Raw genomic sequence first — 57146 nt, forward strand, 5'->3', positions numbered from 1 at the left:
CATCAGTAAGCGCAAGCACAAGTGCATCAGTAAGTGCAAGTACTTCAGCATCAATCAGTGCATCTAACTCCGCTTCAGTAAGCACAAGTACTTCAGCATCAGTAAGTAACTCTGTATCAGCAAGCACAAGTGCATCAGTAAGCGCAAGTACTTCAGCATCAGTAAGTAACTCTGTATCAGCAAGCACAAGTGCATCAGTAAGCACAAGTACTTCAGCATCAGTAAGTGCATCTAACTCTGCATCAGTAAGTGCAAGTACTTCAGCATCAGTAAGTGCATCTACTTCAGCATCAGTAAGTGCATCTAACTCTGCTTCAGTAACGCGCAAGTACTTCAGCATCAGTAAGTGCATGTACTTCAGCATCAATCAAGTGCATCTAACTCTGCTTCAGTAAGCGCAAGTACTTCAGCATCAGTAAGTAACTCTGTATCAGCAAGCACAAGTGCATCAGTAAGTGCAAGTACTTCAGCATCAGTCAGTGCATCTAACTCTGCATCAGTAAGCGCAAGTACTTCAGCATCAGTAAGTAACTCTGTATCAGCAAGCACAAGTGCATCAGTAAGTGCATCTAACTCTGCTTCAGTAAGCGCAAGTACTTCAGCATCAGTAAGTGCATCTAACTCTGCATCAGTAAGCGCAAGCACAAGTGCATCAGTAAGTGCAAGTACTTCAGCATCAATCAGTGCATCTAACTCCGCTTCAGTAAGCACAAGTACTTCAGCATCAGTAAGTAACTCTGTATCAGCAAGCACAAGTGCATCAGTAAGCACAAGTACTTCAGCATCAGTAAGTGCATCTAACTCTGCATCAGTAAGCGCAAGTACTTCAGCATCAGTAAGTGCATCTAACTCTGCATCAGTAAGCGCAAGTACTTCAGCATCAGTAAGTAACTCTGTATCAGCAAGCACAAGTGCATCAGTAAGTGCATCTAACTCTGCATCAGTAAGCGCAAGTACTTCAGCATCAGTAAGTGCATCTAACTCTGCATCAGTAAGCGCAAGTACTTCAGCATCAGTAAGTAACTCTGTATCAGCAAGCACAAGTGCATCAGTAAGTGCATCTAACTCTGCTTCAGTAAGCGCAAGTACTTCAGCATCAGTAAGTGCATCTAACTCAGCATCAGTAAGCGCAAGTACTTCAGCATCAGTAAGTGCAAGTACTTCAGCATCAGTAAGTGCATCTAACTCTGCTTCAGTAAGCGCAAGTACTTCAGCATCAGTAAGTGCATCTAACTCTGCATCAGTAAGCGCAAGCACAAGTGCATCAGTAAGTGCAAGTACTTCAGCATCAATCAGTGCATCTAACTCCGCTTCAGTAAGCACAAGTACTTCAGCATCAGTAAGTGCATCTAACTCTGCATCAGTAAGCGCAAGTACTTCAGCATCAGTAAGTGCAAGTACTTCAGCATCAGTAAGTGCATCTAACTCTGCATCAGTAAGTGCATCTAACTCTGCTTCAGTAAGCGCAAGTACTTCAGCATCAGTAAGTAACTCTGTATCAGCAAGCACAAGTGCATCAGTAAGCGCAAGTACTTCAGCATCAGTAAGTGCATCTAACTCTGCATCAGTAAGTGCATCTAACTCTGCTTCAGTAAGCGCAAGTACTTCAGCATCAGTAAGTGCATCTAACTCTGCATCAGTAAGCGCAAGCACAAGTGCATCAGTAAGTGCAAGTACTTCAGCATCAATCAGTGCATCTAACTCTGCATCAGTAAGCACAAGTACTTCAGCATCAGTAAGTAACTCTGTATCAGCAAGCACAAGTGCATCAGTAAGTGCGAGCGAGTCAGCATCAATCAGTGCATCTAACTCCGCTTCAGTAAGCACAAGTACTTCTATATCAATTAGTAACTCACTGAGCACAAGCCGCTCATTGCAATCACACTCTGTTGTAACAAGTAAGGGTGAGCCAGCAAGCACATCTAAGCCAACCTTTAATATTGCAAGTTACAGTATCTCACTAAGCAATAGTGTTTCTACTAGCACGAGCTTATCAGACAGCTTGAGCACAAGTACTTCATTGAGCGATTCAGCTTCAGTTTCTAACCGCATTAACCCATCAATCAGCGCGTCTATTAGCTTGAGCAACAGTCTCTCAACCAGTGTTTCTACAAGTCTGTCACTCAGTGATAGCTTATCACGTAGCTTGTCAGACAGCTTGAGCACAAGTACTTCATTGAGCGATTCAGCTTCAGTTTCTAACCGCATTAACCCATCAATCAGTGCGTCTATTAGCTTGAGCAACAGTCTCTCAACTAGTGTCTCTACAAGTCTGTCACTCAGCGATAGCTTATCACGTAGCTTGAGCACAAGTACTTCATTAAGTGATTCTATTTCAGCTTCTACTAGTCTGTCTAAAGCAGGATCTCTTGTGCCGAAACCACAGCCAGCACCAACAGGTGTTCCTCATGGAGTGGTTTCACCTTCTTCTGCCCTTCCAGGAACAGGAAGCATCGAAGCACAATACGGTACATTAGGTTTAGGCGTTGCAGCATTAGCAGGTGTATCACTTCTAGCTAAGAAAAAGAAAAAAACTTCTGAAGAAGTGGAATTGGAAGATTAATTCTGCTCTTAACTAGAAACAAAAACGGCTCTTTATCAACTGCAGTGGGTTGATGAAAAGCTACAACCTGGAGAGGACCAAATTGGTCCTCTCTTTTTTTGATGTTTAAAGCGATGAGAATTCTAGTTTTAAAGTTTTCAAAGCTCCGGAAGCCAAAAGCATTTCTCTTGATGACTTTGATGAGGTTATTAGTAGCTTCTAGCCTTGCATTTGAGTAGGGCGGTTCCAGTGCATTGTAAATGATCTTGCTCCTATCTCTCAAAAGGGGGCTAAAAATAGTCTAAAAGTTAGGATTTATAAAGGAAATTGCTTGCTTGAACAATTCATAAAAATGGCCAATGTGCTTTTCTCGAAAATGAATAGATTCATCTTGAAGTCCAATTTCTTCAGTTTTCGGATGACAGTTAAAGTTGAAACGGCTAAGCTTTCAGTGATGGTAGTCATGGGGATCTTTTCGATTAGTTTTTTAGCGATAGATGTAATTTGGCGTTTCTTCTTGACTAAGGAAATCTTTGAAAAAGCAATTTTCCCGTAGCCTTTACAGCGAAAACGTTGTTTTTTAGGTGAATGAGATTTTTATATCTCTCGTATTCTGGGTAAGTTATTTTTGAGTCTTTCTGGAAGTCATATTAAGTCATTTTCCCGTATAGTAAGGGGATTTAGACACAGGATAATTCAAGCTTAGTGATAATTTCTTTGTGTGTTCCAGCATCAAAATAATCCAAGATAGTGGTGTTCTAGTCTTTAATTCCAAGTAAGTTTGCGATAAATTTTAATTGTTCTATAAGATTCTTTCTAATGATGGTTTGGTCGCTTTTCAATATGTTATTTTCAGTCCGTTTCGCTCGGTTAGGTACGAAAAAATAAACCACCCGTCTAACGGGTGGTTGTGATTTCTCATGGTTTCCGTAATTTTAAAAATCAGGCTGGAAGTGGGACTGAATGCGCGAGAGAAGCTCCTGCAGTTAAGTATTGGAATTAATTGCTCGGTATTATTCAGAAGTTAGTTTTGCGCTTAAAATAGGTACAACTTGAATGTCGACCAGCTTCGGATTTATTTACAGAATATAACCGTGATAGGGTTTGTATATACATTGATCAATCTTATGCACTTAGCGCTAGAACAAGAAAGCAATATAGAGTAGAGATGGAAGATCAGGATCATCAGGAATCATATGTCAAGACTGAGCAAAAAAATGGTTCAGTCTTTTTTCGTTCTATTCTTGCTTTTGTTTCTCCTTCATAATATATTGGAATTGTCCATTCTAAAAAATTCTACCGATACACGGGTCTTTTTTTGCTTGTATTTTTATTGAAAATTGTTTATAATGATTAAGTTAGCCACCCTTAGTGTAATGGATATCACGTAAGATTCCGGTTCTTGAGATGGGAGTTCGATTCTCTCAGGGTGGATGATTTAAATCAGACTCTTTGGAGTCTTTTTTCTTTTTGGGGAAGGAAAATATACTGAAGGAGAAATTAACCGCCATACTTTGCCAAGCAAGATGGGAAGTACTTGCTTATCAAATTTTCGAAAATAAAGGAGAAACTCCCTAAAGCAATCCGGCTTATTGGGATATTTCAGGCGGGAGTGTAGAAGGGAATGAACTACTAAGAAAAGCAGCACTACATGAGGCTATGGAGGAGGTAAATCAAAAGATTCGGATTAATAGGATTATCCATGAAGATAGTCAATTTGACTCTATAAAAGATGCTGGCGAGATTTTGGAAGAGCGTGATATTATATTAGATTCAGAAGAGCATTTAGGCTTTGTCTGGATTACTTCTTTGGAAGGCATAAGGAGTACTTTGTGTCTTTTTTTCTTGAGATTTTTGCCGAATAATCCATATAAAGCAACTAAAAAACATCCCCTTTTATTAGGAGATGTTTTTATCATTAGTTTTTAGATGCTGCTTGGAATTCTGGATTCTTCCATGCTTCGTCAATAATTGCTTGCAATTCTTTAGCAGAAGCTTGCATTTTTTGAGTTTCAGCATCGTTAAGTGGGATGTTTACTGGACGTACGATACCGTGAGCACCAACGATAGCCGGCTGACCAATGAAGACATTCTCAACACCGTATTGGCCTTCTTGGAAGACTGACAAAGGTAATACAGCATTTTCATCATCAAGGATAGCTTTTGTGATACGAGCCAAAGCTACTGCGATACCGTAGTAAGTAGCGCCTTTTTTGTTGATGATAGAGTATGCTGCGTCACGAACAGAGATGAAAAGATCAATCAGATCTTGTTCATTCAAGTCGCGGTTAGCTTGTAACCATTGCTCTAATTTTACACCTGCAACGTTAGCATGTGACCAAACGGCAAACTCAGAGTCACCGTGCTCACCCATGATGTAGGCGTGTACAGAACGGGCATCAACACCAATTGTTTCAGCAAGTGCTTGACGGAAGCGAGCTGAATCAAGTGAAGTACCTGAACCAATAACACGTTCTTTAGGAAATCCTGAGAATTTCCATGTAGAGTATGTTAAAACATCAACTGGGTTTGCTGCAACGAGGAAAATACCATTAAATCCTGATGCAACAACTTGTTCAACAATAGACTTGTTGATAGCAAGATTTTTTCCGACAAGATCAAGGCGTGTTTCACCTGGTTTTTGTGGAGCACCTGCAGTGATAACAACAAGGTCAGCATCTGCACAGTCTTCGTATTTAGCAGCATAGATTTTTTTAGGTGATGTGAAAGCAAGCGCATGGCTAAGATCTTCAGCGTCACCAACAGCTTTGTCAAATAAAGCTGGAATTTCAATAATACCAAGTTCTTGTGCGATTCCTTGGTTGACAAGGGCAAAAGCGTAAGATGAACCTACAGCACCATCACCAACAAGGATAACTTTTTTATGTTGTTTTTCAAGAGTCATTCTCTCAAATCTCCTTTACTTTTTTAAGGGGTAATCCCAAACAAACCTATTCTATCACTTTTACTATGCTTTGTCACGGCAGATGTGTCAGTTTACCGGATGTAAACGTTTTTACTTTAAAGCCTCTTTACTGAAAAATCATTCAAAATATGGTATAATAGTACAGTTATTTAAAGTGAAAAGAGGCATTTTTTAATGCAAGATAGGAATTTAGTAAATGTCAATCTAACTAGTGAAATGAAGACGAGTTTTATTGACTATGCTATGAGTGTCATCGTTTCTCGTGCTCTTCCGGATGTGCGCGATGGTCTGAAGCCTGTCCATCGGAGAATTCTTTATGGTATGAATGAGCTTGGTGTGACACCTGATAAACCTCACAAAAAATCAGCCCGTATCACAGGTGACGTTATGGGTAAATACCATCCTCACGGGGATTCTTCTATTTATGAAGCAATGGTCCGTATGGCGCAGTGGTGGAGCTATCGCTACATGCTTGTAGATGGGCATGGGAACTTTGGTTCCATGGATGGAGATGGAGCCGCTGCTCAACGTTATACAGAAGCACGTATGAGCAAGATTGCTCTGGAAATGCTACGTGATATTAATAAAAATACAGTTGATTTTATTGATAACTATGATGCCAATGAAAGAGAACCAGTTGTCCTTCCAGCTCGTTTTCCAAATCTTTTAGTCAATGGAGCAACTGGTATTGCCGTTGGGATGGCTACTAATATTCCACCACATAATTTAGGTGAATCCATTGATGCGGTTAAGCTTGTCATGGATAATCCAGAGGCTACTACTCGTGACATCATGGAAGTTTTGCCTGGACCAGACTTTCCGACTGGTGCTCTTGTCATGGGGAAATCAGGCATTCACCGTGCTTATGAAACTGGAAAAGGTTCAATTGTTCTTCGTTCTAGAACTGAGATTGAAGAAACTAAGAATGGGCGTGAACGAATTGTCGTAACAGAATTTCCTTATATGGTCAACAAGACCAAGGTGCATGAGCATATTGTTCGTTTGGTGCAAGAAAAGCGCATTGATGGTATTACAGCTGTTCGTGACGAGTCAAATCGTGAGGGAGTGCGATTTGTAATTGAAGTTAGACGTGATGCATCTGCTCATGTTATTTTGAATAATCTTTTTAAGCTGACTCAGATGCAGACCAATTTTAGCTTCAATATGCTGGCTATCCAAAACGGTGTGCCGAAGATTCTGTCTCTTCGTGAGATTCTGTTGGCCTATATTGAGCATCAAAAAGAAGTGGTAACACGTCGTACAGTTTTTGATAAAGAAAAGGCAGAAGCGCGAGCTCATATTTTAGCTGGTCTTTTGATTGCTTTGGATCACATTGATGAAGTGATTCGGATCATCCGTAATAGTGAGACAGATGCAGAAGCACAAGCTCAGTTAATGGCTAAGTTTGAACTATCTGAGCGTCAAAGCCAAGCAATCCTTGATATGCGTCTTCGTCGTTTAACAGGATTGGAACGTGATAAAATCCAGTCAGAATACGACGAATTGATTGCTCTGATTGCTGACTTGACGGATATCCTAGCTAAACCTGAGAGAGTTCTCGCTATTATTAGAGAAGAATTGGACGAAGTGAAGCGTAAATTTGCCGACGATCGCCGTACAGAACTTATGGTTGGTGAAGTGCTTTCTTTAGAAGATGAGGATCTAATTGAAGAAGCAGATGTTCTCATTACCCTATCTAATAAAGGATACATTAAACGTTTAAACCAAGCTGAATTTACCGCTCAAAAGCGTGGAGGCCGTGGTGTTCAAGGGACGGGCGTCAAAGATGATGACTTTGTTAAAGAACTCGTTTCAACAAGTACTCATGATAGGTTGCTCTTCTTTACTAATAAAGGTAGAGTGTATAGGCTTAAAGGCTATGAAATTCCAGAGTATGGACGGACAGCAAAAGGTTTGCCTATTGTCAATCTTTTAAAACTTGACGAAGGGGAGACGATTCAAACCATCATCAATGTAGAACAAAATCACAGCGAAGATTCCTATCTTTTCTTTACGACTCGTCATGGTGTCGTGAAGAGAACCAGCGTAACAGAATTTTCTAATATCCGCCAAAATGGTCTACGAGCTTTAAATCTAAAAGAAGATGATGAGTTAATTAATGTCTTCTTGACAGATGGGTCAGCAGATGTCATTATTGGGACAAAATATGGTTACTCTGTCCGTTTCAATGAAGAAGCTGTAAGGAATATGAGCCGTATTGCAACTGGTGTTCGTGGGGTAAATCTACGTGAAGGAGACCAAGTAGTCGGAGCAGGCGTGATTTCTGATACCGATGAGGTTCTTGTCATTACTGAAAAAGGATATGGTAAACGTACTCTTGCAAGCGAGTATCCTACAAAAGGTCGTGGTGGTAAAGGAATCAAAACAGCGAATATTACGGATAAAAACGGATATTTAGCTGGTTTGATGACGATTAAAGGCGAAGAAGATCTGATGATTATCACGAACACAGGAGTGATTATTCGCACGAATGTAGCAAATATCTCGCAAACAGGACGTGCTACATTGGGAGTGAAAGTGATGCGTCTAGATCAGAATGCACAAATTGTGACCTTCACAACTGTAGAAGCTGACGATAAGGAAGATTCTCAAGTAGAAGAAGCGGAATAAGGAGATAATATGGCATTACATAAGAAAAAGAAGAAGTTCAGTATTCGTAATCTTATTATCAATGTAGCTTCTTCAATTTTAGTTTTGCTGGCTCTGGCTTTGATTTTCAATTCTTCCATTAGAAATATGATTATGGTTTGGAATACGAATAAGTACCAAGTTTCAAAAGTTTCTAAGAAAGAAATTGAAACAAATAAAACAAAAAAGGGAACTTTAACTTTGAGAAAGTAGAGCCAGTCTCAACAGAAGCAGTGCTAAATGCTCAATGGAAGGCTCAGCAATTACCCGTTATTGGAGGGATTGCTATTCCAGAATTATCTTTGAACTTGCCTATTTTTAATGGTTTGGATAATACTGGACTCTACTATGGCGCTGGTACTATGAAAGAAGAGCAGCAGATGGGAAAAGGCAATTATGCTTTGGCTAGCCATCATGTTTTTGGCATTACAGGTGCAAATGAAATGCTCTTCTCACCATTGGATCGTGCTCAAGCTGGCATGAAGATTTATTTAACGGACAAAGATAAAGTATATACTTATACTATTACGAGTGTTCAAAATGTTACACCTGAGCGAGTAGATGTCATTGATGATGCTCCAGATGGGACAAGTGAAGTAACGCTTGTGACCTGCGAAGATGCTGAAGCAACCTCTCGGACAATTGTCAAAGGTGTCCTAGAAAAAGAATCACTTTATAAAGATACTTCTAAAGAAATATTGGATTATTTCAATAGATCATACAATCAAATGCAACTTTAAAAAGAATGAAGAAGGTTTTTAATGGCTTTCTTCATTCTTTTTTTGCGAATATAAATATGAGGAGGATTTTATGTACAGTATATCATTTCAAGAGGAATCATTATTACCACGTGAACGTTTGGTTCGGCAAGGAGCTGAACAATTAAGCAATCAGGAGTTGCTGTCTATTCTGATTCGTACTGGAAATAAAAAAGAGACAGTTTTTCAAGTTGCAAGTAGAATGTTAGCTTCTGTTTCTAGTTTAACAGAATTACGTCATATGACTTTATCTGAGTTACAAACTATTTCTGGGATTGGTCGAGTAAAAGCTATCGAATTACAAGCTATGATGGAATTAGGAAACCGTATTTCTAAAGCAGAGACACTGGAAAGGGAGCGAATTCTCAGCAGTCAAAAATTGGCAAAGAAAATGCAACAAGAATTGAGTCATAAGAAACAGGAGCATTTAGTAGCACTATATCTAAATACACAAAACCAAATTATTCATCAACAGACAATTTTTATCGGTAGTTTGACACGTAGCATGGCAGAACCTAGGGAAATTCTTCATTATGCAATAAAGCATATGGCGACATCAATTATATTAGTGCATAATCATCCATCTGGTGCAGCTAGGCCTAGCAGAGATGATGATCATGTGACTACAAAAATAAAAGAAGCCTGCGAGATGATGGGCTTCGTTTTACTTGATCATTTAATTGTAGCAGGAGAAAACTATTATAGCTACAGAGAGGAAACGGATTTAATCTAAAGCTTATTAACGACATAGTTAAATAAGTCTAAGCCTTTTTTCTGGCTATCAAATAGAAATTCTGGATGCCACTGAACACCTAAGAAAGCAATGTCATTTGTAGTTTGAATTGCTTCAATAATATTGTCACGTGGGTCGTAAGCGATAACTTCTAAGTCATCTCCTAAATCTTTGATGCTTTGGTGATGAAAAGAGTTGATTCTTGTTGAGTTTCCATAGATATCAAAGAGAATATTCCCTTTATTTATAGCAGTTTCTTGTGTGCGATGTTCTGCAGAGAGTTCTTGCCAATGATTATCAATACTTTGGAAGAGGCTTCCTCCAAGAGCTACATTAAAAAGTTGGGTTCCGCGGCAGACAGTGAAAATCGGTTTTTTCTGCTTGATTGCTTCATCGATGATTGCCAATTCAAAATAATCACGATCAAGGTGATAGTCATCACTGTCAATTGTTTTTCTTCTCCGTAAAATTTAGGATCAACGTTTTGACCACCAGTTATGATTATTTTATCAACTATGCTAACATAATGGCGAGCCATTTTCTCATCTGATATAGGGAGAATAACAGGAATGCCACCTACTTTTGTGACTGCTTCAACGAATCCAGTTGCAGCATAGCTCATCATTGCAAAATTATCTTCCGGATTTAATCGTTCATTGGCAGTAATACCAATAATTGGTTTTCTCATAAATGGAATAATCTCTTTCTAATGTTACTCTTTTCTCATAAAGTATAGGAGTGTTTGAAGTTCGCTGGTTAAGTCGACATACTGGACAACAACGTCTTTAGGAAGGTGAAGGTGGACTGGTGAAAAACTAAGGATTCCTTTGATACCAGCCTCAACAAGTATGCTAGCCACCTCCTGAGCTTTGATACTTGGTACAGTCAAGATAGCGGTTTTTACATCTGCATTTTTTAATTTTTCTTTGATTTGTGAAATACCATAAATTGGAATTCCATCAGGAGTAGCTGTACCAACTTCTGGATGGGTATCCATATCAAAGGCCATGACGATTTTCATCTTATTTCTTTCATGGAAACGATAGTGTAGTAAAGCATGGCCCATATTCCCAACCCCAACGAGCATGACATTAGTAATAGAGTTATCATTAAGTAAATCTGCAAAGAAATTCATGAGTTTTTTGACATCATAGCCAAAACCTCGACGACCTAATTCACCAAAATATGAAAAGTCTCGACGAACAGTAGCAGAGTCAATGCCAATGGCCTCAGCGATTTGTTTGGAGCTGGCTTTTTCTATTTTTTCTGCATTAAAGCGCTTGAAGATTCGATAGTAAAGTGATAAACGTTTTGCGGTTGCACGAGGAATGCTTGAATTTTTTTCTGTTTTCACAAAATCACATCCTTTCCTTTCTATTTTATAGAAAGTTTGTGAAAAAATCAACTATTTTAAAAATTGAAATTCTACAGAAAAAGAGACTGGGACAAAAGTCCTAGCCTCTCAATTGTCTTTGGATTGTCGAGCAAGACGCAGTGGTTGAGTGGGCTCTACTACGCTGGTTTCATCAGCTTTTACAGCCCTACTCAACTGTGCGGAGGTGGGACGATGAAATCGAATTCTAATGAATTACCAATTTCTGTCCCACTCTCTTTTTTATTTTTATAGGATGTCAAATCGAATTGTGACATAGATCGATAAAGCTCCCCAATCTTTCCTTGGAAGGGAAGGAGTTGGTCGTTATAGCTCAATGAAAGAACGGTGAAACTATCTGGGATGGTGACACAACCTGAGAAGGCTAATAGAAATTCATCGTAGTCTTCATAAGAAACGGTTCTTTCTATGTGATAGGAATCTAGATATTTTAATTTAATCATGGCTATTCCTCTTTAATTGGTTGGCAAATGATTTATTTTGTTTGTTCTTCTTTTATGAAAATGTCTCTTTCTACTAGACTATCCATCAGAAAATAGAATTTTTCTTGAATTATTTTTTGAGATTCGGACTTAAAGATGTTCACCAAGCGAAGTCCAGATTTATCAGTGATATTGATTTTAAATCCAGATAGGTCTTTATTAAAAATGATTTTTAGTAAAAAACCTTGTCCACTATTTGGAATTTCTTCTAATAATCGACTTAATTCAAAATTTCCAACTTTTGTTTCCGCAAATGTATTATCTTTCAGAGTAAATTTTTTTACGTTTGGATGAAGCTTATAGGTGTAGAGGCAATCTTTTAAGGTGATAGATGTTTCAAAGGCCATGTTATTCTCCTAAAATTTCTTTTAAAGTTTTTGTGAAGGTTTGTATTTCTTGGATAGTATTTTGATCCGAAAAACTGATTCTAAATGATTCGTTGAGTCGAGGTGAATCTTTTCCATAGAGAGAAGATAAAACGTGACTAGGCTCTATGGCGCCGGCAGTGCAAGCTGAACCGGTAGAGATAGAGATACCAGCTATGTCAAGCTGCATTAGTAAGAGATCATTTGCTTTACCTGGGATTCCCAAATTAAGGACATAAGGTAGATGAGGGTCTTCTTCATTGAGATAATAGTGAATACCATCTAATCCTTTTATAAGTTCTTGATAGAGATTCTGAACGTGAGTAAGATTTGTATCCATCTGCGTTATATCTTCTTGAAGGGCAGCAGCCATTCCTGCGATAGAAATGAGGTTTTCTGTACTTGCACGCTTCTTGTCTTCTTGATCACCACCATGTAATAAATTCTCAAAATCAAGGTCTTTGGTATATAAAAATCCAACACCTTTTGGGCCATGAAATTTATGAGCAGAAGCGCTTAGAAAATCAATTCCCAACTCCTCAGGATAAACAGGAATTTTACCGATTGCTTGTACAGCATCTACGTGGAACTTGGCAGGGTGATTTCTCAATAGTTGGCCAATTTCTTTTATTGGTAAGAGATAGCCTGTTTCGTTATTCGCAAACATAGTCGAAACTAAGATCGTGTCCGGTCGGAGCGCCTGTTCAATGTCTTCGACTCGAATTTTCCCTTCAACTGGCTCAATAAAGGTTATATCAAAACCAAATTGACTTGCTAGATAGTGTAAGGGTTCTAAGACTGAATGGTGCTCAATTGTAGTTGTAATAATGTGCTTTCCAAGATCTTGGTGTTTGAGGGCATATCCTTTCAGTACAGTGTTATTGCTTTCGGTTCCCCCTGATGTAAAAAGGATATTCTTTGGATTGGTTCTCAATGCTTGAGAAATGGTTAAACGTGCTTGTCTTAGTATTTTACTAGCTTCACGACCATGATGATGTGTGCTAGAAGGATTTCCGTAAACTGTACTCATTAAATCAATCATCGTATTAATGGCGACTTTTGATAAGGGAGTTGTAGCTGCATTGTCAAAATAAATCATGTCGCATCCTTATTTTTTGCTATATGCAAAGAGTGGACTGACTGGTTTTCTCTCTTGGATACGTATAATTGCATCTGCAATCAGCTCACTTGCTGTTATATATTGGATATTTCTTGGAGTTTTCTCTTTGGTATCAACGGAGTCAGTGACTAAAATTTCTTTGATTGGAGCAGCATCTAGCCTTTCAGCGGCACCATCTACAAAAAGACCATGACTTGAGACGGCATAGATTTCGACAGCTCCTTCTCGCTCAACAATTTTTGCAGCTTCTGCAAAAGTGCGTCCAGTATTCAAGATGTCATCAATTAAGATAGCCTTTTTCCCAGCGACATCACCAATAATATAACCTTCATTCCGGTGAGTGTCATCTTGTGCATAATCAATGATAGCAATAGGAGCATCCAAGTGTTCAGCAAGGCTACGAGCACGCTTAACACCAGAATTTTTAGGACTAACGACCACAACATCTTCACCAATTAATCCTTTATCGCAATAATGTTTGGCAAATAGTGGAACAGTGTAGAGATTATCAACAGGAATATCAAAGAAACCTTGTACTTGTACAGCATGCAAATCAAGCGTCAAAACACGATCAACTCCTGCTTTTACAAGCATATTTGCAACAAGTTTAGCTGTGATTGGTTCGCGTGGTGCAGCAGTGCGATCCTGACGAGCATAGCCAAAATAAGGGATTACCACATTGACAGAATTTGCACTTGCACGATTGCATGCATCTACCATAATCAGTAGTTCCATTAAGTGATTGTTAACAGGAAAACTGGTAGATTGAATGATAAAAACATCAAAACCACGAACGCTTTCTTCTATATTTACTTGGATTTCACCATCTGAAAATTGTCGAGATGAAAGTTTGCCAAGTGGAACACCAGCTGCGTTTGCAATCTTTTCGGCAATAGCATGATTTGAGTTTAGAGAGAACAATTTCATGTTTTTTTTGTCTTGAATTGAAGCGAACATACCTAAAGATAACTCCTTTAATTTTCTATTTTCTATTTTATCAAAAATATGATATTTTTTCAGCTATTTGGCAAGTTTTTAGCAAATCTAGCTATCTTGCTTTTTAGGTGCGTATATGGAAGTTTATTTTGTTCTAAAAAGTTTAAGAAATCAATTTTTCCTTTTTCTGGATTTTGGACTTCTAGCTCAATTTCATAGTCAGTAATGTCGAAATATGAATTTTCGTCTAATGCTAGCAAGCCAATTTTATGTTCCATTTCTCGGCGAATCGTTGTGAGATGTCCTAGGATTTTTAAATTTTCTATAGGAATTGTCGCTTCAAGTAAGTAATTTAAAATTTCTCCTGGCGGAAATACAAGCTCTTCTAAAAGAAGCTTTACTTCTGAGGCTTTTAGCTGTTGGTTGTATTCCATATTTCCAATTGTTTGTGAAACTTTTAAGGTTAATTCAGCTGAGTTTTCAAAAGTTCTGATACGCAGCGCCATTTTGTGATCTCTGATAGCAAAATCAGGTGTGTCAATATAGTAGTTCGTTTGTTTTATGGGTTGTATATCCTTGAAAAGTGGTAGTATACTTAAGAATTGTTCTTTGGTTAAACCAGATTTAAATTCGATTTCCAAATGGTTCATAATAGTTCCTTTTCTTTTGTTTGAAAGCGATTTATGTTATAATAATAGACGTATTTATTTTATAAGATAATAATGAAAAAGACAAGGTGAGTGATAGGCCTATGGAATGGGAAGAATTTTTAGATCCGTATGTTCAGGCGGTTGGAGAATTAAAAATTAAGCTGCGTGGGATTCGAAAGCAATATCGGAAACAACAACGTCACTCGCCAATTGAGTTTGTGACTGGACGAGTTAAATCTGTTGAGAGTATCCAAGAAAAGATGAAGCTCCAAGGAATTCATTTGGAGAATCTCGCACAAGATATGCAAGATATTGCTGGTCTTAGGATCATGGTCCAGTTTGAAGATGATATCGCAGAAGTCCTACAAGTTTTACATCAGCGACAGGATATGCGAATTGTGCTGGAGCGCGATTATATCACTCATAAGAAACCGAGCGGTTATCGTAGCTATCATGTTATCATTGAGTATCCTGTAGATACTATTGATGGCAGTAAGCTTGTCTTGGCTGAAATACAAATTCGGACTTTAGCTATGAATTTTTGGGCGACGATTGAACATTCGCTTAATTATAAATATAAGGGAGAATTTCCTCAAGAGATTAAAGAACGGCTAGAATTGACTGCTCGCATCGCTTATGAATTAGATAAGACGATGGGGGAAATTCGACATGATATACAAGAAGCGCAAGCTCTTTTTGATCCACCGTATCGTAAGTTACATGATGGTGTAGGGAATAGTGACGACACAGATGAAGAATATAGATAAACGAATTGCTATTTTTAGCAATCATAAGCCACAAAGCAAAGAAATTTGTCAGCTATTGATTCAAAAATTACGTCAGAATCATTTTGTACTAACTGATAAAAATCCTGATATAGTCATTTCGATAGGTGGCGATGGCATGCTTTTATCAGTCTTTCATAAGTATGAAGATCAATTGGATAAAGTGCGCTTTGTTGGTGTGCATACAGGGCATTTAGGATTTTACACTGATTATAGAGATTTTGAGATTGACAAGCTGATTGATAATTTGAAATTGGATACTGGTGCTAAGGTCTCTTATCCCATTTTAAATATCCGTATCTTGTTAGAGGATGGTTCAATACACAGCATGTTGGCCTTGAATGAAGCGACTATTAAGCGTTCTGATCGAACAATGGTGGCAGATGTTGTCATTAACCATGTGCCATTTGAACGTTTCCGTGGCGATGGTATTTCTGTCTCGACTCCAACTGGTAGCACTGCTTATAATAAATCCTTGGGAGGAGCAGTTCTTCATCCAACGATCGAGGCTTTACAAATTGCAGAAGTAGCTAGTTTAAATAACCGTGTTTATCGAACCTTGGGATCCTCTATTATTGTTCCTAAAAAAGATAAAATTGAGATTGTGCCAACTCGAAATGATGAACATACTATCTCGATTGATAACCAAACATATACTTTTAAGTATATTGAAAAAGTTGAATTCCAAATTGACAACCATAAGATTCATTTTGTAGCCAGTCCAAGTCACACAAGTTTTTGGAATCGTGTGAAAGATGCCTTTATTGGAGAGGTTGATGATGAGATTTGAGTTTATTGCTGATGAACACGTTAAAGTCAAAACTTTTCTAAAGAAACATGATGTTTCAAAGGGGCTTCTTGCTAAAATAAAATTTGCAGGCGGCTCTATTCTAGTGAATGATACGCCGCAAAATGCTATTTATTTATTGGATATTGGTGATAAAGTTACAATAGATATTCCGAGAGAAGATGGATTTGAAACGCTGAAACCAATTTCTGAAGACTTGGAAATCATTTATGAAGATGACCATTTTTTAATTGTTGATAAACCTGCTGGTGTGGCAAGTATTCCTAGTGCAAATCACTCCAATACAATGGCGAATTATGTCAAGGCTTATTATATACATTCAGGATATGAGAATCATCAAGTCCATATAGTAACACGTTTAGACAAGGATACCAGTGGCTTAATGTTGTTTGCTAAACACGGTTATGCACATGCCAGATTAGATAAACAACTACAAAGCCGATCAATTGAGAAGCGCTATCTTGCTCTGGTTAAAGGTGCTGGGGATTTGGAAAAGGAAGGCGACATTATCGCTCCCATTGCACGAGATGAAGACAGTATTATTACTCGAAGAGTCGCAAAAGGTGGGAAATACGCTCATACTAGCTATAAGATTTTAGAACAATACGGCAACATTTATCTGGTAGATATCCACTTGCATACAGGACGTACTCATCAGATTCGGGTACATTTTTCTCATATTGGTTTCCCGCTTTTAGGAGATGACTTGTATGGCGGAAGCTTGTCTGATGGCATTACTCGTCAAGCTTTACATTGCCATTCCTTAAATTTTTACAACCCTTTTAATGGTGAAGAAGTTGGTCGTGCAAGTCCTTTGCCAGATGATTTTCAAACAGTTATCAATAAACTTTCGCATTAAAACGTACTTTATTTATTTAGGAGATTCTTATTTTATGAAAATTTTTGAACAATTAAATGCTAGCCTATCTGGAAAAAATGCGCGTGTAGTATTACCAGAAGGAGAAGAGCCACGCATCCTTCAAGCAACAAAAAGATTGGTGAAAGAGTCAGAAGTCACACCAGTTTTACTTGGAAACCCAGAAAAAATCAAGATTTATTTAGAGATTGAGGGAGTCATGGATGGTTATGAAGTGATTGATCCTCATCATTATGATGAATTTGATAAGATGGTTGCAAGTTTAGTTGAACGACGTAAGGGAAAACTGTCAGAAGAAGATGCTCGTAAACTTTTGATTGACGATGTCAACTATTTTGGAGTCATGCTGGTATATATGGGATTGGTTGATGGAATGGTCTCAGGAGCGATTCACACAACAGCAGCAACTGTGCGCCCAGCATTGCAAATCATTAAAACTCAGCCAGGCATCTCACGTACTTCTGGAGCTCTCTTGATGATTCGTGGTGATGAACGTTATATTTTTAGTGATTGTGCTATTAATATTAAACCGGAAGCCGATGTTTTGGCTGAGATCGCTATTAACTCTGCAAGTACAGCTAAAATGTTTGGGATTGATCCTAAAATAGCTATGTTAAGTTATTCAACAAAAGGTAGTGGCTTTGGAGAAGATGTAGATAGAGTAGTAGAAGCAACACGAATCGCCCAAGAGCAACGACCAGATTTAGCTATTGATGGTGAACTACAATTTGATGCAGCTTTTGTACCAGCTACAGCAGAATTGAAAGCACCTGGTAGCAAAGTAGCAGGACATGCGACAGTATTTGTGTTCCCAAGTATTGAGGCGGGAAATATCAGTTATAAAATGGCTGAGCGTCTAGGTGGTTTTGCAGCAGTTGGACCTGTATTACAAGGACTTAATAAGCCAGTTAATGATCTATCACGTGGTTGCAACTCTGATGATGTTTATAAATTAACTCTCATTACCGCTGCACAGGCTGTTCACTAATTTATGAAAAGGAGTCAATACTCCTTTTTTGTTGCTCAAGAGTTCTTATGCTATACTAGATTTATGCTAGATTTGAAAAAATATGGAATTGAGATGTGGGAGGCAGATAAAATTGCCTCTTTTCGCGAGAAATTATTAACTTGGTATGATGAAAACAAACGTGACCTGCCTTGGCGTAGAACAAATAATCCTTATCATATCTGGGTTTCTGAGATTATGCTGCAGCAGACTCGGGTGGATACGGTGATTCCTTACTATGAGCGTTTTCTTGACTGGTTTCCGACTGTAGCTGACTTAGCATATGCGCCAGAGGATAGGCTGCTCAAGGCTTGGGAAGGGTTGGGCTATTATTCGCGTGTGAGAAATATGCAAAAAGCAGCTCAGCAGATAATGACGGATTTTTCTGGAAAATTTCCTGCTAGCTATGAAGGAATTGCTTGCCTTAAAGGGATTGGACCTTATACGGCTGGTGCCATTGCTAGTATTGCCTTTGGTCTAGCTGAGCCTGCGGTAGATGGCAATGTTATGCGGGTGCTGAGTCGATTATTTGAAGTTGATTTAGATATTGGCCAACCTAGCAATCGGAAGGTATTTCAGGCTATGATGGAGATTCTGATTGATCCAGGCAGACCTGGAGATTTCAATCAGGCACTGATGGATCTGGGGTCAGATATCGAAGCTCCTGTTAATCCTCGTCCAGAAGACAGTCCTGTAAAGGAATTTAGCGCAGCTTATTTGCACGGAACTATGGATAAATATCCAATCAAAGCGCCTAAAAAGAAGCCAGTTTCGGTCTATCTGCAGGGATTGATTATTGAAAACGAACAGGGACAATTCTTGCTTGAGAAGAATGAGGCTGCTGGCTTGTTATCTGGTTTTTGGCATTTTCCCTTGATTGAAGTCGAGGAATTTCAAACTGAAAATCAGATGTCCTTATTTGAGGAAGCTGAAAATCAGCCAAGTCTGGATCTGTCTCCTCAAGAAAGCTTTGAGCAGGATTATGATTTGAAGGTTGATTGGCAGCAGCAGTCCTTTTCAAAAGTGAAACATGTCTTCAGTCATCGTAAGTGGCATATCCAGTTAGCTTATGGCCGAGTTAACGATAGCCAGATCGCAGCTGATGGAGAGGTCTTGTGGCTTCATCCAGAAGATTTTGGAAATTACCCCTTCGCCAAGCCCCAGCAGAAGATGTGGGAGGCTTTTCAAGATGTTAGAAATAAATAAAAAATCTGAGACTAATTTGGTCTCAGATTTTTTTGAATCAATTTTACAAGTTTGCAAAAGCTTTAATTTCATCTGCAGTCATAGAAGAATCACAACGAACTGATACTTGGCCATCTTGAACATGAACAAAACCAGGAACTGTCGGAATGCTGTATTCAGAGCGGAATGCTTGTAGTTTCTCTAATTCGCTGGCTTCTTCGCTATTGATAAAGAAAATATGCGCCTTGGTATCAGCGACAACGCCAGCAAGAGTAGCAGCGAATTTACGGCAGTAAGGGCAAGTTTTGCGACCAACGAAGAAAGTTGCTGTTTCTTTGTCAGCAATCACTTGGCGAGCTCGGTCTACAGTTGTGACCTCTAAGTCTTTAATGTTTTGAGCAAATTGTTCCATAAATCATCCTCATTTCTTTTGATAAAACTAGTATGCCATAAAGTTTCTAAAATTGCTTAAATTTGATACGAAAAAAGATGAGATTGGTTGGTCTCATCTTTTATAATTTCTTATTTTACAAAAGCATTAATTTCAGCTTCAATAGTAGCAATTTTTGCTTGAGCATCTTCATTACTATCGCCGATAACAGCAATATAGAATTTGATTTTTGGTTCAGTTCCAGAAGGACGGACTGCAATCCAAGAACCGTCAGCCAAGGTGTATTTCAAAACGTCACTAGGAGGAGTAGTCAATGTTGAGACAGTTCCATCAGCTGCTGTAGCTGTTTGCGCTTTGAAGTCTTCTGTGATAGAGATAGCTGTTGCATTCCATTCTTTTGGAGCATTGTTACGGAACTTAGCCATGATAGCCTTGATTTGCTCAGCTCCATCAACACCTGATAAGGTTACAGAGATTGTTTTTTCAGCAAAGTAACCATACTCTTTGTAAATTTCTTCGATACCGTCAGCCAGAGTCAAGCCACGTGAACGGTAGTAGGCAGCAAGCTCAGCTACAACCAAAACAGCTTGGATAGCATCTTTATCACGTACAAATGGTTTAATCAAATAGCCGAAGCTTTCTTCAAATCCCATCATGTAGGTGTGATTGTGTTTTTCTTCGAATTCTTGGATTTTCTCTGCGATAAATTTGAAACCAGTCAAGACATTGAACATGGTTGCGCCATAGCTTTCAGCAATCTTAGTCACTAAGTCAGTAGAAACGATAGACTTACAGAGAGCTGCGTTAGCTGGCAGAGTTCCAGCACTCTTATGAGCTTCCAAGATGTACTTAGCCATGATAGCCCCGATTTGGTTGCCAGAAAGGTTGAGGTAGCTACCGTCTTTTTGCAGAACTTCAACACCGACACGGTCAGCATCTGGGTCAGTTGCGACCAATACATCTGCGCCAACCTTGCGACCTAATTCCTCAGCAAGAGCGAAGGCTGCTTGGCTTTCAGGGTTTGGAGACTTAACAGTAGAGAAGTCTGGATCAGCTAGAGCTTGAGCTTCAACAACTTCTACAGAATCAAATCCAGCTTGAGCCAAAGCGCGACGAGCCAGCATTTCACCAGTACCGTGCAGTGGAGTATAGACAATCTTCATGTCCTTGCCGTATTCATCAATCAGTTTTTGGTTGATATTGACATCTTTCACTTCCTTGAGGTATTCAGCATCAATAGCATCACCAATCACTTCAATCAAGCCAGAAGCTTTTTCAGCTTCTACATCAGCAACTTCCACAGTAAATGGATTTTCGATAGCACGAATGTATGTAGTTAAAGCGTCCGCGTCATGTGGAGGCATTTGTCCACCGTCTTCTCCATAAACCTTGTAACCGTTAAATGGAGCAGGATTGTGGCTGGCTGTAATCATGATACCAGCAAAAGTTCCTAAATGACGTACCGCAAATGAAAGTTCTGGAGTTGGGCGCAGACTTTCAAAGACATAGGACTTGATGCCGTGTTTAACTAAAACAGCAGCAGATTCAAAGGCAAACTCAGGTGAGAAATGGCGACTATCGTAAGCAATCGCAACACCGCGTTTTTTGAACTCATCACCTTTTTCATCAATCAAGCGAGCCAAACCTTCCGTTGCCTGACGGACAACATAAATATTGATACGGTTAGTACCAGCACCGATCAGACCGCGCATACCAGCAGTACCAAATTCAAGATTAGTATAAAAGGCATCTTCCTTAGTTTTTTCATCCATACTGTTCAATTCTTCACGAAGATAGTCTGGAAGTTCAGCATAATTAAGCCATTTTTGGAAGTTATCTTGATAAGTCATTTTATTTCTCCTTATTGTTAATCTATGTTGAAAACTATACACACAGAAAATTTATAATTAATCGCTTTCATTATAGCATGTTTTAATAAAAAAATCACAAAATAGCGTAATTATTTTCTTATTTTTTCAAGTATTGGTACAACGCTTACTGTAAGAATTGCAGAAACAACCAATTCAGTAGTGGAATTTGCAGAAAGTACAACTGCTAAAAGTGTCTGAATATTTCCGTTATAAACATTTGAGAATAAAAAGAAAATCCCTCCCAAGACAAAAATAGTGTTAGTAGCAGAGCCAATGGAGCCAGCTATGACCAATCCTACCTTGTTTTTCATACTTTTATAAACATAGTAAGGGGTGATACCGATAAGGATGCGAGGCAACATAGCGATGAGCAATGAAGATAGATTTCCATTGGGTACAAACGGACTAAAGAGGTAGCTAGTTGGTAGCACAATCAAGGTATTTGTGATCACACTAATAATCCCCATAAGGGCGCCCAAGGTTGCACCAACTCTTGGTCCATAGAGAATGCTTGCAATAATGACTGGAATATGAATAATTGTAGGTTTAATCGGTAAAGGTAATAGATTGAAAATTACTGTACTGAGAAGGTGAAGCACCAACATAATGGCAAAAAAGATGGCAACTTGAGCAATTTTAGACTGTTTTTTCATAAATAAGTTCCTTTACTGTATCAATTATTGTATCAATCTCAGCTAGAGCACCTGTCCCCTGATCACCACAGGCTAGCGCTGCCTCACGTGGTTGGATAATTTTCCAACCAAAACGCTCAAGACGCTCCAAATTATGCTGAGTTAGTGGATTTTCATACATCTTTGTGTTCATTGCTGGAGCTAAGACTTTTTTTGCTTGAGGGGGCAATGCCAGAGCAGTAGTTGTGACCATATTATCAGCAAAGCCGTTTGCTAGTTTAGCAATGGTGTTGGCTGTAGCAGGTGCTAGCAAAAATAGATCAGATTTTTTAGCGATGTCAATGTGATTAATCTTGTTGGGCTCAAGTTCTTGCATTATATTAGTTGCTACTGGTCTTTGAGATAAAACCTGCAGAGTCAGGGGTGTAATAAATTCTGTTGCAGCCTCTGTCATGAGAACTGTCACTTCAAATCCTTCTTTTTTGAGTTTGCTGATAATATCAGCCGCTTTATAGGCAGATATACTTCCGCTAACAGCAAGAGTAATGCTTGTCATTGTCTTTCCTCCTTATGCATTTGTTGATAAAGGAGCTGGGCAATCTCTTTTTTAGAATGTGCTTGAATGGTAGTATTGCTTCCGACAAGATAGGCTTTGTGCTCCTGGTTTGAAATTTCAGTCAAGTCATTAGCGACGATGAGTTCTGCTTGATTTTTTATGAGACTAGCTCGTGCGGTCTCGAGTAACTCTTCATCAGCAACATCAACTAGTAGTTTAAAGCCAATCAAGCGAATATCGGGATTCCAATTTTTCACTAAAGAGATAATTTTTGGGGTCTTTTTGAGAAATAGGACTTGGACATCATCCTGAGAAGAAATCTTACTTTCAGAGTTGGTTTTATGTAAAAATTCTGTTAAGTTAGAGCTAGTTGCTACACTATCAAAATCAGTCATATAGATAGGGCTGTAATCCGAGACCGCCATTGCATGGATCAATACATCATGCGTGTAAACAAGTGGTTCCAAAGTTTTGAGAAGACTTGCAACATTTTCGACTAGTATTACGGTTAAATTTGGATGAGAGTCAGGTCGAGTTGCCTTGGGAGTCGTTACTAACGTCACATGGTCGCCCTTTGTTAAGAAAGTCTCTGAGATGATTTTTCCTAGCTGACCTGTTGAATGATTGGTAATAGAGCGGACTTGATCAATTTTTTCGCTAGTCCCTCCAGAGGTAATCAATATGTTCATAGACTTATTTTACAAGAAATCAAAGAAATAGTAAAATAAATGTTATGGTAAAGAGATCGTTTTAAAGAATTGATTATGACATAACTATTTTTAAAATCCGAACATTAAAAGAATTATAGTTTTTAAAAGTGCAGATTTTACTCTTTTTTGTTATAATCGTTTTATAAAATGTAGAGGAGCTTATGATGAAGACAGATATTGAAATTGCTCAGAGTGTTGAATTGCAACCGATTGTTGATGTTGTGGAGAAACTTGGTATTGGTTATGACGATTTGGAACTGTATGGTAAGTATAAGGCCAAGCTAAGTTTTGATAAAATTCGTGAAGTAGAGAAAAATCCTGTGGGAAAGTTGATTTTGGTAACAGCAATCAATCCAACTCCAGCTGGAGAAGGGAAATCGACTATTACCATTGGGCTTGCTGATGCGCTCAATAAAATTGGTAAGAAGACTATGATTGCCATTCGTGAACCTTCTTTGGGTCCTGTTATGGGGATCAAAGGAGGAGCAGCTGGTGGTGGCTATGCGCAAGTCTTGCCCATGGAAGATATTAACTTGCATTTTACTGGAGACATGCACGCTATTACGACGGCTAACAATGCCTTGTCTGCACTCATTGATAATCATTTGCATCAGGGAAATACTCTGGGAATCGATCAGCGTCGTATTATCTGGAAACGTGTTGTGGACCTGAATGACCGAGCTCTTCGTCATGTGACTGTTGGTCTAGGAAGTCCGGTGAATGGTATTCCACGCGAAGATGGTTTTGATATCACGGTTGCTTCTGAAATTATGGCGATTCTTTGCTTAGCTACGGATATTGAAGACTTGAAAAAGCGCTTGGCTAACATCGTTATTGGCTATCGCTATGACCGTACACCTGTCTATGTCCGTGATCTTGAAGTCGAAGGTGCCTTGGCTTTGGTATTGAAAGATGCGATTAAGCCAAATCTAGTTCAGACTATTTATGGGACACCAGCCTTTGTTCATGGTGGCCCATTTGCAAATATTGCCCATGGCTGTAACTCTGTTTTGGCGACTAGCACAGCACTGCACTTGGCCGATTATACGGTGACAGAAGCAGGATTTGGTGCGGACCTTGGTGCTGAGAAATTCTTGGACATCAAGACTCCGAACTTACCAACTTCTCCAGATGCAGTTGTCATAGTCGCAACCCTTCGTGCTCTTAAGATGAATGGCGGCGTAGCTAAGGATGCACTGACAGAAGAAAATGTAGACGCAGTCCGTGTAGGTTTTGCTAATCTCAAACGCCACGTTGAAAATATCCGTAAGTTCGGTATTCCAGTGGTAGTGGCCATCAACGAATTTGTATCAGACACGGAAGCTGAGATTGCTACTCTTAAAGACCTATGTGCAGAAATCGGAGTACCTGTTGAGCTTGCAAGTGTCTGGGCAGATGGCGCCGAAGGTGGTGTTTCTTTAGCTGAGACTGTAGTCAAAACGATTGATGAAGAACCTGCTCATTACACTCGCCTCTATGACAATGACTTATCTATTGAAGAAAAAATCGAAAAAATTGTCAGAGAAATCTATCGTGGTTCAAAAGTGAACTTTGAGAAAAAAGCGCAGACTCAGATTCGTGAAATTGTCAAAAACGGCTGGGACAAGCTGCCAATCTGTATGGCCAAAACACAGTATAGCTTCTCAGACAATCCTGCTGCTCTGGGTGCGCCAGAAAACTTTGAAATTACCATTCGTGAGTTGGTACCAAAACTTGGGGCAGGCTTTATCGTGGCTTTGACGGGAGATGTCATGACCATGCCAGGCCTACCAAAACGTCCTGCAGCACTTAATATGGATGTGGCGTCAGACGGCACAGCGATTGGTCTATTTTGATCATGGTTTAAAAGGCTCTTTATGAGTCTTTTTTGGTATAATAATGAAAATACGGAGAACATGGAGTCATTATGGAGATTAGATTTGCTAAGCCATCAGATGCTAGATCCTTATTAGATATTTATGCGCCATATGTGGAGAATACAGCTATCACTTTTGAATATGAAGTTCCGACCATTGAGGATTTTGCAACTAGGATTGCGAAAACATTGGAAAAATATCCTTATCTGGTAGCGGAAGAAGATGGTTTAATTTTAGGTTATGCCTATGCTTCGACTTATTATGCGCGTGCAGCCTATGATTGGGCGGTGGAATTATCCGTCTATGTCAGTCAAGAGGCTAGAGGTCAGGGAGTCGGTACTAGGCTTTATGATGCGCTAGAAGGCCTGTTAAAGCAGATGGGTTATATCCATTTTCTTGCCTGTATTTCTCTTCCAAACGAGGCTAGTCTTGCTTTGCATCGAAAAAGAGGCTACCAGCAAGTAGCGCATTTCCCTAAAATCGGCTATAAATTCGACCGTTGGCACGATATTGTTTGGCTGCAAAAGTCCTTAGACAAGGAAGCTAAATCAATCAAGTTTTTAAAAGAAAAGGAGTAGAAAGTATGAAAAAGAAATATCTAATTATTTTGTTTTTAACCATTGGTTTAATTACCTTATCTGGTTGTCAGATGATTGAAAACTGGATTAAAAATGCCAAGGAGGAATGGATTGGTTTAGAGATGACGGTTCGCACCTATGATGAAAATTCTCAGCTTATTGACCAGATGTCGGGCAAGTCCCTATCCATCTCGCGTAACGAGGAGTTTGATTCAGTTGATTCGGAAGGAAATTCCAAGGAAGATTCATCGGTTCTCAAAATAACCTTGGGTAAGTATGAGATTGACCATGTGGGCTCCTCCTTGATTGCAGAAGAAAAAGGTTTGAAAGATGTGTTTGCCCAGTATCAAAAGACTGCAGATGTTGAGGAGAATAGCCATTCTGTCCCTGTTTTAAATCGTATGATTTCAATCTTTAAAAACGACTTTACTGGAAAGAAAAAGGTCATTTTGATTCGCTCTCAAAACGGCACTCCGCTAGCGGCTTATGCTGGCGACCGTGTCTCTCTTGATAAATCTGATGCCCCTAAAACTTCTGAATTGCTGATTGATGGCAAGCGCCTCGTGATTTACCGCTGCGACTACACTATTTATGACCGTGAATTGCTGGAGTAAGTTATGGATGTAGAAGAATTACTTGAAAATCTGAAAGCAGTAGCTAACCCTGATGATGCAGTTGCTATGAGAGCCTATATGAAAAATAAATTTGAGTTCCTAGGAGTCAAGACTCCAGCTAGACGGAAGCTCGCAAAGGCTTTTTTCAAACAACAGACTGACTCTGTTATTGACTGGGATTTTATAAATGAAGCTTGGAATAATCCCTATCGAGAACTTCAGTACATTGCGCTGGACTATCTGGAAACTCGCAAGAAACTATTGACTCCATCTGACTTGTCACGTTTGAAAAACCTGGCTCAAACAAAATCTTGGTGGGATACCATTGACTTTTTGGACCGCTTGGTTGGATCAATCATTGCTCGATTTCCAGAAACCAAAGAGATTATTTTAACTTGGAGTTGCGACGAGGATATCTGGCTGCGGCGCTTGGCTATTGATCATCAGTTGCTTAGAAAAGAAGAAACAGACACAGAGCTCTTGGAGAAGATTTTAGTGAATAATCTAGGCCAAACAGAATTCTTTATTAACAAGGCCATTGGCTGGGCGCTGAGAGATTATTCTAAAACCAATCCAGGCTGGGTCAAGGATTTTATAGAACGATATCGGGTGGAAATGGCTGCGCTTAGTATTCGAGAGGGAAGTAAGTATTTATGAAACATGTTTATTTAAAATATCTGGAAGATAAGGATTACTCGGTTTGGCTGGAAGGATTTTCCAATAGACTGCCTTCCCAATCACCGTTTGATGATGGACTTTTAGATATGACAATTTGTACAGAAAGTTGGTTTGCGGATTTGGTGGCTAAACACCGCGATTTCCGAGAGAAAGACCAACAGTATATTTGGGGAATTTATGACGCAAAAAGCGGAAAACATGTAGGTATGGTTAATTTATTTGTGTTAGCTAGAGACGATTTTCAATGGGCGGAAATAGGTTATACGATACATAATCAATTTTGGCGTCAGGGCTACGCCAGAGCAATGCTAGAAGAACTCAAGCAAGTCAGTCGTGAATTAGGATTTCATCGTTTAGAAGCACATGTTAATCTACAGAATATCCCTTCACAAAAATTACTAGAGCAAGCTGATTTCTATCTTGAAGGAGTACGGAAACAATTCCAAAAAGAAGGACAGGAGTGGAAGGATAGACAAGTTTTTGTTTATATTTTAGATTAAATACCTTGACAAAGTGGTGAAAGATAAGGTAAACTAGACTTCATGCGATGAGTCGATTGGCTCCTAGGAGCCTTTTGCGCTGAGGAGGTCTACATTTAATTGTAACGCAGGAGCGGACCTTGAGCAGTTGTGTGAACCAGCTGTTCTCATCGAAAGATGCCTCGAATCCCCAGTCTTCGGATTGGGGATTTTCTATTGCTCTTGATGAGACGACTTCGAAGAAGGCAGTTGAGTCGTAGAGCAGTGGATGCAGTTTTGTTCGTAAGAACAAAAGCTGTAAACTTTGATCCCTCTCTTAGAGAGGCAAGACGGCTAGTCGTAGCCGAGCTTAGAGACATTGATATTGAGACAGTTGGCGTCGTGAGTGCTATTGCTCTTGACGAAACGACTTCGAAGAAGACAGTTGGGTAGTAGAGCAGTTGATGTGGTTTTGACCGTGAGGGGAAACTGGTAAATTTTTTTAAAATCTTGTGATTCAAATAATTATAAGAAATTTTTCAGAAATTTAGCATTATAAGGAAAAGATATTTCTAAAATTTACATTTCATACTAAAAATAGTATAATACTAGCAATATAAAAATTTTGAAATACTGTGAGGGAAGCTATGGGATATACAGTTGCTGTGGTGGGTGCTACCGGAGCCGTTGGAGCTCAGATGATTAAAATGTTGGAAGAATCAAGTCTTCCTATTGATAAAGTACGCTTTTTAGCGTCTGCACGTTCAGCTGGAAAGATTTTGCAGTTTAAGGGGCAGGATATTGTAATTGAAGAGACTACTGAAGCTGCTTTTGAGGGCGTTGACATTGCACTTTTTTCTGCCGGTGGCTCGACTTCTGCAAAATATGCTCCTTATGCAGTTAAGGCAGGGGCAGTAGTTGTAGATAATACTTCTTACTTCCGTCAAGACAGTAAAACACCACTAGTAGTACCAGAGGTTAATGCCCACGCTTTGGATCGCCACAATGGAATTATTTCTTGTCCAAACTGCTCTACTATTCAAATGATGCTACCGCTCAAAGCAATTGCCGACAAATGGGGAATCGAGCGCGTGATTGTCTCAACTTATCAGGCTGTTTCTGGTGCGGGTATGGGTGCCATTCTTGAAACGCAAGAACAATTGCGTCAGGTTTTAAATGATGGTGTAGCTCCAAAGGATTTGACTGCTACTATCTTGCCTTCTGGCGGAGACAAGAAGCATTATCCAATTGCGTTTAATGCATTGCCACAAATCGATGTTTTTACAGATAATGACTACACTTACGAAGAAATGAAAATGACCAAGGAGACTAAGAAAATCTTAGAAGATGACTCTGTCAAAGTCTCTGCAACTTGCGTCCGAATCCCAGTCTTGTCAGGTCACTCTGAATCCGTCTATATTGAAACCAAAAAACCTGCCTCTATCGAAGACATAAAAGCAGCAATTGCAGCCTTTCCAGGCACCATTTTAGAAGATGATGTAGCTCATCAGATTTATCCACAAGCAATTAATGCAGTTGGAAGAAAAGAAACTTTCGTTGGACGAGTACGTAAGGATTTGGATGTTGAAAACGGTGTTCACATGTGGGTTGTATCTGACAACCTCCTTAAAGGAGCTGCTTGGAACTCAGTACAAATTGCTGAGGCCTTACATGAACGTGGTTTAGTTCGTCCAACTGAAGAACTTGTTTATGAATTAAAGTAGTTAAAAAGAACATTTCAACTACCAGCATTATAAAATAAAAATGATGTAATAGCAGTGCAAAGTTAGGCTTTGGGGGTTGCTGATGTTAAGTATACGCAAAGCAAATGTAAATGATATTCAGTCTATTCAAAGTATTTGCAAGGAAAGTTGGAAAACGACATATAAAAATATCTATTCAAGCCAATATATAGAACAAATTTTTAGCATCTTTTATAGCAAAGAACGTTTGATAAAAGATTTGACAGAATGTTCTCTCGAATGGAACGGTTATTGGCTAGCTGAAGAGCATGGTAGACCACTTGGCTGCATTGGTGGAGGAATGAGTGAGGATCATAAAGCAAATATTTATGTTCTTTATGTCTTGCCACAATCTCAGCGTAAGGGAATTGGCCATGCTTTAGTACAGACATTAACTACTTACCAAAAAGAAAGATTTCAGGCTAAGCAACAAGCAGTGACAGTTACTGAAGGAAATCAGAATGCTATTTCTTTTTACGAAAAAGAAGGATTTGTTTTTGAATTAGCACGAGAAAATTGGATTGACAGTAGTCAAGCCAAAGATTTACGTTATATTAGAAATATTTAATTAAAGGAGTTTTTTATGCAAGTTATTAAACGAAGTGGTGAAGTGGTTGAGTTTGACCCCGATAAAATTTACCAAGCTATTTTGAAGGCGGCTCAGACTGTGTATGTTTTAACAGATGATTTGCGTCAGAATTTAGCTCAAGTTACAAAGAAGGTTGCTTTGGATTTGCAAGAAGCAAAAGTTGAGCGTGCAACAATCAGTATGATCCAGTCTATGGTAGAAAGTCGCCTTCTAGGTGCGGGTTATATTACCATTGCAGAGCATTATATCTCTTATCGTTTGCAACGCGATTTAGAGCGTAATGGCTACGGAGATCATATTGCTGTGCATCTGCATTTTGAACAAGTCAGATAAAATCAGAAAGGAGAGTGGGACAGAAATCGGTAATTCGTTAGAATTCGATTTCGTCGTCCCACCTCCGCACAGTTGAGTAGGGCTGTAAAAGTTGATGAAATCAGCGTAGTAGAGCCCACTCAACCACTGCTTCTTGCTCGACAATCCAAAGACAATTGAGAGGCTAGGACTTTTGTCCCAGCCTCTTTTTTGTTTTATGGTAATGAGATTCTTTTTAGAAATCCCCCGCTTAAATTCTAGAAATATGTTAAAATAGTTAAAGATATAAAATTTTATCAATGATATTCATTGAAAGGATAAATTATGGCAACGATTCAATGGTTTCCTGGGCATATGTCCAAGGCAAGGAGACAGGTACAGGAAAATATTAAGTTTGTTGATTTTGTGACGATACTGGTTGATGCGAGGCTTCCTTTATCCAGTCAAAATCCTATGCTGACTAAGATTGTGGGTGACAAACCCAAGCTTTTGATTTTAAACAAGGCCGATTTGGCAGACCCTGTGCGTATTAAGGAATGGCAGGGCTATTTTGAAATTCAGGGGATTCCAACCTTGTCTATTAATTCCAAAGAGCAGTCTGCAGTAAAAAAAGTAACAGACGCAGCTAAGAAACTTATGGCTGATAAATTGGCGCGTCAAAAAGAGAGAGGGATTCGCATCGAAACCCTACGTACTATGATAATCGGTATTCCCAATGCCGGTAAATCAACCCTCATGAATCGCTTGGCAGGTAAGAAAATCGCTGTTGTAGGGAATAAGCCTGGCGTGACTAAAGGTCAGCAATGGCTCAAATCAAATAAAGACTTGGAAATCTTGGATACACCAGGGATTCTCTGGCCTAAGTTTGAAGATGAAACGGTTGCTCTCAAACTTGCTCTAACTGGAGCTATCAAGGACAACTTACTCCCTATGGATGAGGTGACGATTTTTGGTCTTAATTACTTTAAGGAGCACTATCCTGAAGAGCTGACAGCTCGCTTCAAGCAGCTGGATCTAAGTCAGGAGGCGCCTGATATGATTATGGATATGACTCAAAAACTTGGCTTCCGTGATGACTATGACCGTTTTTATAGTCTTTTTGTCAAAGATGTCCGTGATGGTAAGTTAGGTCGTTATTGCTTAGATACAGTTGGAGAACTAGATGGCAACGATTAAAGAAATTCAGCAACGTTTAGAGTCAGTGACAGATTTGAGTGATCCTTTTCTGGCAGAAGTGGTGAATGACCAGCGTAGCGGAGTTCAAAAGGCGATTGAAAAGCGTAAAAGAGCCATTCAAGCAGAGTTAAACGAGGATTTGCGTCTGGAGCAAATGCTACGGTATGAAAAGGAGCTTTATAAAGCCGGCTACCAAGCTATTGCAGGTATTGATGAAGTTGGTCGTGGTCCACTAGCTGGACCAGTTGTCGCTGCAGCTGTTATCTTACCTCCAGAATGTAAAATTAAGGGGCTCAACGATAGTAAAAAAATTCCTAAGAAAAACACATGGCCATCTATCAAGCAATCATGGATCAGGCTCTGGCGATTGGTATTGGTATCATGGATAATACGGTGATCGACCAAGTCAATATTTACGAAGCGACCAAGCTTGCTATGAAAGATGCTTTATCTAAGTTGAGTTTCAAGCCAGATTATCTGCTGATTGATGCTATGAAACTGGATGTTGATATTCCGCAAGAGTCCATCATCAAAGGCGATGCCAATTCTCTGTCTATCGCAGCAGCTAGTATTGTTGCTAAGGTTACTCGGGATAAGCTGATGATAGACTATGACAAGGAATTTCCTGGCTATGATTTTGCGCAAAATGCTGGTTATGGCACTAAGAGCCATTTGCAGGGCTTGGAGCGAAACGGCGTAACTCCTATTCATCGCAAGACATTTGAACCCGTAAAATCAATGTGTGAATAAGCATGAAAAGGAGGATGACATGCAAAGCGAATACGAAAAAATGATTGCTGGAGAGATTTACAGACCGCAAGACGAAGATTTAAGAAAAATTAGATCACGCTCCAAAGAATTTCAATATCGTTTCAACCACGAGCAAGACAGCGACAAGAGAAGTGCTATTATCAAAGAATGGTTTGGCAGTACGGGAAATAATCTTGCTATGAAGCCAGATTTGGTTTGCGACTACGGAATTAACATTCATTTAGGAGAAAATTTTTGTTCTAACTGGAATTTGACCTTATTAGATGTTTGTCCGATTCGCATTGGAGATAATGCGCTTCTTGGACCTAATTGTCAGCTTTTAACTCCCTTACATCCACTTGATCCAACGGAAAGAAACTCTGGCATTGAATACGGAGCGCCAATTACTATTGGAAATAATTTCTGGGCTGGAGGTGGCGTGACAATTCTGCCAGGTGTAACTTTAGGTGACAATGTTGTAGTTGGTGCTGGATCAGTAGTAACCAAGTCTTTTGGAGACAATGTAGTCTTAGCAGGTAACCCAGCACGAGTGATTAAAGAAATAAAAAGTTGAAAAAACGATAATTTTATCGTTTTTTTTATTTTATTTACGAATAGTATTAGTGAGGTGAAAAAATGAACAATTATGAAATTTACAAAATGAAACAAGCAGGCTTGACGAACGCTCAAGTCTTAAATGTCCTAAGATACGCGGAAACAAAGGATAAAGAGATACCATTGCGCGATATTGCTGTCGTATCAGAATGTCGAAATCCAGCCTTGTTTATGGAACGTTACAATCAAATTGATGATGATTTTTTACAGGAAGAATTTGAGAAGTTTCCATCATTTTCTATCTTGGATGATTGCTATCCTTGGGATTTGAGTGAGATTTATAATCCGCCTGCTTTGCTATTTTATCAAGGAAATCTACGACTTTTAGATCTACCTAAAGTAGCAGTAGTTGGTAGCCGAGATAGTAGCAAGGTGGGGAATCAGTCTGTCCAAAAAATCATCAAAGAATTGAATAATGAACTCATTGTTGTAAGTGGATTGGCGCGTGGAATTGATACCGCTGCCCATATGGCAGCTTTACAAAACGGTGGACGTACAATCGCTGTTATTGGAACAGGTCTAGATGTCTTTTATCCTAGAGCAAATAAAAAATTGCAGTCCTACATTGGTAAGAATCATCTTGTTTTAACGGAGTATGGGCCAGATGAACAGCCTTTAAAATATCATTTTCCAGAGCGAAATCGAATAATTGCAGGACTTTGTCGAGGTGTCATTGTGGCAGAAGCCAAGATGCGCTCAGGCAGCCTTATTACCTGTGAGAGGGCAATGGAAGAGGGACGGGATGTCTTTGCCATTCCGGGGTCTATTTTAGATGGGAAATCTGACGGTTGTCATCACCTAATTCAAGAGGGTGCAAAATGCATTATGACAGGTTCAGACGTGCTTTCTGAGTTTGAATTTTAAAATAAGTTTTCCTATAGACAGAGTTACTAGTTGACAAGCTAAAAAAATAGTTTACACTCTATGAGATTTTATTTCTAATAGAAGGTGTATAAATTGGTAACAAAAACAAAGAAAGGCACTACGACCAAAAAAAATCTTGTCATCGTAGAGTCGCCAGCAAAGGCAAAAACAATAGAAAAATATTTGGGACGAAACTATAAGGTTCTGGCCAGTGTGGGGCATATTCGTGACTTGAAAAAGTCCACTATGTCTGTAGATATTAAGAATAACTATGAGCCACAATACATCAATATCCGTGGTAAAGGTCCTTTGATTAATGACTTGAAAAAAGAGGCAAAGAAAGCCAAGCAAGTCTTTTTAGCAAGTGACCCGGACCGTGAAGGAGAAGCTATTTCTTGGCATCTCGCCCACATTCTTAATCTGGATGAAAAAGAAAAAAACCGTGTCGTCTTCAACGAAATCACTAAAGATGCGGTCAAAAATGCTTTCAAAGAACCGCGCCAGATTGATATGGATCTAGTTGATGCCCAACAGGCTCGTCGAGTTCTGGACCGCTTGGTTGGTTATTCTATTTCTCCTATTCTCTGGAAGAAAGTCAAAAAAGGCCTATCAGCTGGTCGAGTCCAGTCAGTCGCACTCAAGCTAATTATCGATCGTGAAAACGAAATTAATACCTTCAAACCTGAAGAATATTGGACTATTGACGGAACTTTTAAGAAAGGAACACGTCAGTTCCAGGCTAGCTTTTATGGCATGAATGGTCAAAAGATGAAGCTGACCAACAACGACGAGGTCAAAAAAGTACTCTCCCATCTTAAAGGAGATGATTTTACAGTTGACAGTGTCGAAAAGAAAGAGCGTAGACGGAATGCTCCCCTACCTTATACAACATCTTCTATGCAACAGGATGCCGCTAATAAGATTAACTTCCGGACTCGTAAGACCATGATGGTCGCTCAGCAGCTCTATGAGGGGATTAATATCGGTTCTGGCGTACAAGGTCTGATTACCTATATGCGTACTGACTCGACTCGTATCAGTCCAGTAGCGCAAAATGAAGCAGCAAGCTTTATCACGGATAAATTTGGCGCTAAATATTCCAAACATGGTAGTAAGGCTAAGAACGCTTCTGGCGCTCAAGATGCGCATGAGGCTATTCGACCGTCTAGTGTATTCAATACACCAGAAAGCATCGCAAAATATTTGAATAAGGATCAGCTTAAGCTCTATACGTTGATTTGGAACCGCTTTGTAGCTAGCCAAATGACAGCCGCAGTCTTTGATACTATGAATGTCAAGCTGGGGCAAAATGGCGTCCAATTTGCAGCCAATGGTAGTCAGGTCAAATTTGATGGTTATCTAGCTATTTATAACGACTCTGACAAGAATAAAATGCTACCGGACATGGAAAAGGGAGATACAGTCAAGCGAGTTAATACCAATCCAGAACAGCACTTTACCCAACCACCTGCACGCTATTCTGAAGCGACTCTTATTAAGACTTTGGAAGAAAATGGAGTTGGACGGCCGTCTACGTATGCACCAACCATTGAGACTATTCAGAAACGCTATTACGTTAAGCTGGTTTCCAAACGGTTTGAACCTACAGAATTAGGTGAAATTGTCAATTCATTGATTGTTGAATTTTTCCCAGATATTGTGAATGTAAAGTTCACAGCTGAGATGGAAGCAAAACTGGACGATGTAGAAGTCGGAAAAGAGCAATGGCAGAAGGTTATTGACGAGTTTTATCGACCTTTTGAAAAGGAAGTAGCTAAAGCCGAGTCTGAAATGGAAAAAATCCAAATCAAGGATGAGCCGGCAGGCTTTAACTGTGATGTTTGTGGTAGTCCGATGGTTATCAAGCTAGGGAGATTTGGGAAATTTTATGCTTGCAGTAATTTCCCGGACTGTCGCCATACCCAAGCTATCGTTAAGGAAATTGGTGTAACATGCCCGCAGTGCCAAAAAGGCCATGTCATTGAACGCAAGACTAAGCGAAATCGCATTTTTTATGGATGTGATCGTTATCCAGAATGTGACTTTACATCCTGGGACAAGCCGGTCGGACGAAACTGTCCAAAATGTGACCACTATCTGGTTGAAAAGAAAGTCCGTGGTGGCGGCAAGCAAGTGGTCTGCAGCAATGGTGATTATGAAGAAGAAAAAGTGAAATAAGTCTTTTTACCAATCGATTTAGCCATTTTAACGGCAAAAACAAAAATGTCTGTTTTAATAGACATTTTTTGTTTTATCTGTTATAATAGACATAAGGAGGTGGTAGAGTGTACATAGCCTTAATTGCAGACGTTATTGACTCAAAACAATTTAAAGAGAGGTCAGACTTACAAAAGAAGTTGGAAGCAGTTCTCTTTCATACGAATAATCGCTTTGAAACTTATTTAGCTTCGCGGTTAACTCTGACTCTTGGGGATGAATTTCAGGCACTGTTTACCTTAGATGCACCAATTTTCCAAATTATTGACTCCCTACGTCAAGATTTAAAGCCTGCGCAGCTACGCTTTGGAATTGGTTTGGGGAAAATAGTGACTGACATTGACCCTTTACAGAGTATTGGTGCTGATGGTCCTGCCTACTGGAATGCGCGAGCAGCCATTAATTTGGTTCATCAAAAGAATGATTATGGAAATACTCAGTTGTATTTTTCTAGTGGAAAAAAAGAAGATTTTCAAATAAATGCTTTATTAGCTTCAGGTGAGGCAATCAAATCAGACTGGCGAGAAAGTCAGGAAGAACTTTTAAGGGGATTACTTAAACTGTCCATCTATAGTGAGGATTTTAGTCAGCAAGAGCTAGCTCAGAGACTTTCATTAAATCCTAGTGCCCTTTCCAAACGACTAAAAAGTAGTAGCATCAGAGTCTATCTTCGAAGTCGAGCGGCTGCACTTGCAGCTATCCAAGCTATAGATATTACAGAAGGAAGTCAGAATGAACGGATTTTCTAGTATGGATTCATACCACCTTTTCGTGCTTTTGTTGATTTGTCATTTGTTATCAGATTATTACTTTCAAAGTCAAAAAATGGCTGACAAAAAGGATAAAAACGTTCGAGTCCTTACATTTCATATTTTACTTGTAGGACTACCTTTATTTGTCTTAACTATTATAATACCAAGTTTGTGGTGGAAGACTTTCATTGTTTTCTTAAGTCATGCTCTTATTGATTTTTTAAAACCAATCCTGCAAAGGATCCTTGGCGTAAAAACATCTATCATTTTCATACTTGATCAAGTCCTTCATTTAACTGTTATCTATGGGCTTTCCAATATGAATACTGAGCTTTTGCCAGCTTTCTTTCCATTTACTTTCTTAAAAATTATTTTGTTTGTCTTATTGGTAGGAAAGCCGGTCAATATTGCTTTTAGAATTTTATTTGGTAAATTTCAACCTGAAACGAGTCAGGAGTTGGATACGATAGATGGAGCAGGAGCCATGATTGGTTTCTTAGAGCGCTTGGTTATCGGAGCTTGTCTTCTTTATGGACAGTTTGCTTCGATTGGTTTAGTGTTTACAGCTAAATCCATTGCCCGCTATAACAAAATATCAGAAAGTCCTGCATTTGCAGAGTATTACTTGATTGGATCCTTGGTCAGCATTTTGTCAGCCTTGCTTGCCGCCTGGATTGGTATAAAATAAAGTTTTGAAAGAAAATAGTATGAATAATAAATTTACAGAATTTCTAAAAATCGCGTCTCAACTGAATAAGATGGGAATTGTTCCACTGCTGATGGGCTCCTTGGGGCTGGAGCAGGTTACTGGTCAGGACTGGCGGGCGCGGGATATTGATATTCATGTTCACGGTGATGAACGTGGCTGGGAAGCACCAGATGAAGAGCGTATTTATGATATGGATAAGATTGAGCCCATGATGGAGAAGTTGGGTTATGAACTGGTAGATTTGCATGAACATGAGTTTCAAAAAGAAGGCTTATCTATTGAATTTGGGGTCATGGAAACGCTGGAGGCATTCTCAGGTGTGCTAATAGCGGACTTGTCTCGAAAAGAAGTAGAAGGTGTAGAGTTTCTACTGCCAACTGCAGAGCAATTTTTAGCTATCTACCGCGCCTCTTCCCAAGATTCTTACCGAAATGAAAATAACAATGATAAGGATTTTGCTAAGATTGCTTATTTAGAAAAAATGACATAATAATGGACAGACGGGAATCCTCCTGTCTGTCTTTTTTACTTTCTTTTTGTTATAATGGTCGGAGTGAAAATTTAGAAATACCCAAGGGAGAGTATCATGTCATCATCCTATATCAATGTTATCGGTGCTGGTCTTGCTGGTAGTGAAGCAGCTTATCAGATCGCTAAGCGTGGAATCCCAGTCAAACTTTATGAAATGCGGGGCGTTAAGTCAACGCCTCAACACAAAACTGCGGACTTCGCAGAATTGGTCTGCTCTAACTCTCTACGAGGAGATGCGCTGACCAATGCTGTCGGTCTGCTCAAGGAAGAAATGCGGCGGTTGGACTCGGTTATTTTAAAGTCAGCAGAGGCGACTCGGGTACCAGCAGGTGGCGCTCTAGCGGTTGATAGAGAAGGCTTTTCACAGATGGTGACAGAGCTAGTGACTAATCATCCACTGATCGAGGTCATTCGTGAAGAAATCACAGAAATTCCGGAGGATGCCATCACAGTCATTGCGACAGGCCCCTTGACCAGTGATACTTTAGCAGAAAAAATCCACGCGCTCAATGGAGGCAATGGTTTTTATTTCTACGACGCAGCAGCACCAATTGTTGATGTCAATACCATTGATATGACCAAGGTTTATCTCAAATCCCGCTATGATAAGGGAGAAGCAGCCTATCTCAACGCGCCAATGACCAAACAAGAATTTATGAATTTCCATGATGCTTTGGTCAATGCCGAGGAAGCACCGCTCAATTCTTTTGAAAAAGAAAAATACTTTGAAGGCTGTATGCCTATTGAAGTTATGGCTAAGCGAGGCATTAAAACCATGCTTTATGGACCGATGAAGCCGGTTGGTTTAGAATATCCAGATGACTACCAAGGACCTCGAGATGGTGAATATAAGACGCCGTACGCTGTGGTGCAGCTTCGTCAAGACAATGCAGCAGGCAGTCTTTACAACATCGTCGGCTTCCAAACTCATCTCAAGTGGGGCGAGCAAAAGCGCGTTTTTCAAATGATTCCTGGCCTTGAGAATGCAGAATTTGTCCGCTATGGAGTCATGCATCGCAACTCCTATATGGACTCTCCAAATCTGCTGGAAAAGACTTTCCGCTCTAAGAAACAGCCAAATCTTTTCTTTGCAGGTCAAATGACTGGAGTTGAAGGCTATGTCGAGTCAGCGGCTTCTGGTTTGGTTGCTGGTATCAATGCCGCTCGACTCTTCAAGGGAGAAGAAGCATTTGTCTTTCCAGAAACAACAGCTATTGGAAGTCTACCACACTATATAACACATGCTGATAGTAAGCATTTCCAACCCATGAATGTCAATTTTGGTATTATCAAAGAGCTAGATTGCCCTCGGATTCGTGACAAAAAAGAGCGTTATGAGAAGATTGCTGAGCGCGCCCTGCAGGACTTGGCTCCTTATCTTGATAAATAAGAGTTTTAATAAAAATATTTTAAAAAGATTGTATAAAAGCTTGCAATCTTTTTTCCTTTTGATATAATTATTGATGGTTTGAAAAAACTGCCTAAGACAGTAGGGGAGTTAGACTCATAAACATCCTACCGAGGACAAAACGTATCATGTAAAAAGAAGCGTATTGTACTTTCGTGTCTAGGTTTGGGCGCGTTTTTCTTTTAGGAAAATTTCCCAAGCAAAATAATTACGGAGGTGAAACACTAAATGAGTGAAGCTATTATTGCTAAAAAAGCGGAACTAGTTGACGTGGTAGCTGAAAAAATGAAAGCTGCTGCATCAATCGTCGTTGTTGACGCTCGTGGTTTGACAGTTGAACAAGATACTGTTCTTCGTCGTGAGCTTCGTGGAAGCGAAGTTGAGTATAAAGTAATTAAAAACTCAATCTTACGTCGTGCAGCTGAAAAAGCTGGTCTTGAAGATCTTGCATCAGTATTTGTTGGACCATCTGCAGTAGCATTTTCTAACGAAGATGTTATCGCACCTGCGAAAATCTTGAACGATTTTACTAAAAACGCTGAAGCACTTGAAATCAAAGGTGGTGCAATCGAAGGTGCTGTCGCATCTAAAGAAGAAATTGTTGCACTTGCAACTCTTCCAAACCGCGAAGGACTTCTTTCTATGCTCCTTTCTGTACTTCAAGCGCCAGTGCGCAACGTTGCTCTTGCAGTCAAAGCAGTTGCAGACAACAAAGAAGACGCAGCTTAATCTTAAGCTACGCAGCGTAGCCTAGCTACGAAAAAATACTAAAAAATTAAAAACTTATTTGGAGGAAATAACAATGGCATTGAACATTGAAAACATTATTGCTGAAATTAAAGAAGCTTCAATCCTTGAATTGAACGACCTTGTAAAAGCTATCGAAGAAGAATTTGGTGTAACTGCAGCTGCTCCTGTAGCTGTAGCTGCTGCTGGTGCTGCTGACGCTGGTGCAGCTAAAGATTCATTTGATGTTGAATTGACATCTGCTGGAGACAAAAAAGTTGGCGTTATCAAAGTTGTTCGTGAAATCACTGGTCTTGGCCTTAAAGAAGCTAAAGAATTGGTTGATGGCGCACCTGGTATCATCAAAGAAGGCGTTGCAGCTGCTGAAGCTGAAGAAATCAAAGCTAAATTGGAAGAAGCTGGAGCTGCAGTTACTCTTAAATAATAGAGTATCGCAATTTGATTGCGAAAGCCTAGTAAATCAAGGTTTTCAAGTCGCTTAGGGCGATTAAAATGGTGGGGAATGAGATCATTCTCCACCAAAACCCCACTAAGATTGATTCTTGGTGGGGTTATTTGTATCCATAAAAGATTAGATTCAAAGTAAGTCAATTTGCAACAATGAAAAGAGGAAATCAGTGTTTTTGCTGATCTCCTCTTTTTTTACTCTTCAGTATTAATGTATTCAATGATATCTTCAACATTGCACTCTAATATTTCACACAATTTATCGATAGTTTTTGTCGTAATAGGTTCACCCTGTTTCATTCTGTAAAGTGTGTTAGCAGATATTTTTTCTATTTTGATGAGATAATACTCACTCACATCTTTTCGTAGTAATGTTTGATAAAAAGGTTGGTAAGAAATTGCCATAGTTACTCTTGTATATAATAATTTTATTATATAAAGACAATATCACAACCAATCTATTGACTATACTTAATTTATTGAGTGTAATTATAGAAAAGATTAAAAAAAGGAGTTGTTATGAAAAGGAAAATAATAACCACAAGTCTAGCCTACTTTCGTTTTCTCTGCTGTTGGGAGCATGTTCAAACAGTAAGGAAAAATCAGAAAGTAAAACTACTGAAAAAGAAGGTGGTAGAAAAGAAAGAAGTAGGTCTAGGAGAATATCTGAACCAAAGTGATAAAAATCCACAAATCTGGTATGCAGTAGATAGTGTTTCTCAAGACGGGAAAGTGAAGGAATTGTTTTTAGTACAAGATAGAAAAACAACTTATTACAATACGTCTACAGAAGCCAGTCTCTCATCAATATCTGCGAAGGACTATGAAAAAAATTATCTAGGAAGAAATCTTTATTCTTCAGGAAATATTGCGCAAGGTTTATTAGATGATTTCAATGAGACGGATTCTATCACTAAAATTACGACGAAAAACCTAACAGATGTTATAAAGAAATACGATACAGAAGATGGGAATCAAGATGGTATTATTCAAGCGCCATCAATAAACGCTTTGACATTTGCTGAAGTTACAAAATCCTCTGATTCAGAGATTATTAATCTAGCGAAAAAAATAGAGAGTGCAAAGATACATTATGAAATTTTAAAAGCTAAAATTAATTTAGAGATGCAGTCTTTAACAGATGGTTCAGATGGTACTCATGCGCTAAATAAATTGAGTCAGTTAGAGGAGATGCTTGTAAATAAAAAGGGTGACGAATATTTGTTAGAATCTTACACTGATGAAGATTTTGAGAAGACAGGGTATGAGGCCTTGCAATTTAAAACTTACAACTTATCCTATGATGGTAAATTTTTTAGTGATTTTATGATAAAAGAAGATAGATTTAACTTAACTACAAATCAAATACCACTTGCTACAAAAGAGGTAGGTCATACTAATTTCATGGGATTTATAGGCAATGCTTCTCTATTATTTGTGACTAAGCAACCAGAAGACAATATGGAATTAACGGTCGATACTTATGCCAAAAAGCCAAAAAATGTTAGCTTTTATCAAGTGGGACATTCAGATACAGAAGAATAAAATAAGGGGACGTAGAAAATGAATAATTTTAAAAAATAATGGTAATTGTGATGACAATGCTGATGGCGATTTTTTTAGTTGCCTGCTCGTCTAAAGGCGATTTAGATGGAACTTATACCTATAAAGAAGACGGAGCAAGTATGACGATTACAATTAGCGGAGATAAGGGACGTATGAAAATTCAAGCTGGTGATGATAACGTTGCGTTAAATCTTGCTTTAAATAATATAGATTTTACCATTGATAGGGAAAGTAAGACATTTAATTTTGCCGGTAGAGAAGATTCACAATTATACTACTCTGTTTCGGGTACTTCGCTAACAGTTCGGGGTGGTGGATTTGGTTCAGTGACTTTAAAGAAAGAATAGCTAGCTATTCGAATGAAAGATTAAGGCTGGGTAAAAAACCAGCCTTTTGAATCAGTATTAGAAAAAATTCTCGAAGAGGTAGATGATCTTAAAAGTTTTCAAAAAGAATTTAATCAGTTAATAGGGAGGTGGAATGACATTTGCTGAAGCTGTTTCCCGCTTCCTATTAATATATAATTCTTCTTTCTTATAGCTTACTTAGCATAAACTGCTGTAAATTGTTATTCTAGATATTAATATTGTGTAATAAAGCGATTATTTCATCTAAAACATCTGTGAATTTGATTCCTCTTGTATAACTATATTTGGCGGAATAGTTGTTCCATTGTTGGGTCTGAGTGTGATCAGTCTTAAACCTTTCCAAGAGTTGTAGGATTTTAGAAAAATTTAGTTCAGTCCCACGGTAAGAAAATGTCTTCTGACAAGCTATTTGTAATTGTGAGAAATCAATTTCTTCTTTTTTTAACTTTGAAAGAATATAAACATCATAAAAATCCTTGCTACGGCTATTTAGGAAATTCCTTGAGTAGATGGTCTGTAACTTTTCAGCTAAAATTGTTTCAAGATTATAAGCGATGATTGGAATTTTTTCACCACTAAACATAGCTTTATATCCGTAAGCAATGGGATGAGGAGTGACAATATCTCCTGTTGCGATATCTAAGTGAATGAGTTGCTTGATATTTTCCAGTTGACAAAGAATGCTTACTCGATAACCACCATAGTCATCACTTTCTTTAATAGGTATGATCGATTGGATAGTAAATATGAGTCCATCTGTACTATCTATTAAAATTTCCTGTAGTTGCATTTTGATGATTTCTTCTGAAAGAGTCATTTTATTAAAAAGAAAGTCAATATCAACTGTACTACGAGATTCTATGCCTATAACATTTGAAAGCAAGAAACCGCCTTTAAAAATGTAGTTTGCAGAGTAAGGACTTTGACTTAGTTTTTTTAGGATAACTTCTAAGAAGTAGTAGGTCATAATGGAGTTAAAATTCAATCCTGACTGTTTCGAAATCTTATGACAAAGTGCTGTCAACTTTGCTTTATTCACAACAACACCTCCAAAGTACGCTTTGTTTCTTCTACGATGTCCATTCTTTCTGCATATTCATAGAGTTTGGATATATTTTTTTTAGGAAAATTTCCGTAAGTTTGGAGGGTTTTTACGAAAAGTTCGGGATCGATTTTTTTTCGATTGATGATAAAGTCGCAAACTGTCCGTTCAAAATCATACACTTTTACTTCGTTTTGCCAAGGAGTTTTAACGTTAATGATTCCCATATCAATAAATTTCTTTGAAACAATATGGTGTCGTAGGTTTGATGGAGGATTGTTAAATCGATACCCTCTTGGAATGGATACTTCAAAATATTGAGGGATTTCATCCGTAAATCCTTGAAGGTGCAGAGCGGAAATATAGGAAAAAATCGCTTTGGGAAAACGATATTGAAAGAAGTAGTATTCATCATAATCGCCATATGGTGTGAGATAGATGCCTTTTTCAATTCTGTAGATAATTCCTTCGCTTTCTAGTCTTGTAAGATAGATGGTAGGGATCCCCAATCTTTTGCAGTCTTTATATGTTATCATACCATTGTTTTTTCTAGATATTCAAGTATCATTTCTTTTTTGGGCATAGTATTTCCTTTCTGTTGCGTTTATACAACTATTTTACATTTTTTGTCGTATAAACGCAACACCTTAAGATTTGTTTGATAGAATTGACTCAACTTTTTATAGTAGCCTTTATTTGTTATGTCGCGTATTTCGGTACTATTTACTTGATATTCTATTTATAAAGAGATAGAATATTATTATTGATTGAGCACTCACTCAATTTTTGAAATTTTTTAGGAGCTAAGCAAATGGTTATAAAAGCAATACAATATAATGATTTTGGAAATGAAGAAGTGTTAGATTTAGTAACTGTTGAAGCGCAGGTTTTATTAGACCATCAGGTCAGAGTAAGAGTTTGTTCAGTCGGTTTGAATCCTATTGATTATAAGATTTTTGAAGGTGTAAAGCAACTTCGAATGCTATCATTTTTTACTAAATTGCGTCATCCCAGCAAATGGTTTGAGTCTAAAAAATCGTTATTTCCTAGAGGCGTTGGGCGTGACTTTTCCGGTATTATTTGTGAAGTTGGTAAAGGAGTTTCTAATTTTTCTGTTGGAGATGAAGTTTTTGGAACAATCATAAGTGCACCTGGTCTAGGAACGAAAAAAGGAGCATTGGCAACAGAAATATGCGTGAGTGAAACAGAGATTGCTCTAATGCCTAAAAATATTGATTTTGATCACGCTGCAACTATGGGAGTAGCAGCTTTAACAGTAGGTGGCGCCTTTAGAAAAATTGGCTTGTCCAAAGATGATACAATAGTCATCTCTGCAGCTTCTGGAGGTATTGGTTCGATAGCTGTACAATATGCTGTTTCAATGGGAGCTACGGTTCTTGGTATTGCTAGTAAACAAAATGCAGATTATTTGAAATCATTAGGTGCTATTCCGATCGCATACGGTGAAAATGTAAAGGATAGTATTTTGGCAGCTACTTCCAAACCAATAACGAAGCTTTTAGATTGCTACGGAAGGGAATATGTAGATTTAGGATTTGAATTGGGATTAAAAGGGGAGAATATCGGGACACTTGTCCCATCACCATCTGTTATTTTAAGAGGTGCGAAGTTTACTGGACCACGACATTCCAATTATGATGATTTTATTACGATGTCTAATCTGGTTTCAAACGGAGATGTTTCTATCCATTTAGATAAGGTATATGATTTTTCTCTTTCTGATATAAAAGAGGCATACAAGGAGCTTAGAATGGGGCACACAAAAGGTAAGAAAGTTGTGAAAATCGAGCAATAAGTAAGTAAAGGAACTGGAAAATGGATACTTTAACAAAAGAATATGCCAATAACATTCAAAAGACAAATCTAAGCAAGAGGCAAAGTAGAGTGTTATTAGCAAGTTTGGATTTATTTTCAGAACTTGGATTTGAAAATACAAAAGCTAGCGATATAGCACGGAAGGCGAAGGTATCAGAAGGGACGGTATTTAGCCATTTCAAAACCAAAGAAGGTATTTTAGAAGCTATTATTTCTCCATTTTTGGATGACATTATTCCAGAAATGATTCGTAATTTTTCTGATCAAAAATTTACATTCGAGTCACAAGAATTCCCTTTTTTTCTGCATTCTATTATTGAGGATAGGCTCTATTTTATTCAAGAAAATATTCGGGAAATTAAAATTATTTTTTATCGAGCTTTAGTTGATAAAAGTTTATCCACGAAAGTAGAAAATATCATCTTACAATCTATAGTTAAGCCACTCTCTCCAATATTAGACACATACAAAGAAAAAAAGATGATTGTGGATTGGCCAAACGAAAGAATTGTTCGGTATATGATTTCATTAACTTTGTCCTATATACTTCCATCTATGATAGATGATACCATTAAAATCGATACCAAACAGGCTACAAATGAAATTGTAGAGTTCCTCTCCAAAGGAATGTTAATGTAGTTTGTGGTTTAAGTTTTGCTTTTCTATTTTTGTATTCACATTGGATTTTTTATAATTTTTTGATATAATTATTTTATATGAAGCGTGCTTTTGTACGCTCTTTTCTATATTTTGGATGAAGCCAAGTTGCTTTCTAATGGTACTGAAATGAGGAGGAAAAATGAAGTATATTTGGTCTTATTTAAGGAAATATCCTAAGTTGCTTTTATTAGATTTTCTAGGAGCTATTTTTTTTGTGGTGGTAAATCTTGGTTTACCAACCGTTCTGGCTCGGATGATTGATGAAGGAATTAACCGAGGAGATGTGGAACGCTTGTACTTTTGGGTTATAATGATGTTAGTGGTTATTATAGCAGGCGTGTTAGGTCGGATTGTTCTTGCGTATGCAGCGGGTAAATTAACGACAAGTATGGTCCGTGATATGCGTAATGACTTATATGCAAAATTACAGGAATATTCTCATCATGAGTATGAGCAGATTGGGGTTTCATCGCTTGTTACCCGTATTACAAGTGATGCATTTGTTCTTATGCAGTTTGCTGAGCAAGGTTTGAAGATGGGAGTGATTACTCCTATGATGATGTTATCAAGTATCTTCATGATTTTTCTTACGAGTCCATCATTAGCTTGGATTGTTGCAGTTTCTTTGCCGTTTTTAGCAGTTGTTGTATGGTACGTAGCTGTTAAAACTAGACCACTTTCGGAAAAGCAGCAGAAGACTCTAGATAAAATCAATCAATATGCTAGGGAAAATTTAACTGGCTTACGATTGATTCGTGCTTTTGCTCGTGAAGACTTTCAAGAGGAGCGCTTTGCTTCACAAAATGAAATTTATTCTGATAATTCAAATAAACTCTTTAAATTAACTGGTTTGACAGAACCTTTGTTTGTTCAAATCATCATTGCGATGATTGTAGCAATAGTTTGGTTTGCCTTAAAACCACTGGGAGCAGGAAGTTTAAAAATAGGAGATTTAGTAGCCTTTATTGAATATAGTTTTCATGCCTTGCTTTCTTTCTTATTTTTGTCAAATCTATTTACCATGTATCCAAGGACAGCCGTATCAAGTGAACGTCTAAAAGAAGTATTGGATATGCCTATTTCCATCAATCCTAATGAAGATGGGATTACGGAGACAGCAAGCCGTGGTTACTTAGAGTTTGATAATGTGACTTTCGCTTATCCAGGAGAAACGGAAAGTCCTGTGTTACATAATATTTCCTTTAAAGCTAAGCCTGGTGAGACGATAGCTTTTATTGGGTCAACGGGATCTGGTAAATCATCGTTGGTGCAGTTGATTCCTCGCTTTTACGATGTGACCTTAGGAAAAATTTTAGTTGATGGAATTGATGTCAGAGATTATCAGCTGAAAGCCCTACGTCAAAAGATTGGTTTTATTCCTCAGAAAGCCTTGCTATTTACAGGTACGATCGCAGAGAATTTGCGCTACGGTAAAGAAGATGCAAGTCATGAAGAACTGGATCAAGCAGCTGATGTTGCTCAGGCAAAGGATTTTATCGAAAGCCGCAAGGAGCGATTTGAAACGCATCTAGCTGAAGGAGGAAGTAATCTATCCGGGGGACAAAAGCAACGTTTGTCGATTGCGCGGGCAGTTGTAAAAGAGCCTGATATTTATATTTTTGATGACTCGTTTTCTGCACTGGATTATAAGACAGATGCGACTCTCCGACGTCGTTTGAAAGAAGTGACTCAAGATGCAACTGTTTTAATTGTAGCTCAGCGGGTAGGAACTATAATGGATGCAGATCAGATTATCGTTCTTGACAAAGGTGAGATCGTTGGTCGCGGGACACATGAAGAGTTGATGAAAGCAAATGATATTTATCGAGAAATTGCTCAGTCTCAACTTAACAATCAGTCTTTAACAGAGGAATAGGAGGAGAAAATGGAGAAACAACATTCCTTTGCTCGCTTATGGAGCTATTTGAAACATTATAAAATGTCTGTTATCCTAGCTGTTTTTCTAAAGATTATGAGTGTTATCATGAGTGTATTAGAACCCTTCGTTTTAGGGCTTGCAATTACGGAGTTGACTCATAATCTTTTAGACATGGCTAATGGAGTTGTAGGTGCAAAGATTAACGTAAATTATGTTGGATGGGTGATGGTCATGTATTCCATCCGTGCGCTTTTTTATGAATTAGGCGCCTACTATTCAAATTATTTTATGACAAACGCTGTGCAATGTACAATCCGAGATTTGCGCAATGAACTGAGTGAAAAGATTAATCGGATTCCTGTTTCTTATTTTGATAAGCATCAGTTTGGAGATTTATTGGGACGTTTTACAAATGATGTGGATACTGTATCAAACGCCCTGCAGCAGATTTTTCTTCAGGTTGTTAATGCTGTTTTTACAATTGCTTTAGTGATGTTTATGGTCATCTATCTAAACTTTTCTCTGGCGATTGTTGTTATTATAAGTATCCCTTTAACCTACCTTGCAGCAAATACTATTTTAAAAAAATCTCAGCCTTATTTTAAGAAACAGGCTGAAATTCTCGGTGCTATGAACGGATTTGTACAAGAGAATTTAAGTGGTTTTAATGTTTTAAAGTTATACGGTCGAGAAGAAGCTTCTAGTCATGATTTTGAGTCTATTACTCAAAATCTACAGGAAGTCGGCTTTAAAGCAAGTTTTATTTCTGGATTAATGATGCCAGTTCTACATGCTATTTCTGATTTGACTTATTTAATTGTGGCAGTAATGGGGGGATTGCAAGTTATTGCAGGCCAATTAACAATCGGAAATATGCAGGCATTTGTCCAATATGTTTGGCAAGTTAGCCAGCCAATTCAAAATCTAACTCAACTTGCAGGCCAATTACAAAGTGCCAAGTCTTCATTGGATCGGATTTTCCAAGTCTTAGATGAGACAGATGAAGTGAATGATGAGAGTGAAAGACTAGAGAATGACTTGACTGGTCAGGTTAGCTTTCAAGATGTGGACTTTCAGTATGTGGAAGATAAGCCTCTTATCCGTAATTTTAATCTAGAGGTCAAGCCGGGTGAGATGGTGGCCATTGTCGGTCCAACAGGAGCTGGTAAGACGACTCTGATCAATCTCCTCATGCGCTTTTATGATGTAACAAAAGGATCTATCAGTGTGGATGGTCACGATATCCGTCATCTTTCTCGTCAGGAATATCGAAAGCAATTTGGTATGGTTTTACAGGATGCTTGGCTTTATGAGGGAACTATCAAAGAAAATCTTCGTTTTGGTAACTTACAAGCTATGGATGAGGAAATCATTGAAGCTGCAAAAGCGGCTAATGTCGACCACTTTATCCGCACGCTACCAGGTGGTTACAATATGGAAATGAACCAAGAATCTAGTAATATCTCACTTGGCCAAAAACAGTTATTAACGATTGCTCGAGCGCTCTTAGCTGATCCTAAGATTTTGATTTTGGATGAGGCGACCTCATCTGTCGATACGCGATTGGAGCTTTTAATCCAGAAGGCAATGAAAACACTGATGCAAGGTCGTACAAGTTTTGTCATTGCTCACCGCCTATCTACTATTCAAGAAGCGGACAAGATTTTGGTTCTTAAAGACGGACAGATTATTGAACAAGGAAATCACGAGAGTCTGCTGGAGTCAAAAGGATTCTATTACGACCTTTACCAGAGCCAATTCTCCAAAGAAAGTTAATGAGGCTTTAGAATAGTAAACTGTTAAAACTTAAACGAAGCGAGGTATTCATGCCATTAACTAGCCAAATCATTTCAAGGGAATTTCCTGATTTAGATAAAGTAGAGAAGCTGAATTGTGAAGCATTTCCTCCAGAAGAAAGAGTAGCTATTAGTGAATTTCTTCGTTATACAAATGATGAACAGTCCCATTTCTTCGCATTTTACAATGAAGAAGAGTTTGTAGGTTTTGCTTTTGCAATTTACAATGAAAAATGCTTTTATATTAGCTTTTTTGCGGTTATGCCACATCTTCGAAGCCATGGTTATGGAGGAGAAATTATCCATAAACTGACTGATTTTTACCAAAAAACAATGGTTTTAGAAGTAGAGCGCTTAGATGAAGAGTGTGATAATTTAGAGCAGCGTCAAGCACGTATGGATTTTTATAAGAGAAATGGATTCAAAACAAGTAATGCTTTTCTAGAATATGACGGTCTAAGTTTTGAAATTTTGTATTTGGGTGATCATTTCGATGAGGAAGCCTATCGAGATATTTTTCATATGCTCCAAGAGAAGAACTTTTTTGAATTTGAAATTAAGTATAGAAGATTTAGCGATGCGTAAATAAAGAAAACCTCTGAGCTATTTTCAGAGGTTTTTGTCTGAATGTAGTTGTCTTTTTTAGGATTGATTCATTCTTGATTTTACTTATTTTGCAAAATTAAATATTTTTGTTATAATGTGAAAATGTTATAAAAAAGAGGAGATGTTATGATAAAAAAAGGTGCCCTAACAGGTTTGCTCTTATTTGGAATATTTTTTGGTGCTGGAAATTTGATTTTTCCACCTTCTTTGGGAGTTCAGTCAGGTCCAAACTTTTGGCCAGCTATTGGCGGATTTGTTTTGTCTGGTGTTGGGATCGCTGTGTTAACTTTGGTTATTGGAACACTTAATCCTAAGGGATACATTCATGAGATTTCTCAGAAAATTGCGCCCTGGTTTGCTATCGTCTATCTGGTTGCTCTCTATTTGTCCATTGGTCCCTTCTTTGCCATTCCGAGGACTGCAACAGTAGCCTACGAAGTTGGGATATCTCCTTTACTTCCTAAATATACGACTGGTCTTGGTTTGATTGTTTTTACGACAATTTATTTTGTTGCCGCCTATCTGATTTCTTTAAATCCTTCAAAGTTATTGGATCGAATCGGTCGGATTTTGACACCAGTTTTTGCGATTCTGATTATTATTTTAATTATACTTGGCGCTTTTAAATATGGATCTGAGGCAACTCAGCAGGCTTCAGCTGCCTATTCTATATCAGCCTTCGGTCAGGGATTTTTAGAAGGGTACAATACTTTAGATGCTTTAGCAGCAGTTGCTTTTAGTGTGATTGCGGTCACGACTTTAAATCAATTAGGTTTTAAAAATAAAAAGAATATATCTCAACGATTTGGGTTGTTGGTTTAATTGTTGCTCTAGCCTTTAGTGCGATGTATATAGGCTTGGGTTTCTTGGGGAATCATTTCCCAGTTCCAGCTGAGGTAATTGCAAAAGGCAATCCTGGCGTTTATGTTCTCTCCCAAGCCACACAGGCTATTTTTGGCTCTACAGCTCAGATCTTTTTGGCGATTATGGTAACAATGACTTGTTTCACAACAACTGTTGGTTTAATTGTTTCAACAGGAGAGTTCTTTAACAATACTTTCCCGAAAGTCTCTTATAAAACTTATGCCACTATCTTTACATTGATTGGTTATGCCATTGCAAATCTTGGCTTGAATGCTATCATTCAATACTCAGTGCCTGTTTTACAGATCCTTTATCCAGTTACGATAGTGATTGTGATGATTGTTATTGTAAATAAATTCTTAGCTTTATCAAAAATTGGTATGCAGCTGACAGTTGTGCTGGTAACTTTAGTTGCTTTTGCAAATATTTTAGGCCCCTTATTTAAAGTACAGGTGGTTATGAATGCTGTTAATGCTTTACCATTTGCACAAGCTTCTTTACCTTGGCTGGTTCCAGCCCTTTTAGGAATCATTTTGTCACTTCTTTTACCTGATAAACAAAAAAGTGATTCTTTTGAAATGATCTAGAGTATAATCCTCAAGTATTTTTGTGACTTGGGGGTTTTATTTGTTTCCAGCTCTTGTTGAAGTATTTTTGTATAACAAAGTTCTAGTGAATAGCTTCTTTTAGAACAGTTAAGATATATTTATGAAACCGCTTTTTATTTTCTTTAAGGAAGTGTGAATTTAAAGAATGAAAAATAAGAAAAGTTTGATTTTAATCCTTGCTTCTTTATCTTTTCTTTCTATTGCCTTTTATTTCATTATAATTCCTAGAGATTCTCTTCAAAAAGGCCCCATATATGAGCTGTAAGAAAAGAAAGGTTTTGTTTATGTTGAAAGTCGTTATCATAGCGGTAGATGGATTGATTTTAAAAATAAAGAGGCTTTTGTAAATGACCAGTATCTTATAAAAACGGAAAAGTATATGATATCGTTGAGGAAAAAGAAGCAATGGCTCAATTTGATCAGCTTTTTTTAGATGAATTTTCATTTATCTTGTCTCACCCTAAGTTGTCGAGCGATTAAATATTTATAGAAAATTATCAGATCGCACTTTCAGCAGATAAAGTGATCAATAAGGGTCTGCTGAAGGAAAGGCATATACCAAAACTTGAACGACTTTATTAAATTTATCAAGATAGTTTTAAAAAAGTGAGGATTAGCTTTAATAAAGAAAATTTACCTGCGAAAGTTGAACTTTATTATGAGGGTGAAAATGGCCTAGCTTGGTATACCTGGCGGACCTATTCCTATCCTTAATACCTTGTAGAATGGAATAAAGAATATGAATCACAAAAGAAAGCAGAGGAATCCTAAAATGAATAAAAAAGTTCTGTTTTTTTAAGGTTAGTTCTTTATCAAGATATCAAATTCAAGTTTTTTCAAATCGATCTCCCTATTTTTAGGGGGATTTTTATTTTATACTAGAGTCAGAAATTGATAGAGAGGTTTTTGAAATGGCAACAAGTTTTTTGTTCTTTATTTCTGTTTTTCTGGCGGGGATTCTATCTTTTTTCTCGCCCTGTATTTTACCGCTTATGCCAGTCTATGTAGGAATTCTGCTGGATTCGGATAAGCCGAAAACAGTTCGGTTTATGGGAAAGGACATTTCCTGGTATGGCTTAGCTAAGACGCTCTGCTTTATAGCTGGCTTATCAACTGTATTCTTAGTTTTGGGCTACGGAGCTGGTGCTTTGGGGCAAGTCCTCTATGCCCCTTGGTTTCGCTATGTTCTGGGCGGGATTGTCATTCTACTGGGAATCCACCAGATGGGACTTATCAATATCCAACAACTGCAAAAGCAAAAGAGCATTCAACTTAAAAAGAATAGTAAAAGAAGTGACTTTCTTAATGCTTTTCTCTTGGGGATTACCTTTAGCTTTGGTTGGACACCTTGTGTAGGACCAGTCCTAAGTTCTGTTTTAGCTATTGCGGCTTCTGGAGGTAATGGTGCTTTGCAAGGTGGTTTGCTCATGCTAGTCTATACTTTGGGATTATCGCTTCCTTTTTTAGCAATGGCATTGGCTTCCAGTTGGGTATTACAACGCTTTTCTAAACTAAAACCTTATATGGGAGCTCTCAAAAAGATCGGTGGTGCTCTCATTATACTTATGGGAATTTTGCTGATGCTTGGGAATCTAAACGCTTTAGCATCATTATTTGGATAAATATTATATAATTAAAGGAGACTTATCATGAAAAAAATCGCTTCACTTACAATCGCTGCACTTAGTATCTTTGTCCTAGCTGCCTGTTCTAGTCAAAAATCAGATTCTGATATGAAGAAGATGGATGACAGCAGCATGATGAAGAAAGAGGATATGAAAGACTCCAGCAAGTCTGATGATAAAATGAAAAAGGATGATATGAAGGACTCTTCTATGATGTCCGACAGCAAGTCTGATATGAAAGATGATATGAAAAAGGATGAAATGAAGTCCAGCGAGTCAGATATGAAGGATGATATGAAAGATTCATCCGAAATGTCATCTGATAAATAAAAACTAAATGTAAAGAAGAGAAGTCGTCAGTCTTGTCGGCTTTCTCCTTATTTTGAGAGGAAAAAAGCTATGAAAAAAATTGCTGTATTAACTCTGAGTCTATTTTGCGCGGGATTGTTGGGAGCTTGTTCAAATCAGAAGATGGGATCAGAAGCTTCAAAAAACGACAAAAGCAGTATGGTGTCAAAGACTACTTCTGATCAATCTTCTAAGATGGCTAAAGACTTTAGTCTGCAGGGTGTGGATGGTAAAACTTACAAGCTATCTGATTTCAAAGGCAAGAAAGTCTATCTAAAATTTTGGGCTTCTTGGTGTTCTATCTGTCTATCCACACTTGGAGATACCAATGATTTGGCTAAGGAGCAGGAGGAAAAGGCCTATGTCGTCTTATCAGTTGTTTCTCCGACCTTTAATGGAGAAAAGTCAGCAGATGATTTTAAGAAATGGTATAAGTCTTTGGACTACAAAGACTTCCCGGTTCTGATGGATACCAAGGGGGAATTACTGAAAGAATACGGTATTCGCTCTTATCCATCTGCACTTTTCGTAGGCAGTGACGGTTCTCTTGCCAAGACACACATTGGCTACATGAGCAAGGAAGATATTGAGAAAACACTGAAAGAAATCAAGTAGAAAGGAGCAATGAACATGGGAGGAAAATGGAAAATTTTTCTGGTTATCCTTAGCTTGTTTATCTGCTTTGGACTCGTCTATGTGATTGCAGGACATAGCAATCAGTCATCTCCTGAACAGATTAAGAAAGCTTCAATGAGTAAGACAGAAGTAGTAAAGAAAAAGAAAGAAGATGTTAAAGAAGCTGATAAGCGTGTAATCTATCTGGCAGGTGGTTGTTTCTGGGGTGTAGAAGAGTATTTCTCTAGAGTATCAGGTGTCATTGATGCTGAGTCCGGCTATGCAAATGGTAAGGGTGACACGACCAAATATGAATTAGTTTCCCAAACTGGTCATGCTGAGACGGTAAAAATCACCTATAATGTTAAAAAGATATCTCTCAAAGAAATCTTACTTCATTATTTCCGTATTATTGATCCAACATCTAAAAATAAACAAGGTAATGATCAAGGTACACAATATCGGACAGGTGTTTATTATAAGGATGAAGCTGATTTGAATACCATCAATCAAGTTTTTGATGAAGTGGCTAAGAAGTACGATAAACCTCTAGCTGTTGAGAAAGAACCATTAAAAAACTATGTTAAGGCTGAAAACTATCATCAGGATTACCTAAAAAAGAATCCTAATGGATATTGCCATATTGATGTTAATCAAGCCACCTACCCTGTTATTGATGCTAGTCGTTATACTAAGCCCAGTGATGAAGAGATTAAGTCCAAGCTCTCTCCTGAAGAATACGCAGTCACACAAAAGAATGACACAGAGCGGGCCTTTTCTAACCGCTACTGGGATAAGTTCGATGCTGGTATCTACGTGGATGTGGTGACAGGCGAACCTCTCTTTTCATCAAAGGATAAGTTTGACTCAGGCTGCGGTTGGCCGAGTTTCACACACCCTATCAGTCCAGATGTTGCGACTTACAAAGAAGATAAGAGTTTCAACATGACACGGACAGAAGTTCGCAGTCGGGTTGGAAATTCACATCTGGGCCATGTTTTCACAGACGGTCCTAAGGACAAGGGCGGCTTGCGCTATTGCATCAATAGTTTGTCCATTAAGTTCATTCCAAAAGCTGAGATGGAGGAGAAGGGCTACGGTTATCTGTTGGATTATGTTTAAGAGCATTTTGATTGAAAATTTGCTATAATAAATCCAGTAAAAATAAGGAGTTGAATCTTGTGTATTCAATTATGATTGTAGAGGATGAATATCTGGTAAGACAGGGAATTACATCCTTGGTAAACTATGAGCAGTTTGGTATGCAAGTCATTGCCCAGGCTGAAAATGGAATAGAAGCTTGGAAGAAATTTCAGGAAAATCCTGCTGATGTCCTGTTGACCGATATCAATATGCCACAGATGAACGGCCTTGAACTAGCCAAGCTAGTCAGAGAGCAGGCTCCTAGCTGCCATATCGTTTTTCTGACAGGCTATGATGACTTTGACTATGCTCGGACGGCCATTAAGCTAGGTGCAGATGACTATCTTCTCAAGCCATTTTCCAAGGATGATGTTGAGGAGATGTTGGCCAAGGTGCAGACCATACTTGACAAGGAACGAAAAAAAGCCCAGATTCAAAACTTGGTCGATCAGGGGCAGCGCTCTGAGATGGAAGAAGCTATTCACGCGCGTCTTGCTGATTCAGAGTTAAGTCTGAAAAGTTTAGCTTTCCAATTGGGGTTTAGTCCGTCCTACCTAAGTGTTCTTATCAAAAAAGAATTAGGCTTGCCTTTTCAGGATTATCTGATCCAAGAGCGTATAAAAAAAGCAAAACTCTTACTCTTGACCACAGATTTGAAGATTTACGAAATAGCAGAGCAGGTAGGTTTTGAAGATATGAATTATTTTTCTCAGCGCTTCAAGCAGGTTGTTGGGCTGACACCTCGGCAGTTTAAAAAAGGAGAGGAGAAATGAAACGATATCCGCTTCTTATCCAGTTGATTGTCTATATTTTTCTGCTGGTCCTTTTACTCTTGGGGTTTGTTGGGAGTCTTTACTATCAGACTAGCTCGCAGACTATTCGGCAGCTGACAGAGCGGACAACGCGCAATAGTATGGAGCAAAGCGGGCAGTTCATTGCTTCCTATTTGCAAAAATTAAAACAAACCACCTCCACACTGAGTAAGGAAGAAACGATTCGTAAGTTTGCTCAGAATCAAGAAAGCAGCGAAACGTCAGTTCAGACTTTGATGAAAACCATTATTGAGACAGATCCGGATTTGGTGTCGGCAGTTTTGGTTACCAAGGACGGGCGCGTGGTCTCGACAGATTCTCAAATCAGTATGCAGACATCTTCTGATATGATGAATGAAAAATGGTATCAGGAAGCTGTTCATACCAAAGCCATGCCTGTCTTGACTCCTGCTCGCAAGGAGTCTCTATCATCTGAGAAAGAGAAGTGGGTTGTTTCCGTTACTCAGGAAGTAGTGGATGAAGCAGGGCAGAATCTCGGTGTTTTACGTTTGGATATCGGCTATAAGAGTCTCAAAGCCTATCTGGATCGGCTTCAGCTAGGGAAGAAAGGCTTTAGCTTTATTGTTAATAGCCAGCATGAATTTGTCTATCATCCTAAGAAGACTGTTTATTCATCCAGTCAGGAAATGAAAGCTATGCAGCCCTATATCTCGGTCAAGGATGGTTACGCAGACCAGAAGCAGGCTTTTGTCTACCAGATTGATATTGCGGATAGCGACTGGACTTTAATTGGCGTCGCCTCATTAGAGCAATTACAGATGCTTCAGTCACAAATGCTTTATTCTTTTGTGGGAATGGGCATTTTAGCACTCCTGATGTGCTTGACTGGTATTTGGTTTGTCCTACGTTTGTGGATTAAGCCTCTCCAGAATCTACAAGCTGTCATTCTGAAGATTGGGGCAGGTGACTCAAATTTACGGGCAGAAGAAAAAGGTTCTC

At 38.5% G+C, this 57146-nt stretch carries 56 protein-coding genes, 1 tRNA gene, 8 pseudogenes and 1 other annotated feature (1 of these 66 running past the window's edge); of the genes and pseudogenes, 46 read left to right on the plus strand and 19 right to left on the minus strand.

Going from position 1 to position 57146, the window contains the following annotated elements:
- Both HMPREF9182_RS11030 and HMPREF9182_RS11035 read right to left on the minus strand, forming a co-directional pair.
- The coding region (locus tag HMPREF9182_RS11030; protein WP_441347887.1) for a hypothetical protein at positions 1 to 364 on the minus strand (364 nt) is incomplete at its 3' end.
- On the minus strand, positions 364 to 1863 hold the full coding sequence (locus tag HMPREF9182_RS11035) for a hypothetical protein (protein WP_009443800.1): 1500 nt from the start codon (positions 1861 to 1863) through the stop codon (positions 364 to 366). The genes HMPREF9182_RS11035 and HMPREF9182_RS11030, both read right to left, overlap by 1 nt.
- Positions 1864 to 1873: 10 nt before the next feature.
- On the opposite strand from HMPREF9182_RS11035, the gene HMPREF9182_RS11040 reads away from it, so the two are divergent.
- Complete coding sequence (locus HMPREF9182_RS11040; protein ID WP_303659931.1) at positions 1874 to 2563, plus strand: LPXTG cell wall anchor domain-containing protein; 690 nt, start codon at positions 1874 to 1876, stop codon at positions 2561 to 2563.
- Positions 2564 to 2623: 60 nt separating this feature from the next.
- On the opposite strand, the pseudogene HMPREF9182_RS11105 reads toward HMPREF9182_RS11040, so the two are convergent.
- Positions 2624 to 2921, minus strand: a pseudogene (locus HMPREF9182_RS11105) (transposase); the annotation flags it as partial.
- Positions 2922 to 2960: 39 nt separating this feature from the next.
- On the opposite strand from HMPREF9182_RS11105, the gene HMPREF9182_RS11110 reads away from it, so the two are divergent.
- From HMPREF9182_RS11110 to HMPREF9182_RS00030, 3 genes and pseudogenes are all read left to right on the plus strand, one after another.
- Complete coding sequence (locus HMPREF9182_RS11110) at positions 2961 to 3098, plus strand: hypothetical protein (protein ID WP_009754250.1); 138 nt, start codon at positions 2961 to 2963, stop codon at positions 3096 to 3098.
- A gap of 806 nt (positions 3099 to 3904) precedes the next feature.
- Positions 3905 to 3976 (plus strand) — tRNA-Arg (locus tag HMPREF9182_RS00025).
- 103 nt (positions 3977 to 4079) lie between these two features.
- A pseudogene (locus HMPREF9182_RS00030) lies at positions 4080 to 4471 on the plus strand (NUDIX hydrolase).
- Here HMPREF9182_RS00030 and HMPREF9182_RS00035 read toward each other — a convergent pair.
- Positions 4461 to 5447 (minus strand): L-lactate dehydrogenase, encoded by a 987-nt coding sequence (locus HMPREF9182_RS00035; protein ID WP_009443468.1) that lies wholly within the window; start codon positions 5445 to 5447, stop codon positions 4461 to 4463. The pseudogene HMPREF9182_RS00030 and the gene HMPREF9182_RS00035 overlap by 11 nt on opposite strands.
- A 195-nt stretch (positions 5448 to 5642) precedes the next feature.
- On the opposite strand from HMPREF9182_RS00035, the gene gyrA reads away from it, so the two are divergent.
- From gyrA to radC, 3 genes and pseudogenes are all read left to right on the plus strand, one after another.
- Positions 5643 to 8099 (plus strand): DNA gyrase subunit A, encoded by a 2457-nt coding sequence (gyrA, locus tag HMPREF9182_RS00040; protein WP_009443274.1) that lies wholly within the window; start codon positions 5643 to 5645, stop codon positions 8097 to 8099.
- A 9-nt stretch (positions 8100 to 8108) separates the two neighbouring features.
- Positions 8109 to 8857 (plus strand): annotated as a pseudogene (locus tag HMPREF9182_RS00045) (class A sortase).
- Between the two features lie 70 nt (positions 8858 to 8927).
- On the plus strand, positions 8928 to 9608 hold the full coding sequence (gene radC, locus HMPREF9182_RS00050) for a RadC family protein (protein ID WP_009754693.1): 681 nt from the start codon (positions 8928 to 8930) through the stop codon (positions 9606 to 9608).
- Here the strand turns inward: radC and HMPREF9182_RS00055 are convergent.
- From HMPREF9182_RS00055 to HMPREF9182_RS00085, 7 genes and pseudogenes are all read right to left on the minus strand, one after another.
- Positions 9605 to 10296: pseudogene (locus HMPREF9182_RS00055) on the minus strand (gamma-glutamyl-gamma-aminobutyrate hydrolase family protein). The gene radC and the pseudogene HMPREF9182_RS00055 sit on opposite strands and share 4 nt — an antisense overlap.
- 24 nt (positions 10297 to 10320) lie before the next feature.
- Positions 10321 to 10962 (minus strand): redox-sensing transcriptional repressor Rex, encoded by a 642-nt coding sequence (locus HMPREF9182_RS00060; protein ID WP_009754599.1) that lies wholly within the window; start codon positions 10960 to 10962, stop codon positions 10321 to 10323.
- A 263-nt stretch (positions 10963 to 11225) separates the two neighbouring features.
- A pseudogene (locus tag HMPREF9182_RS00065) lies at positions 11226 to 11444 on the minus strand (DUF4649 family protein); the annotation flags it as partial.
- 32 nt (positions 11445 to 11476) lie between these two features.
- A complete protein-coding gene (locus tag HMPREF9182_RS00070; protein WP_009754556.1) occupies positions 11477 to 11830 on the minus strand; it encodes a DUF1831 domain-containing protein in 354 nt (117 codons plus the stop codon).
- A 1-nt stretch (position 11831) separates the two neighbouring features.
- Complete coding sequence (locus tag HMPREF9182_RS00075) at positions 11832 to 12947, minus strand: cysteine desulfurase family protein (protein WP_009443872.1); 1116 nt, start codon at positions 12945 to 12947, stop codon at positions 11832 to 11834.
- Between the two features lie 9 nt (positions 12948 to 12956).
- Complete coding sequence (locus HMPREF9182_RS00080; RefSeq protein WP_128080257.1) at positions 12957 to 13913, minus strand: ribose-phosphate diphosphokinase; 957 nt, start codon at positions 13911 to 13913, stop codon at positions 12957 to 12959.
- A 71-nt stretch (positions 13914 to 13984) separates the two neighbouring features.
- The gene (locus HMPREF9182_RS00085) at positions 13985 to 14554 is read right to left on the minus strand and encodes a CYTH domain-containing protein (protein WP_009754714.1); all 570 of its coding nucleotides are present in this window, start codon (positions 14552 to 14554) and stop codon (positions 13985 to 13987) included.
- A gap of 101 nt (positions 14555 to 14655) precedes the next feature.
- On the opposite strand from HMPREF9182_RS00085, the gene HMPREF9182_RS00090 reads away from it, so the two are divergent.
- From HMPREF9182_RS00090 to mutY, 5 genes are all read left to right on the plus strand, one after another.
- Positions 14656 to 15321 carry a GTP pyrophosphokinase gene (locus tag HMPREF9182_RS00090; RefSeq protein WP_009443704.1) on the plus strand — a complete coding sequence of 222 codons (666 nt, stop codon included), beginning with the start codon at positions 14656 to 14658 and terminating at the stop codon, positions 15319 to 15321.
- Positions 15305 to 16129 (plus strand): NAD kinase, encoded by an 825-nt coding sequence (locus HMPREF9182_RS00095; RefSeq protein ID WP_009443513.1) that lies wholly within the window; start codon positions 15305 to 15307, stop codon positions 16127 to 16129. The genes HMPREF9182_RS00090 and HMPREF9182_RS00095 overlap by 17 nt, the downstream gene beginning before the upstream one ends.
- A complete protein-coding gene (locus HMPREF9182_RS00100) occupies positions 16119 to 17006 on the plus strand; it encodes an RluA family pseudouridine synthase (RefSeq protein WP_009754539.1) in 888 nt (295 codons plus the stop codon). The genes HMPREF9182_RS00095 and HMPREF9182_RS00100 overlap by 11 nt, the downstream gene beginning before the upstream one ends.
- A 34-nt stretch (positions 17007 to 17040) precedes the next feature.
- Entirely contained in the window at positions 17041 to 18012 is a 972-nt protein-coding gene (gene pta, locus HMPREF9182_RS00105) for a phosphate acetyltransferase (protein WP_009443680.1), read from the plus strand.
- Between the two features lie 63 nt (positions 18013 to 18075).
- Positions 18076 to 19236, plus strand: a complete 1161-nt coding sequence (gene mutY, locus HMPREF9182_RS00110) for an A/G-specific adenine glycosylase (protein WP_037602369.1) — start codon at positions 18076 to 18078, stop codon at positions 19234 to 19236.
- A 43-nt stretch (positions 19237 to 19279) separates the two neighbouring features.
- Here mutY and HMPREF9182_RS00115 read toward each other — a convergent pair whose 3' ends face one another.
- From HMPREF9182_RS00115 to HMPREF9182_RS00135, 5 genes are all read right to left on the minus strand, one after another.
- Complete coding sequence (locus HMPREF9182_RS00115) at positions 19280 to 19627, minus strand: thiol reductase thioredoxin (protein WP_009443993.1); 348 nt, start codon at positions 19625 to 19627, stop codon at positions 19280 to 19282.
- A gap of 110 nt (positions 19628 to 19737) precedes the next feature.
- Complete coding sequence (locus tag HMPREF9182_RS00120) at positions 19738 to 21456, minus strand: phospho-sugar mutase (protein ID WP_009443196.1); 1719 nt, start codon at positions 21454 to 21456, stop codon at positions 19738 to 19740.
- A 110-nt stretch (positions 21457 to 21566) separates the two neighbouring features.
- A complete protein-coding gene (locus tag HMPREF9182_RS00125; RefSeq protein ID WP_009754210.1) occupies positions 21567 to 22130 on the minus strand; it encodes an ECF transporter S component in 564 nt (187 codons plus the stop codon).
- Entirely contained in the window at positions 22114 to 22665 is a 552-nt protein-coding gene (coaC, locus tag HMPREF9182_RS00130) for a phosphopantothenoylcysteine decarboxylase (protein ID WP_009443531.1), read from the minus strand. The genes HMPREF9182_RS00125 and coaC overlap by 17 nt, the downstream gene beginning before the upstream one ends.
- A complete protein-coding gene (locus HMPREF9182_RS00135; RefSeq protein ID WP_009754527.1) occupies positions 22662 to 23354 on the minus strand; it encodes a phosphopantothenate--cysteine ligase in 693 nt (230 codons plus the stop codon). The genes coaC and HMPREF9182_RS00135 overlap by 4 nt, the downstream gene beginning before the upstream one ends.
- Before the next feature lie 185 nt (positions 23355 to 23539).
- Here HMPREF9182_RS00135 and HMPREF9182_RS00140 point away from each other — a divergent pair, with 185 nt between their 5' ends.
- The 20 genes and pseudogenes from HMPREF9182_RS00140 to rplL all read left to right on the plus strand — a co-directional run bounded on the left by HMPREF9182_RS00140 (position 23540) and on the right by rplL (position 40395).
- On the plus strand, positions 23540 to 25210 hold the full coding sequence (locus HMPREF9182_RS00140; protein WP_009443734.1) for a formate--tetrahydrofolate ligase: 1671 nt from the start codon (positions 23540 to 23542) through the stop codon (positions 25208 to 25210).
- Positions 25211 to 25281: 71 nt separating this feature from the next.
- On the plus strand, positions 25282 to 25809 hold the full coding sequence (locus HMPREF9182_RS00145) for a GNAT family N-acetyltransferase (RefSeq protein WP_009754728.1): 528 nt from the start codon (positions 25282 to 25284) through the stop codon (positions 25807 to 25809).
- A 5-nt stretch (positions 25810 to 25814) separates the two neighbouring features.
- Entirely contained in the window at positions 25815 to 26423 is a 609-nt protein-coding gene (locus HMPREF9182_RS00150) for a DUF5052 family protein (protein WP_009443939.1), read from the plus strand.
- Positions 26424 to 26426: 3 nt separating this feature from the next.
- A complete protein-coding gene (locus HMPREF9182_RS00155; RefSeq protein WP_009754918.1) occupies positions 26427 to 27080 on the plus strand; it encodes a DNA alkylation repair protein in 654 nt (217 codons plus the stop codon).
- Positions 27077 to 27601, plus strand: a complete 525-nt coding sequence (locus HMPREF9182_RS00160) for a GNAT family N-acetyltransferase (protein WP_009754573.1) — start codon at positions 27077 to 27079, stop codon at positions 27599 to 27601. The genes HMPREF9182_RS00155 and HMPREF9182_RS00160 overlap by 4 nt, the downstream gene beginning before the upstream one ends.
- A 156-nt stretch (positions 27602 to 27757) precedes the next feature.
- Positions 27758 to 28012 carry a hypothetical protein gene (locus HMPREF9182_RS00165; RefSeq protein ID WP_176605742.1) on the plus strand — a complete coding sequence of 85 codons (255 nt, stop codon included), beginning with the start codon at positions 27758 to 27760 and terminating at the stop codon, positions 28010 to 28012.
- A gap of 194 nt (positions 28013 to 28206) precedes the next feature.
- Positions 28207 to 29283, plus strand: a complete 1077-nt coding sequence (locus HMPREF9182_RS00170; protein ID WP_009754404.1) for an aspartate-semialdehyde dehydrogenase — start codon at positions 28207 to 28209, stop codon at positions 29281 to 29283.
- 82 nt (positions 29284 to 29365) lie between these two features.
- Complete coding sequence (locus HMPREF9182_RS00175) at positions 29366 to 29869, plus strand: GNAT family N-acetyltransferase (RefSeq protein ID WP_009443890.1); 504 nt, start codon at positions 29366 to 29368, stop codon at positions 29867 to 29869.
- A 15-nt stretch (positions 29870 to 29884) separates the two neighbouring features.
- The gene (locus HMPREF9182_RS00180; protein ID WP_009755104.1) at positions 29885 to 30223 is read left to right on the plus strand and encodes an ATP cone domain-containing protein; all 339 of its coding nucleotides are present in this window, start codon (positions 29885 to 29887) and stop codon (positions 30221 to 30223) included.
- Positions 30224 to 30526: 303 nt separating this feature from the next.
- Positions 30527 to 31378 carry a ribosome biogenesis GTPase YlqF gene (gene ylqF / locus HMPREF9182_RS00185; RefSeq protein WP_009443664.1) on the plus strand — a complete coding sequence of 284 codons (852 nt, stop codon included), beginning with the start codon at positions 30527 to 30529 and terminating at the stop codon, positions 31376 to 31378.
- Positions 31365 to 32128, plus strand: a pseudogene (locus tag HMPREF9182_RS00190) (ribonuclease HII). Before ylqF ends, HMPREF9182_RS00190 begins: the two are co-directional and overlap by 14 nt.
- Before the next feature lie 19 nt (positions 32129 to 32147).
- Positions 32148 to 32702 (plus strand): sugar O-acetyltransferase, encoded by a 555-nt coding sequence (locus HMPREF9182_RS00195; protein ID WP_009754807.1) that lies wholly within the window; start codon positions 32148 to 32150, stop codon positions 32700 to 32702.
- Positions 32703 to 32764: 62 nt separating this feature from the next.
- Positions 32765 to 33607, plus strand: a complete 843-nt coding sequence (dprA, locus tag HMPREF9182_RS00200) for a DNA-processing protein DprA (protein WP_009443547.1) — start codon at positions 32765 to 32767, stop codon at positions 33605 to 33607.
- A gap of 84 nt (positions 33608 to 33691) precedes the next feature.
- Complete coding sequence (topA, locus tag HMPREF9182_RS00205; protein WP_128080222.1) at positions 33692 to 35785, plus strand: type I DNA topoisomerase; 2094 nt, start codon at positions 33692 to 33694, stop codon at positions 35783 to 35785.
- Positions 35786 to 35892: 107 nt separating this feature from the next.
- Entirely contained in the window at positions 35893 to 36573 is a 681-nt protein-coding gene (locus tag HMPREF9182_RS00210) for a SatD family protein (RefSeq protein ID WP_009754813.1), read from the plus strand.
- Entirely contained in the window at positions 36557 to 37264 is a 708-nt protein-coding gene (locus HMPREF9182_RS00215) for a DUF3307 domain-containing protein (protein WP_009754423.1), read from the plus strand. The genes HMPREF9182_RS00210 and HMPREF9182_RS00215 overlap by 17 nt, the downstream gene beginning before the upstream one ends.
- Positions 37265 to 37283: 19 nt before the next feature.
- A complete protein-coding gene (locus HMPREF9182_RS00220) occupies positions 37284 to 37775 on the plus strand; it encodes a phosphoribosylanthranilate isomerase (RefSeq protein WP_009443440.1) in 492 nt (163 codons plus the stop codon).
- A gap of 96 nt (positions 37776 to 37871) precedes the next feature.
- Positions 37872 to 39206 carry a methylenetetrahydrofolate--tRNA-(uracil(54)-C(5))-methyltransferase (FADH(2)-oxidizing) TrmFO gene (gene trmFO / locus HMPREF9182_RS00225; RefSeq protein WP_009443941.1) on the plus strand — a complete coding sequence of 445 codons (1335 nt, stop codon included), beginning with the start codon at positions 37872 to 37874 and terminating at the stop codon, positions 39204 to 39206.
- Positions 39207 to 39278: 72 nt separating this feature from the next.
- Positions 39279 to 39414: a sequence feature (ribosomal protein L10 leader region), on the plus strand.
- 38 nt (positions 39415 to 39452) lie between these two features.
- Positions 39453 to 39953 carry a 50S ribosomal protein L10 gene (gene rplJ / locus HMPREF9182_RS00230; RefSeq protein ID WP_009754417.1) on the plus strand — a complete coding sequence of 167 codons (501 nt, stop codon included), beginning with the start codon at positions 39453 to 39455 and terminating at the stop codon, positions 39951 to 39953.
- Between the two features lie 73 nt (positions 39954 to 40026).
- The gene (gene rplL, locus HMPREF9182_RS00235; RefSeq protein WP_009443694.1) at positions 40027 to 40395 is read left to right on the plus strand and encodes a 50S ribosomal protein L7/L12; all 369 of its coding nucleotides are present in this window, start codon (positions 40027 to 40029) and stop codon (positions 40393 to 40395) included.
- A gap of 218 nt (positions 40396 to 40613) precedes the next feature.
- Here rplL and HMPREF9182_RS00240 read toward each other — a convergent pair whose 3' ends face one another.
- Complete coding sequence (locus HMPREF9182_RS00240) at positions 40614 to 40823, minus strand: helix-turn-helix domain-containing protein (RefSeq protein WP_009443473.1); 210 nt, start codon at positions 40821 to 40823, stop codon at positions 40614 to 40616.
- A gap of 114 nt (positions 40824 to 40937) precedes the next feature.
- On the opposite strand from HMPREF9182_RS00240, the gene HMPREF9182_RS00245 reads away from it, so the two are divergent.
- Both HMPREF9182_RS00245 and HMPREF9182_RS00250 read left to right on the plus strand, forming a co-directional pair.
- Complete coding sequence (locus tag HMPREF9182_RS00245) at positions 40938 to 41963, plus strand: hypothetical protein (RefSeq protein ID WP_009443545.1); 1026 nt, start codon at positions 40938 to 40940, stop codon at positions 41961 to 41963.
- Positions 41964 to 42001: 38 nt separating this feature from the next.
- Positions 42002 to 42331 carry a hypothetical protein gene (locus tag HMPREF9182_RS00250; RefSeq protein ID WP_037602395.1) on the plus strand — a complete coding sequence of 110 codons (330 nt, stop codon included), beginning with the start codon at positions 42002 to 42004 and terminating at the stop codon, positions 42329 to 42331.
- A gap of 226 nt (positions 42332 to 42557) precedes the next feature.
- Here HMPREF9182_RS00250 and HMPREF9182_RS00255 read toward each other — a convergent pair whose 3' ends face one another.
- Positions 42558 to 43391 (minus strand): nucleotidyl transferase AbiEii/AbiGii toxin family protein, encoded by an 834-nt coding sequence (locus HMPREF9182_RS00255; protein ID WP_009443810.1) that lies wholly within the window; start codon positions 43389 to 43391, stop codon positions 42558 to 42560.
- Positions 43388 to 43977, minus strand: a pseudogene (locus HMPREF9182_RS00260) (type IV toxin-antitoxin system AbiEi family antitoxin domain-containing protein). Before HMPREF9182_RS00260 ends, HMPREF9182_RS00255 begins: the two are co-directional and overlap by 4 nt.
- 228 nt (positions 43978 to 44205) lie before the next feature.
- Between HMPREF9182_RS00260 and HMPREF9182_RS00265 the strand changes: the two are divergent.
- The 12 genes and pseudogenes from HMPREF9182_RS00265 to HMPREF9182_RS00325 all read left to right on the plus strand — a co-directional run.
- Positions 44206 to 45210 (plus strand): NADP-dependent oxidoreductase, encoded by a 1005-nt coding sequence (locus HMPREF9182_RS00265; RefSeq protein ID WP_009443518.1) that lies wholly within the window; start codon positions 44206 to 44208, stop codon positions 45208 to 45210.
- A gap of 20 nt (positions 45211 to 45230) precedes the next feature.
- Positions 45231 to 45869: a TetR/AcrR family transcriptional regulator gene (locus HMPREF9182_RS00270; RefSeq protein ID WP_009754307.1), complete on the plus strand. Its 639-nt coding sequence runs from the start codon at positions 45231 to 45233 to the stop codon at positions 45867 to 45869.
- Positions 45870 to 46029: 160 nt separating this feature from the next.
- The gene (locus tag HMPREF9182_RS00275; protein WP_009754541.1) at positions 46030 to 47766 is read left to right on the plus strand and encodes an ABC transporter ATP-binding protein; all 1737 of its coding nucleotides are present in this window, start codon (positions 46030 to 46032) and stop codon (positions 47764 to 47766) included.
- 9 nt (positions 47767 to 47775) lie between these two features.
- Positions 47776 to 49545 (plus strand): ABC transporter ATP-binding protein, encoded by a 1770-nt coding sequence (locus HMPREF9182_RS00280; protein ID WP_009754958.1) that lies wholly within the window; start codon positions 47776 to 47778, stop codon positions 49543 to 49545.
- Positions 49546 to 49595: 50 nt separating this feature from the next.
- On the plus strand, positions 49596 to 50150 hold the full coding sequence (locus HMPREF9182_RS00285) for a GNAT family N-acetyltransferase (protein ID WP_009443700.1): 555 nt from the start codon (positions 49596 to 49598) through the stop codon (positions 50148 to 50150).
- A 147-nt stretch (positions 50151 to 50297) separates the two neighbouring features.
- A pseudogene (brnQ, locus tag HMPREF9182_RS00290) lies at positions 50298 to 51622 on the plus strand (branched-chain amino acid transport system II carrier protein).
- Positions 51623 to 52554: 932 nt separating this feature from the next.
- Entirely contained in the window at positions 52555 to 53265 is a 711-nt protein-coding gene (ccdA2, locus tag HMPREF9182_RS00300) for a thiol-disulfide oxidoreductase-associated membrane protein CcdA2 (RefSeq protein WP_009443063.1), read from the plus strand.
- 27 nt (positions 53266 to 53292) lie between these two features.
- Positions 53293 to 53598 carry a hypothetical protein gene (locus HMPREF9182_RS00305; protein ID WP_009754309.1) on the plus strand — a complete coding sequence of 102 codons (306 nt, stop codon included), beginning with the start codon at positions 53293 to 53295 and terminating at the stop codon, positions 53596 to 53598.
- 69 nt (positions 53599 to 53667) lie between these two features.
- Complete coding sequence (locus tag HMPREF9182_RS00310) at positions 53668 to 54231, plus strand: redoxin domain-containing protein (protein ID WP_009443243.1); 564 nt, start codon at positions 53668 to 53670, stop codon at positions 54229 to 54231.
- 15 nt (positions 54232 to 54246) lie between these two features.
- A complete protein-coding gene (msrB, locus tag HMPREF9182_RS00315) occupies positions 54247 to 55353 on the plus strand; it encodes a peptide-methionine (R)-S-oxide reductase MsrB (protein WP_009755086.1) in 1107 nt (368 codons plus the stop codon).
- Between the two features lie 59 nt (positions 55354 to 55412).
- The gene (locus HMPREF9182_RS00320) at positions 55413 to 56147 is read left to right on the plus strand and encodes a response regulator transcription factor (protein WP_009755027.1); all 735 of its coding nucleotides are present in this window, start codon (positions 55413 to 55415) and stop codon (positions 56145 to 56147) included.
- Positions 56144 to 57146 carry the 5' portion of a cache domain-containing sensor histidine kinase gene (locus HMPREF9182_RS00325; RefSeq protein WP_009443578.1) on the plus strand. 701 nt of this gene lie beyond the right edge of the window, so 1003 of the gene's 1704 nt are visible here — the first part of the coding sequence; it begins with the start codon at positions 56144 to 56146; its stop codon lies beyond the right edge, outside the window. Before HMPREF9182_RS00320 ends, HMPREF9182_RS00325 begins: the two co-directional genes overlap by 4 nt.

Origin of the sequence: Streptococcus sp. oral taxon 056 str. F0418 (assembly GCF_000220065.1) — a bacterium.
Classification (GTDB): domain Bacteria; phylum Bacillota; class Bacilli; order Lactobacillales; family Streptococcaceae; genus Streptococcus.

Excerpts from the sequence above, each read along its gene's own strand:
- HMPREF9182_RS11110 (WP_009754250.1), top strand. The coding sequence starts at position 2,961 with ATGACAGTTAAAGTTGAAACGGCTAAGCTTTCAGTGATGGTAGTCATG.
- HMPREF9182_RS00035 (WP_009443468.1), bottom strand. The coding sequence starts at position 5,447 with ATGACTCTTGAAAAACAACATAAAAAAGTTATCCTTGTTGGTGATGGT.
- gyrA (WP_009443274.1), top strand. The coding sequence starts at position 5,643 with ATGCAAGATAGGAATTTAGTAAATGTCAATCTAACTAGTGAAATGAAG.
- radC (WP_009754693.1), top strand. The coding sequence starts at position 8,928 with ATGTACAGTATATCATTTCAAGAGGAATCATTATTACCACGTGAACGT.
- HMPREF9182_RS00070 (WP_009754556.1), bottom strand. The coding sequence starts at position 11,830 with ATGGCCTTTGAAACATCTATCACCTTAAAAGATTGCCTCTACACCTAT.
- HMPREF9182_RS00075 (WP_009443872.1), bottom strand. The coding sequence starts at position 12,947 with ATGATTTATTTTGACAATGCAGCTACAACTCCCTTATCAAAAGTCGCC.
- HMPREF9182_RS00085 (WP_009754714.1), bottom strand. The coding sequence starts at position 14,554 with ATGAACCATTTGGAAATCGAATTTAAATCTGGTTTAACCAAAGAACAA.
- HMPREF9182_RS00090 (WP_009443704.1), top strand. The coding sequence starts at position 14,656 with ATGGAATGGGAAGAATTTTTAGATCCGTATGTTCAGGCGGTTGGAGAA.
- HMPREF9182_RS00095 (WP_009443513.1), top strand. The coding sequence starts at position 15,305 with ATGAAGAATATAGATAAACGAATTGCTATTTTTAGCAATCATAAGCCA.
- HMPREF9182_RS00100 (WP_009754539.1), top strand. The coding sequence starts at position 16,119 with ATGAGATTTGAGTTTATTGCTGATGAACACGTTAAAGTCAAAACTTTT.
- pta (WP_009443680.1), top strand. The coding sequence starts at position 17,041 with ATGAAAATTTTTGAACAATTAAATGCTAGCCTATCTGGAAAAAATGCG.
- mutY (WP_037602369.1), top strand. The coding sequence starts at position 18,076 with ATGCTAGATTTGAAAAAATATGGAATTGAGATGTGGGAGGCAGATAAA.
- HMPREF9182_RS00115 (WP_009443993.1), bottom strand. The coding sequence starts at position 19,627 with ATGGAACAATTTGCTCAAAACATTAAAGACTTAGAGGTCACAACTGTA.
- HMPREF9182_RS00120 (WP_009443196.1), bottom strand. The coding sequence starts at position 21,456 with ATGACTTATCAAGATAACTTCCAAAAATGGCTTAATTATGCTGAACTT.
- HMPREF9182_RS00125 (WP_009754210.1), bottom strand. The coding sequence starts at position 22,130 with ATGAAAAAACAGTCTAAAATTGCTCAAGTTGCCATCTTTTTTGCCATT.
- coaC (WP_009443531.1), bottom strand. The coding sequence starts at position 22,665 with ATGACAAGCATTACTCTTGCTGTTAGCGGAAGTATATCTGCCTATAAA.
- HMPREF9182_RS00135 (WP_009754527.1), bottom strand. The coding sequence starts at position 23,354 with ATGAACATATTGATTACCTCTGGAGGGACTAGCGAAAAAATTGATCAA.
- HMPREF9182_RS00140 (WP_009443734.1), top strand. The coding sequence starts at position 23,540 with ATGAAGACAGATATTGAAATTGCTCAGAGTGTTGAATTGCAACCGATT.
- HMPREF9182_RS00145 (WP_009754728.1), top strand. The coding sequence starts at position 25,282 with ATGGAGATTAGATTTGCTAAGCCATCAGATGCTAGATCCTTATTAGAT.
- HMPREF9182_RS00150 (WP_009443939.1), top strand. The coding sequence starts at position 25,815 with ATGAAAAAGAAATATCTAATTATTTTGTTTTTAACCATTGGTTTAATT.
- HMPREF9182_RS00155 (WP_009754918.1), top strand. The coding sequence starts at position 26,427 with ATGGATGTAGAAGAATTACTTGAAAATCTGAAAGCAGTAGCTAACCCT.
- HMPREF9182_RS00160 (WP_009754573.1), top strand. The coding sequence starts at position 27,077 with ATGAAACATGTTTATTTAAAATATCTGGAAGATAAGGATTACTCGGTT.
- HMPREF9182_RS00165 (WP_176605742.1), top strand. The coding sequence starts at position 27,758 with ATGCCTCGAATCCCCAGTCTTCGGATTGGGGATTTTCTATTGCTCTTG.
- HMPREF9182_RS00170 (WP_009754404.1), top strand. The coding sequence starts at position 28,207 with ATGGGATATACAGTTGCTGTGGTGGGTGCTACCGGAGCCGTTGGAGCT.
- HMPREF9182_RS00175 (WP_009443890.1), top strand. The coding sequence starts at position 29,366 with ATGTTAAGTATACGCAAAGCAAATGTAAATGATATTCAGTCTATTCAA.
- HMPREF9182_RS00180 (WP_009755104.1), top strand. The coding sequence starts at position 29,885 with ATGCAAGTTATTAAACGAAGTGGTGAAGTGGTTGAGTTTGACCCCGAT.
- ylqF (WP_009443664.1), top strand. The coding sequence starts at position 30,527 with ATGGCAACGATTCAATGGTTTCCTGGGCATATGTCCAAGGCAAGGAGA.
- HMPREF9182_RS00195 (WP_009754807.1), top strand. The coding sequence starts at position 32,148 with ATGCAAAGCGAATACGAAAAAATGATTGCTGGAGAGATTTACAGACCG.
- dprA (WP_009443547.1), top strand. The coding sequence starts at position 32,765 with ATGAACAATTATGAAATTTACAAAATGAAACAAGCAGGCTTGACGAAC.
- HMPREF9182_RS00215 (WP_009754423.1), top strand. The coding sequence starts at position 36,557 with ATGAACGGATTTTCTAGTATGGATTCATACCACCTTTTCGTGCTTTTG.
- HMPREF9182_RS00220 (WP_009443440.1), top strand. The coding sequence starts at position 37,284 with ATGAATAATAAATTTACAGAATTTCTAAAAATCGCGTCTCAACTGAAT.
- trmFO (WP_009443941.1), top strand. The coding sequence starts at position 37,872 with ATGTCATCATCCTATATCAATGTTATCGGTGCTGGTCTTGCTGGTAGT.
- rplJ (WP_009754417.1), top strand. The coding sequence starts at position 39,453 with ATGAGTGAAGCTATTATTGCTAAAAAAGCGGAACTAGTTGACGTGGTA.
- rplL (WP_009443694.1), top strand. The coding sequence starts at position 40,027 with ATGGCATTGAACATTGAAAACATTATTGCTGAAATTAAAGAAGCTTCA.
- HMPREF9182_RS00240 (WP_009443473.1), bottom strand. The coding sequence starts at position 40,823 with ATGGCAATTTCTTACCAACCTTTTTATCAAACATTACTACGAAAAGAT.
- HMPREF9182_RS00245 (WP_009443545.1), top strand. The coding sequence starts at position 40,938 with ATGAAAAGGAAAATAATAACCACAAGTCTAGCCTACTTTCGTTTTCTC.
- HMPREF9182_RS00250 (WP_037602395.1), top strand. The coding sequence starts at position 42,002 with ATGGTAATTGTGATGACAATGCTGATGGCGATTTTTTTAGTTGCCTGC.
- HMPREF9182_RS00265 (WP_009443518.1), top strand. The coding sequence starts at position 44,206 with ATGGTTATAAAAGCAATACAATATAATGATTTTGGAAATGAAGAAGTG.
- HMPREF9182_RS00270 (WP_009754307.1), top strand. The coding sequence starts at position 45,231 with ATGGATACTTTAACAAAAGAATATGCCAATAACATTCAAAAGACAAAT.
- HMPREF9182_RS00275 (WP_009754541.1), top strand. The coding sequence starts at position 46,030 with ATGAAGTATATTTGGTCTTATTTAAGGAAATATCCTAAGTTGCTTTTA.
- HMPREF9182_RS00280 (WP_009754958.1), top strand. The coding sequence starts at position 47,776 with ATGGAGAAACAACATTCCTTTGCTCGCTTATGGAGCTATTTGAAACAT.
- HMPREF9182_RS00285 (WP_009443700.1), top strand. The coding sequence starts at position 49,596 with ATGCCATTAACTAGCCAAATCATTTCAAGGGAATTTCCTGATTTAGAT.
- ccdA2 (WP_009443063.1), top strand. The coding sequence starts at position 52,555 with ATGGCAACAAGTTTTTTGTTCTTTATTTCTGTTTTTCTGGCGGGGATT.
- HMPREF9182_RS00305 (WP_009754309.1), top strand. The coding sequence starts at position 53,293 with ATGAAAAAAATCGCTTCACTTACAATCGCTGCACTTAGTATCTTTGTC.
- HMPREF9182_RS00310 (WP_009443243.1), top strand. The coding sequence starts at position 53,668 with ATGAAAAAAATTGCTGTATTAACTCTGAGTCTATTTTGCGCGGGATTG.
- msrB (WP_009755086.1), top strand. The coding sequence starts at position 54,247 with ATGGGAGGAAAATGGAAAATTTTTCTGGTTATCCTTAGCTTGTTTATC.